Annotated in this window: 52 protein-coding genes and 2 pseudogenes (1 of these 54 cut by a window edge); 22 read left to right on the plus strand and 32 right to left on the minus strand. The window is 67.7% G+C overall.

Translation table 11 applies throughout. From position 1 onward, the window contains the following. On the plus strand, window positions 1-212 hold the 3' end of the coding sequence (locus D107_RS0103320) for a sulfite exporter TauE/SafE family protein (RefSeq protein ID WP_018866478.1). Its footprint begins 574 nt before the window's first position; 212 of the gene's 786 nt are visible here — the last part of the coding sequence; its start codon lies off the left edge, out of view; it ends in the stop codon at window positions 210-212. A 28-nt stretch (window positions 213-240) separates the two neighbouring features. On the opposite strand, the gene D107_RS0103325 is transcribed toward D107_RS0103320, so the two are convergent. The 3 genes from D107_RS0103325 to motA are packed head-to-tail and all read right to left on the minus strand — an operon-like array spanning window position 241 to window position 3,104. After that, window positions 241-1,299, minus strand: coding sequence for a GTP-binding protein (locus tag D107_RS0103325; RefSeq protein ID WP_018880764.1), 1,059 nt, complete (start codon window positions 1,297-1,299; stop codon window positions 241-243). A gap of 1 nt (window position 1,300) precedes the next feature. After that, window positions 1,301-2,233 carry a flagellar motor protein MotB gene (gene motB, locus D107_RS0103330; protein ID WP_018880765.1) on the minus strand — a complete coding sequence of 311 codons (933 nt, stop codon included), beginning with the start codon at window positions 2,231-2,233 and terminating at the stop codon, window positions 1,301-1,303. 19 nt (window positions 2,234-2,252) lie between these two features. After that, window positions 2,253-3,104, minus strand: coding sequence for a flagellar motor stator protein MotA (motA, locus tag D107_RS0103335; protein WP_018876171.1), 852 nt, complete (start codon window positions 3,102-3,104; stop codon window positions 2,253-2,255). 110 nt (window positions 3,105-3,214) lie between these two features. On the opposite strand from motA, the gene D107_RS0103340 reads away from it, so the two are divergent. From D107_RS0103340 to D107_RS0103355, 4 genes are all read left to right on the plus strand, one after another. Next, complete coding sequence (locus D107_RS0103340) at window positions 3,215-4,594, plus strand: HDOD domain-containing protein (protein WP_018880766.1); 1,380 nt, start codon at window positions 3,215-3,217, stop codon at window positions 4,592-4,594. 175 nt (window positions 4,595-4,769) lie between these two features. Next, entirely contained in the window at window positions 4,770-6,341 is a 1,572-nt protein-coding gene (locus tag D107_RS0103345; RefSeq protein ID WP_018880767.1) for a PAS domain-containing methyl-accepting chemotaxis protein, read from the plus strand. A 610-nt stretch (window positions 6,342-6,951) separates the two neighbouring features. Continuing rightward, window positions 6,952-8,337: a magnesium transporter gene (mgtE, locus tag D107_RS0103350; protein ID WP_018880768.1), complete on the plus strand. Its 1,386-nt coding sequence runs from the start codon at window positions 6,952-6,954 to the stop codon at window positions 8,335-8,337. Between the two features lie 83 nt (window positions 8,338-8,420). Next, window positions 8,421-9,077, plus strand: a complete 657-nt coding sequence (locus D107_RS0103355; RefSeq protein ID WP_018880769.1) for a TorF family putative porin — start codon at window positions 8,421-8,423, stop codon at window positions 9,075-9,077. Window positions 9,078-9,336: 259 nt separating this feature from the next. Here the strand turns inward: D107_RS0103355 and ispG are convergent, their stop codons facing one another. The 3 genes from ispG to D107_RS0103370 all read right to left on the minus strand — a co-directional run bounded on the left by ispG (window position 9,337) and on the right by D107_RS0103370 (window position 12,833). Further along, on the minus strand, window positions 9,337-10,554 hold the full coding sequence (ispG, locus tag D107_RS0103360; protein ID WP_018880770.1) for a flavodoxin-dependent (E)-4-hydroxy-3-methylbut-2-enyl-diphosphate synthase: 1,218 nt from the start codon (window positions 10,552-10,554) through the stop codon (window positions 9,337-9,339). A 355-nt stretch (window positions 10,555-10,909) separates the two neighbouring features. After that, a complete protein-coding gene (locus D107_RS0103365) occupies window positions 10,910-12,013 on the minus strand; it encodes a hypothetical protein (RefSeq protein WP_018880771.1) in 1,104 nt (367 codons plus the stop codon). Between the two features lie 22 nt (window positions 12,014-12,035). Beyond that, window positions 12,036-12,833: a hypothetical protein gene (locus tag D107_RS0103370; RefSeq protein WP_369773760.1), complete on the minus strand. Its 798-nt coding sequence runs from the start codon at window positions 12,831-12,833 to the stop codon at window positions 12,036-12,038. 201 nt (window positions 12,834-13,034) lie between these two features. Here D107_RS0103370 and D107_RS0103375 point away from each other — a divergent pair, with 201 nt between their 5' ends. Then, window positions 13,035-13,703 carry a TIGR02281 family clan AA aspartic protease gene (locus D107_RS0103375; protein WP_018880773.1) on the plus strand — a complete coding sequence of 223 codons (669 nt, stop codon included), beginning with the start codon at window positions 13,035-13,037 and terminating at the stop codon, window positions 13,701-13,703. Window positions 13,704-13,746: 43 nt separating this feature from the next. Then, window positions 13,747-15,069: an MFS transporter gene (locus D107_RS0103380; protein WP_018880774.1), complete on the plus strand. Its 1,323-nt coding sequence runs from the start codon at window positions 13,747-13,749 to the stop codon at window positions 15,067-15,069. 205 nt (window positions 15,070-15,274) lie between these two features. On the opposite strand, the gene D107_RS0103385 is transcribed toward D107_RS0103380, so the two are convergent. Together D107_RS0103385 and D107_RS0103390 are read right to left on the minus strand one after the other, a co-directional pair. After that, entirely contained in the window at window positions 15,275-18,463 is a 3,189-nt protein-coding gene (locus D107_RS0103385) for an efflux RND transporter permease subunit (protein WP_018880775.1), read from the minus strand. Further along, window positions 18,460-19,716, minus strand: coding sequence for an efflux RND transporter periplasmic adaptor subunit (locus D107_RS0103390; RefSeq protein WP_018876182.1), 1,257 nt, complete (start codon window positions 19,714-19,716; stop codon window positions 18,460-18,462). Before D107_RS0103390 ends, D107_RS0103385 begins: the two co-directional genes overlap by 4 nt. A gap of 456 nt (window positions 19,717-20,172) precedes the next feature. Between D107_RS0103390 and D107_RS0103395 the strand changes: the two genes are divergently transcribed. Further along, entirely contained in the window at window positions 20,173-20,727 is a 555-nt protein-coding gene (locus D107_RS0103395) for a copper chaperone PCu(A)C (RefSeq protein ID WP_038028427.1), read from the plus strand. Between the two features lie 18 nt (window positions 20,728-20,745). On the opposite strand, the gene D107_RS0103400 is transcribed toward D107_RS0103395, so the two are convergent. Both D107_RS0103400 and D107_RS0103405 read right to left on the minus strand, forming a co-directional pair. Continuing rightward, window positions 20,746-21,603: a peptidylprolyl isomerase gene (locus tag D107_RS0103400; RefSeq protein ID WP_018880776.1), complete on the minus strand. Its 858-nt coding sequence runs from the start codon at window positions 21,601-21,603 to the stop codon at window positions 20,746-20,748. Beyond that, window positions 21,603-21,899, minus strand: a complete 297-nt coding sequence (locus D107_RS0103405) for a YciI family protein (protein WP_018880777.1) — start codon at window positions 21,897-21,899, stop codon at window positions 21,603-21,605. The genes D107_RS0103400 and D107_RS0103405 overlap by 1 nt, the downstream gene beginning before the upstream one ends. 181 nt (window positions 21,900-22,080) lie before the next feature. On the opposite strand from D107_RS0103405, the gene D107_RS0103410 reads away from it, so the two are divergent. The 5 genes from D107_RS0103410 to scpB are packed head-to-tail and all read left to right on the plus strand — an operon-like array spanning window position 22,081 to window position 26,989. Further along, window positions 22,081-22,695: an L-threonylcarbamoyladenylate synthase gene (locus tag D107_RS0103410; RefSeq protein ID WP_018880778.1), complete on the plus strand. Its 615-nt coding sequence runs from the start codon at window positions 22,081-22,083 to the stop codon at window positions 22,693-22,695. A 50-nt stretch (window positions 22,696-22,745) separates the two neighbouring features. Beyond that, entirely contained in the window at window positions 22,746-24,113 is a 1,368-nt protein-coding gene (locus tag D107_RS0103415; protein WP_018880779.1) for a DUF945 family protein, read from the plus strand. A gap of 54 nt (window positions 24,114-24,167) precedes the next feature. Further along, window positions 24,168-25,388, plus strand: coding sequence for a tryptophan--tRNA ligase (locus D107_RS0103420; RefSeq protein ID WP_018879490.1), 1,221 nt, complete (start codon window positions 24,168-24,170; stop codon window positions 25,386-25,388). Between the two features lie 9 nt (window positions 25,389-25,397). Continuing rightward, a complete protein-coding gene (locus tag D107_RS0103425) occupies window positions 25,398-26,267 on the plus strand; it encodes a ScpA family protein (protein WP_018880780.1) in 870 nt (289 codons plus the stop codon). 8 nt (window positions 26,268-26,275) lie between these two features. Further along, window positions 26,276-26,989 (plus strand): SMC-Scp complex subunit ScpB, encoded by a 714-nt coding sequence (scpB, locus tag D107_RS0103430; RefSeq protein ID WP_018879492.1) that lies wholly within the window; start codon window positions 26,276-26,278, stop codon window positions 26,987-26,989. Here scpB and D107_RS0103435 read toward each other — a convergent pair. Next, window positions 26,986-27,723, minus strand: coding sequence for an FKBP-type peptidyl-prolyl cis-trans isomerase (locus tag D107_RS0103435; RefSeq protein ID WP_196799911.1), 738 nt, complete (start codon window positions 27,721-27,723; stop codon window positions 26,986-26,988). The two genes, scpB and D107_RS0103435, sit on opposite strands and share 4 nt — an antisense overlap. A 330-nt stretch (window positions 27,724-28,053) precedes the next feature. On the opposite strand from D107_RS0103435, the gene D107_RS0103440 reads away from it, so the two are divergent. Together D107_RS0103440 and D107_RS0103445 are read left to right on the plus strand one after the other, a co-directional pair. Further along, window positions 28,054-29,385: a sulfite oxidase gene (locus tag D107_RS0103440; protein ID WP_018880781.1), complete on the plus strand. Its 1,332-nt coding sequence runs from the start codon at window positions 28,054-28,056 to the stop codon at window positions 29,383-29,385. 9 nt (window positions 29,386-29,394) lie between these two features. Then, window positions 29,395-29,721, plus strand: a complete 327-nt coding sequence (locus tag D107_RS0103445; protein ID WP_018879495.1) for a hypothetical protein — start codon at window positions 29,395-29,397, stop codon at window positions 29,719-29,721. Window positions 29,722-29,830: 109 nt separating this feature from the next. Here the strand turns inward: D107_RS0103445 and rlmKL are convergent, their stop codons facing one another. From rlmKL to D107_RS13280, 7 genes and pseudogenes are all read right to left on the minus strand, one after another. Then, a complete protein-coding gene (rlmKL, locus tag D107_RS0103450; protein ID WP_018880782.1) occupies window positions 29,831-32,053 on the minus strand; it encodes a bifunctional 23S rRNA (guanine(2069)-N(7))-methyltransferase RlmK/23S rRNA (guanine(2445)-N(2))-methyltransferase RlmL in 2,223 nt (740 codons plus the stop codon). Between the two features lie 67 nt (window positions 32,054-32,120). After that, window positions 32,121-32,909, minus strand: coding sequence for an ABC transporter permease (locus tag D107_RS0103455; RefSeq protein WP_018876190.1), 789 nt, complete (start codon window positions 32,907-32,909; stop codon window positions 32,121-32,123). Further along, window positions 32,909-33,814 carry an ABC transporter ATP-binding protein gene (locus tag D107_RS0103460; RefSeq protein WP_018880783.1) on the minus strand — a complete coding sequence of 302 codons (906 nt, stop codon included), beginning with the start codon at window positions 33,812-33,814 and terminating at the stop codon, window positions 32,909-32,911. The genes D107_RS0103455 and D107_RS0103460 overlap by 1 nt, the downstream gene beginning before the upstream one ends. Window positions 33,815-33,946: 132 nt before the next feature. Beyond that, the gene (locus D107_RS0103465) at window positions 33,947-34,393 is read right to left on the minus strand and encodes a DsrE family protein (protein ID WP_019583198.1); all 447 of its coding nucleotides are present in this window, start codon (window positions 34,391-34,393) and stop codon (window positions 33,947-33,949) included. Between the two features lie 282 nt (window positions 34,394-34,675). Then, the gene (locus D107_RS0103470) at window positions 34,676-35,125 is read right to left on the minus strand and encodes a DsrE family protein (protein ID WP_018866508.1); all 450 of its coding nucleotides are present in this window, start codon (window positions 35,123-35,125) and stop codon (window positions 34,676-34,678) included. Between the two features lie 197 nt (window positions 35,126-35,322). Next, window positions 35,323-35,652 (minus strand): annotated as a pseudogene (locus tag D107_RS13275) (EamA/RhaT family transporter); the annotation flags it as partial. 284 nt (window positions 35,653-35,936) lie between these two features. Then, window positions 35,937-36,467 (minus strand): annotated as a pseudogene (locus D107_RS13280) (EamA family transporter); the annotation flags it as partial. Between the two features lie 76 nt (window positions 36,468-36,543). On the opposite strand from D107_RS13280, the gene D107_RS0103480 reads away from it, so the two are divergent. Then, complete coding sequence (locus D107_RS0103480) at window positions 36,544-37,452, plus strand: NAD(P)-dependent oxidoreductase (RefSeq protein WP_018880784.1); 909 nt, start codon at window positions 36,544-36,546, stop codon at window positions 37,450-37,452. Window positions 37,453-37,456: 4 nt separating this feature from the next. Here D107_RS0103480 and D107_RS0103485 read toward each other — a convergent pair whose 3' ends face one another. The 3 genes from D107_RS0103485 to D107_RS0103495 all read right to left on the minus strand — a co-directional run bounded on the left by D107_RS0103485 (window position 37,457) and on the right by D107_RS0103495 (window position 40,884). Beyond that, complete coding sequence (locus D107_RS0103485) at window positions 37,457-38,758, minus strand: NRAMP family divalent metal transporter (protein ID WP_018880785.1); 1,302 nt, start codon at window positions 38,756-38,758, stop codon at window positions 37,457-37,459. After that, window positions 38,755-40,290, minus strand: a complete 1,536-nt coding sequence (locus D107_RS0103490) for a GGDEF domain-containing protein (RefSeq protein WP_018880786.1) — start codon at window positions 40,288-40,290, stop codon at window positions 38,755-38,757. The genes D107_RS0103485 and D107_RS0103490 overlap by 4 nt, the downstream gene beginning before the upstream one ends. A gap of 360 nt (window positions 40,291-40,650) precedes the next feature. Continuing rightward, the gene (locus D107_RS0103495; protein WP_018866512.1) at window positions 40,651-40,884 is read right to left on the minus strand and encodes a hypothetical protein; all 234 of its coding nucleotides are present in this window, start codon (window positions 40,882-40,884) and stop codon (window positions 40,651-40,653) included. Window positions 40,885-41,022: 138 nt separating this feature from the next. Between D107_RS0103495 and D107_RS0103500 the strand changes: the two genes are divergently transcribed. From D107_RS0103500 to D107_RS0103515, 4 genes are all read left to right on the plus strand, one after another. Next, complete coding sequence (locus D107_RS0103500; protein ID WP_018880787.1) at window positions 41,023-42,342, plus strand: rhodanese-like domain-containing protein; 1,320 nt, start codon at window positions 41,023-41,025, stop codon at window positions 42,340-42,342. Window positions 42,343-42,712: 370 nt separating this feature from the next. Beyond that, complete coding sequence (locus D107_RS0103505; protein ID WP_018880788.1) at window positions 42,713-43,324, plus strand: TetR/AcrR family transcriptional regulator; 612 nt, start codon at window positions 42,713-42,715, stop codon at window positions 43,322-43,324. A 38-nt stretch (window positions 43,325-43,362) separates the two neighbouring features. After that, window positions 43,363-43,854 (plus strand): DsrE family protein, encoded by a 492-nt coding sequence (locus D107_RS0103510; protein ID WP_018880789.1) that lies wholly within the window; start codon window positions 43,363-43,365, stop codon window positions 43,852-43,854. A 72-nt stretch (window positions 43,855-43,926) separates the two neighbouring features. Continuing rightward, window positions 43,927-44,427, plus strand: coding sequence for a DsrE family protein (locus tag D107_RS0103515; RefSeq protein WP_026280733.1), 501 nt, complete (start codon window positions 43,927-43,929; stop codon window positions 44,425-44,427). 82 nt (window positions 44,428-44,509) lie between these two features. On the opposite strand, the gene D107_RS0103520 is transcribed toward D107_RS0103515, so the two are convergent. The 5 genes from D107_RS0103520 to D107_RS0103540 form a co-directional block, all read right to left on the minus strand. Next, the gene (locus D107_RS0103520; protein WP_018866517.1) at window positions 44,510-45,277 is read right to left on the minus strand and encodes an ABC transporter permease; all 768 of its coding nucleotides are present in this window, start codon (window positions 45,275-45,277) and stop codon (window positions 44,510-44,512) included. Next, window positions 45,274-46,242: a daunorubicin resistance protein DrrA family ABC transporter ATP-binding protein gene (locus D107_RS0103525; RefSeq protein WP_018880791.1), complete on the minus strand. Its 969-nt coding sequence runs from the start codon at window positions 46,240-46,242 to the stop codon at window positions 45,274-45,276. The genes D107_RS0103520 and D107_RS0103525 overlap by 4 nt, the downstream gene beginning before the upstream one ends. Window positions 46,243-46,337: 95 nt before the next feature. Further along, the gene (mscL, locus tag D107_RS0103530; protein WP_018880792.1) at window positions 46,338-46,748 is read right to left on the minus strand and encodes a large-conductance mechanosensitive channel protein MscL; all 411 of its coding nucleotides are present in this window, start codon (window positions 46,746-46,748) and stop codon (window positions 46,338-46,340) included. A gap of 80 nt (window positions 46,749-46,828) precedes the next feature. After that, window positions 46,829-47,176, minus strand: coding sequence for an antibiotic biosynthesis monooxygenase (locus tag D107_RS0103535; protein ID WP_018879508.1), 348 nt, complete (start codon window positions 47,174-47,176; stop codon window positions 46,829-46,831). Window positions 47,177-47,295: 119 nt separating this feature from the next. After that, window positions 47,296-47,661, minus strand: a complete 366-nt coding sequence (locus D107_RS0103540; protein ID WP_018879509.1) for a rhodanese-like domain-containing protein — start codon at window positions 47,659-47,661, stop codon at window positions 47,296-47,298. 177 nt (window positions 47,662-47,838) lie between these two features. Between D107_RS0103540 and D107_RS0103545 the strand changes: the two genes are divergently transcribed. Then, a complete protein-coding gene (locus tag D107_RS0103545; protein WP_018880793.1) occupies window positions 47,839-49,170 on the plus strand; it encodes an ethylbenzene dehydrogenase-related protein in 1,332 nt (443 codons plus the stop codon). Between the two features lie 287 nt (window positions 49,171-49,457). Here D107_RS0103545 and D107_RS0103550 read toward each other — a convergent pair whose 3' ends face one another. The 5 genes from D107_RS0103550 to D107_RS0103570 all read right to left on the minus strand — a co-directional run bounded on the left by D107_RS0103550 (window position 49,458) and on the right by D107_RS0103570 (window position 53,623). Further along, entirely contained in the window at window positions 49,458-49,760 is a 303-nt protein-coding gene (locus D107_RS0103550) for a DUF3817 domain-containing protein (protein WP_018866523.1), read from the minus strand. An 87-nt stretch (window positions 49,761-49,847) separates the two neighbouring features. Then, a complete protein-coding gene (locus D107_RS0103555) occupies window positions 49,848-50,129 on the minus strand; it encodes a hypothetical protein (protein ID WP_018876202.1) in 282 nt (93 codons plus the stop codon). Between the two features lie 166 nt (window positions 50,130-50,295). Continuing rightward, window positions 50,296-50,730, minus strand: a complete 435-nt coding sequence (locus tag D107_RS0103560; protein WP_018876203.1) for a DsrE family protein — start codon at window positions 50,728-50,730, stop codon at window positions 50,296-50,298. Window positions 50,731-51,048: 318 nt separating this feature from the next. Next, complete coding sequence (locus tag D107_RS0103565; RefSeq protein ID WP_018880794.1) at window positions 51,049-52,683, minus strand: methyl-accepting chemotaxis protein; 1,635 nt, start codon at window positions 52,681-52,683, stop codon at window positions 51,049-51,051. A gap of 313 nt (window positions 52,684-52,996) precedes the next feature. Next, entirely contained in the window at window positions 52,997-53,623 is a 627-nt protein-coding gene (locus D107_RS0103570) for a hypothetical protein (protein ID WP_018876206.1), read from the minus strand. Window positions 53,624-53,898: 275 nt separating this feature from the next. Between D107_RS0103570 and D107_RS0103575 the strand changes: the two genes are divergently transcribed. Further along, window positions 53,899-54,321 carry a rhodanese-like domain-containing protein gene (locus D107_RS0103575; protein ID WP_018866527.1) on the plus strand — a complete coding sequence of 141 codons (423 nt, stop codon included), beginning with the start codon at window positions 53,899-53,901 and terminating at the stop codon, window positions 54,319-54,321. A 134-nt stretch (window positions 54,322-54,455) separates the two neighbouring features. Here D107_RS0103575 and D107_RS0103580 read toward each other — a convergent pair whose 3' ends face one another. Then, window positions 54,456-54,935 carry a cupin domain-containing protein gene (locus D107_RS0103580; protein WP_018876208.1) on the minus strand — a complete coding sequence of 160 codons (480 nt, stop codon included), beginning with the start codon at window positions 54,933-54,935 and terminating at the stop codon, window positions 54,456-54,458. Between the last annotated feature and the right edge of the window lie 317 nt (window positions 54,936-55,252).

Raw genomic sequence — 55,252 nt, forward strand, 5'->3', positions numbered from 1 at the left:
TGATGGCCGTGGTCGTCTACATCGCGGGCGGGCAGGTGGTGGCGACCGGGCTGCTGGCGGTGGGGGCGGGCGCGATCCTGGGCGCGCGTGTCGGGATCATCCTGGTGCGCCGGCTGCCCGAGTCGGGCTACCGCCAGGTGGTGACTCTGGTCGGTGTCGCGGTCACTGCCCTGTTCTTCCTCGAACCCGCCTGGCTGCTGCCACGTCTGTAGGCGGCGGGGCGCGGCCAGCGGGTACCGATCAGCGACTTGGCGTGACGGCGGTTTCGAGGCGGCGGGCGAGGTCGTCCAGTGTGGCGGTCGCGGATTCCGGCAGGATGGCCTCGATGCGAGGGCGCAGCCGGGCCGCCGGGGCGGTCATCGGTTCCAGGGCGCCGTGGCCGTCGACCCGGTTAAGGCGGTGCCAGCCGCGGTCGGTCTCGACCAGGCCTTTCAGTCGATCACCGGTGAAATCCGCGACCAGGCCCGCGAGGGCGGCATGGTCGATGAGCTGTCCCTCGGGCAGCAGCCAGCTGCGGCCGATGTACCCGTCACCGCGGGTGTCGATGGTGACCCACTCGTCGGCTGCATGGGCGGTGTCATCATGCCGGTGGTCGTGGTCGTGGTCGTGGTCGTGGTCGTGGTCGGCGTGCGCATCCGCGCTCGTGGACGCGAGAAAGTCGCGGGCCTCCGGGAACAGGGCGCCGCCCCGATCCAGTCGCGGGCGGTCCAGCCAGTCGCGTTCGATGCGGCCCTGGGTGGTCTCCACGACCAGCGGGCGTGGTGGCGGCATCGCCGCGACGAAGGCCTGCAACGCCTCGCGGTCCGCCTCGCTGTAGAGGTCGGCCTTGTTGGCCAGCAGCACGTCGGCCAGGGCGATCTGGTCGCGCCAGTTCGCGTGCTCCCGGTGGCGCGGCGAGGCCAGGTGGCGGGCGTCCATCAGGGTGACGGTGGCGCGCAGGTCCAGTACCCCGGCGTAGGGCGGCTCGGTCAGGGTGCGGATAATCTGCGCCGGGTGGCCGAGGCCCGTGGGTTCGATCAGGATGCGGTCGGGGCGCTGGCTGCGGATCAGTCGGTTGAGCCCGACGGTGAACATCTGCGCGGAGACGCAGCACAGGCAGCCGCCGGGGATCTCCTCCAGCGCCACGCCGGTATCGGCCAGCAGGCCGCCGTCCACCCCGGTCTCGCCGAACTCGTTGACCAGCACGGCCCAGTGTTCGCCCTCCGGGCGCTGCGCGAGCAGGTGGCGGATGGCGGTGGTCTTGCCGACGCCGAGAAACCCGGTGATCAGGTTGAGCGGGATGTCGTGGTGCCGCTGCATGCTATCCGGCCCCGTTGCCGGAGGGTTCCGGGCTGTCGCGGAGCGTTTCCGGGGCGGTCCCTTCGCTTTCCAGGCTGCGGTACATCGCCTCTTCCGCTTCCTGGTTCAGCACAATCAGGGTGATCCGCCGGTTGATCGCGGCCTCCGGATCGTCGCGGTTGAAGGGCACGCTGGCGGCCAGCCCCACCACGCGGGCGATCTGGTCGGGCTCGGTGCCGCCGGCGATCAGGGCGCGGCGGGCGGCGTTGGCGCGATCGGCCGAGAGCTCCCAGTTGGTGTAGTCCGGGCGCAGCAGGGCCCGGGCGTCGGTGTGTCCGGTGATCGAGACGCGGTTGGGGACCTTGTTAATCAGGCTGGCCAGCTCGCGCAGGATCGCGTCCGCGTGCTCCAGCGGGCGCGCGCTGGCGCTGGCGAACATCGGCCGGTTTTCGCGATCGATGATCTGGATGCGCAGGCCCTCCGGCGTGATATCCAGCAGCAGCTGGTCCTTGAAGGGCTCCAGCGCCTGGCTCTGGTCCAGGGCCTCCTCCAGCGCCTCCTGCAGGGTCTCCAGGGCCTCGCGATCGCGCGCCTCGGCCAGCTCGTCGAGGGTTTCTTCATCGATCCCTGTCGGGGCCTCCATGGCCTCCGGGTCCTGGATGAGCTCCGGCATACCCTCGAAGTCGATGATTGATGGGTCCACGCCGGTTCCGTCGCCGGGCGCCTGGCCCGGCGCAGCGGCTTCGCCCACGAAGGCGGAGGGGTTCTGGAAGTACTCGGAGATCCCGGCGCGCTGGTCGTCGTCCAGCGCAACGAGCAGCCACATCACCAGGAAGAAGCCCATCATCGCGAGCGTGAAGTCGGCAAAGGCGATCTTCCACGCGCCGCCGTGGTGGCCGCCCTGGACCACCTTCTTCTTGACGATGATCGGCTGGGTCTTGTCTTCGACTCCCATGGTAGTGATCCGGTGGCCTTCAGGCCCCCTTCACGTACTCTTCCAGTTCGGAGAAGCTCGGGCGCATCGCGCTTTCCATGGTCTTGCGGCCGAACTCCACCGCGACCTGGGGGCTGTAGCCCTGGACATTGGCGAGAATGCAGGCCTTGATGCACTGCAGGAACTTGGCCTCCTCCTGGGCACGGGACTCGAGGGCGGTCGAGGTCGGCCCGGCAAAGCCGTAGGCCAGCAGAATCCCGAGGAACGAGCCGACCAGGGCAGCCGCCACGCTTGAGCCGATTTCCGCGATGGACCCGTCGAGTTTGCCCATTGTCATTACGATGCCCAGGACCGCCGCCACGATACCGAAGCCGGGGAGGGCCTCCGCCACACGGTGAACCGCGTGGGCCGGTTGGTGCGATTCCTCGTGGTGGGTCTCGAGGTCCAGGTCCATCAGGGCATCGAGCTCATGCGGGTTCATGCTGCCGGAGATGATCAGGCGCATGTAGTCGGTGATGAACTCCATCGCGTGGTGATCCTGCAGGATCCGGGGATGGGCCTTGAAGACCTCGCTTTCTTCCGGCTCCTCGATGTCGGCTTCCACCGCCATCAGGCCCTCTTTGCGGGCCTTGGTGAACAGCTTGTACATCATGGCCAGCAGGTCGAGATAGTCGTCCGACTTGTACTTGCTGCCCTTCATCAGGCTGGGGATGGACTTGAAGACGGTGAAGACGACGCGGGGCGGGTTGGCGATCAGAAATGCCCCGAGCGCCGCGCCCCCGATGATCCAGTACTCGTAGGGTTGCCACATGACCCGGAGGTCGCCGCCATGAAAGTAGTATCCACCGAAGACCGAAGAAAAAACGATGACGATACCCAGAAAATACTTCACGGACCGCGACCCCACATTTCTGAAGCGCCATGTCGGACAGGGTATCCGCCCGCATGCGTTGCTATAGTTGACGGGCTTTACGATAACGACTCCCCTGCGCGAGGTACAGCATGTCCCTGGACAAGGACGCGCCCTACATGGAAGAGGCCGCGCGCCTGGCGGCGCTGGAATGGCCGATTCTCGAAGCCAGCGATGCGGTGTTTGCGGACCCGGATGCCCTGGTGAATCGGTCCCTGCGCGAACTGGCGCGCTACGCCGAGCGCGATCCCGGCCTGAGCCTGCGCCTGGTGCGGCGGGCCAACGCCTCGCGTCGCGGTCTGCGCCAGGAGGTGCACTCGGTGGGCGACGCGATTTCCATGCTGGGCCTGGAGAACGTGCACCGGGAGGCGGCCGAGGCCCCGCGCGTCGCGGATGTGGTCACAAGACCCCAGGCCTATCGCGAACTCGCGGCGCAGTCGCGGCTGGCGGCAATGATCGCAGGCGAGATTGCGCACAAGCGCCACGACACCGAGCCGGGCGAGGTGGCCCTGGCGGCCCTGCTGAATCAGCTGGGCCTTCTGGCGTTGCTGGCCGAGGGCGAGCCGCGCCTGGATCGGCTGCTCGAGATGCTGGAGCTCAGCGCCCTGCCGGACGAGGCCAGCTACGCCGCCCTGGGGTATGCGACAGACGACCTGTCGCGCGCCATGGCGGAGCAGATGGCCCTGCCGGAACTGGTACAGGGCACGCTGCGCGCGGTCAACGCGGCCCATCACCGGGCCTATGAGGTCATGGTCGCGAGCGCCGTGGCCTGGCAGGTCTTCCGCGGCATGGACACCGCGCGCGGCGATCGCGACCTTGGACTGCTGGCCGGTCTGATGGGGCTGACGGACAAGGAGGCCGCGGACCGCGTGGGCGCGGTCATCGAGCGTTTCAACGAGGATGTCGCCGTCTATCAGCGGCCGCCGCTGGACCCGCAGACCCCCGGTCGCGTCTGGCTGGGCGAGCGCTATCGCCCGCGCCTGGCCCTGATGCCGCGGGCCGACCTGCTGGAGACCGGGCTCCGCGCCCTCGAACAGGAAACGAATCGCGAGGCCCGGATACGCCGGATGCTGCGAGTGATGCAGTTCGGCGTGGGGTTGAACCGGGTGGTGTTCGCCCGCCTGTCCCGCGATGGCGAGAGCCTGCGCGCCGAGCACCTGGTCGGGACCCTGCACGAACCGGAGTTCAGCCACTTCGTGATCAACCGGTCCGCGCTCGGACCGCTGGGTCGGGTCCTGGAGGAGGACGCCGCCCAGTGGTGGGATCGCCGACGCATCCATGACGAGATGCCGGCGGCTGTCCGCCGCCTGACCGGCGGGGTGGACTGTCTGGTCGCCCGGTTGTGCGACGGCGACCGCGTGCTGGGCATGGTCTATGCCGACCGGCGTGCGCGTGATCTGGATCTGACCCCGGTCGCCTTCGAGGGGTTTCGCCGCGTGCTGGCCGCGGCCGCGCGTCCTGTCGGCCCCTGAGTACTCCCCGGGGCGGGGCGCGGGGTGGTGGCTCAAGTCTGTCGCGGGATGGTCGATACATGTACAGGGTCGTATATAGGCGATCATAATCCGCAGCATTCGCGAGGGGTTGGCCACGGCGTATGGCTGATCCCACGGGCCCCGAGCCCGTGGAACAATCAAAAGGACGTACGACATGCGCAAGAACCTGCCCGTCACCCAGACGGAGTACTCGATTGATCAGCACGGTGACCTGATTTCGGCCACCGACGAGAAGGGGCGTATTCGCTACGCCAACAGTGATTTCGTCGAGGTCAGCGGTTTCGTCTGCGAGGAACTGGAGGGTGCCGCCCATAACATCGTCCGCCACCCGGATATGCCCGAGGCCGCCTACGCGAACATGTGGGAGACCCTGAAGGCCGACCGGGCCTGGATGGGCATCGTCAAGAACCGCCGCAAGGACGGGGACCACTACTGGGTGGACGCCTTTGTGACCCCCGCCTACGAGCACGGCCGCAAGACCGGCTACGAGTCGGTGCGGGCGATCCCCGAGCGCGAGCATGTCGCCCGTGCGGAGAAGGTGTATGCCGCGATCAACCGGGGCCGGAGCTTCGCTCGGCGCTGGTACCACGGCCTCACCTGCCGCCTCGCCGGGACCTGGATCGTCGGCTTCCTGTTGGCGCTGGCGGTCGTGTTTCTGGCGTCCTCGCCACTCGTGCAGGCGGGCCTGCTGGTATTGATCTTTGCCGCCGGCGGCATCGCGTCGCTGGCGTTCACGTCCGGTATCCGCCAGGCGGTCAATCGAGCCCGGGAGCAGTTCGACAACCCGGTAATGGAGGCCATCTACACCGGGCGCCGCGATGACAGCGCTTCGCTGGAGCTGGTGCAGCAGTTCGGCGAGGCGAAGCTGCGCACCGTGCTGGGCCGGATCGAGGACAAGGCCGACGCGGTGAACGACGATGCCCATGCCATGGCCAGCAGCGTGGAGCAGACCGCCTCCGGCGTGGAGCGCCAGCAAAACGAGATCGACCAGGTCGCCACCGCGATGAACGAGATGACCTCGACCATCCAGGAGATGGCGAGCAATTCCGCGCGCGCGGCCGAGGCCGCCAACAACGCCGAGAAGGAGACCGGCGCCGGGCAGGATGTCGTGAACGGTACAGTGTCCGTGATCAATCGCATGGCGGCGGAGGTGGAATCCACCGCCGAGAAGCTGGGCAAGCTCGAGGCCAGCACCGAGGAGATCGACAAGATCCTGAGCGTGATCCGCGAGATCGCCGAGCAGACCAACCTGCTGGCGCTGAATGCCGCGATCGAGGCCGCGCGCGCCGGCGAGCACGGCCGCGGTTTCGCGGTGGTGGCCGACGAGGTGCGCTCGCTGTCGCAGCGCACCGACGAGTCCACCGTGACCATCCGCAACATGATCGAGACCCTGCAAAACGGTGCGCGCGAGGCGATGTCCGCGATGCGGGCCAGTCAGGAGCAGGCCGCCGACGGGGTGGAAAAGGCGCAGGCGGCGGGCGACTCGCTGACCACGATCCGCGAGGCCGTGGCCCAGATCACCGAGATGAATACCCAGATCGCCACGGCCGTCGAAGAACAAAGCGCGGTCTCCGAGGAGATCAACCGCAACGTCACCTCCATCCGTGATGTGGCCAGCGAAACCGGATCGGTCTCGGTGCACGCGCGCGACGCCAGTGCCCGCATGCAGGCCGAGGCCGCCGAGCTGAAAGCGCTGATCCAGCGGTTTGAACAAAAGGCTGGCTAGAATTTTACTTTTCCGGGTTGCGCCATTGAATATGCGCAATTACAATCTCGCCCATCTTGAGTAGCAGAGGTCTGTCAATGGACTGTTGTCGATGGATGCATGAACGTCGGGCCGGTGGCCGGTACGAGCGTGCATATCGTTGCCAGCGGGGTCCCGCCACCCGGTAATGCGGTGGTGTCTCCCCGGTGTCAGCGATATGCGTGACTCCGGGGGGGTGACAGAACGCCTTTCCCCTATCGCCCCTCGCGGGCGCCTCCCCAACCCCGAAGCCTTTCCCTGCGCCCGCTCGTGTGCGCGGCGCGTGGGCTCCCATGCCATTCGATTTGTCCTGCCTCTGCCCGGATGCCGGGCCGGTGCGTGCATTGCTGTGCGCGTAACGGATATGGATCACACCCATGAACACCCAGCAGGAGGCCGCCATGCCAGCGCCTGTAGACGACGACCCCGGGTCTAGCCCGGAAATTCACTGCGGGGCAGTGAGCAAAGTAAAAGTGTGTTCGGCTCGCTGATGGGGGTTTTGTAAAAGACCGCCACCAGCGGTCACGGGATTCTTTTGCCTTTTGTGATGCTCCGCGTGCGTTTTTGTTTTTTAAGCACAAGGAGCATTGCAATGAACGACAAGATCCTGGAAATGATTCATGCCGGCGACGTGGGCGCTGCCCGCGACGAGATGATCCATCCGGTGCCGGCCATCACCGCCAATCGCCTGTCCGAGCTGGACCCGCGTTCGCGCTGGGTGATTCTGGAGGGCGTGGATACCAACGAGCGCCGCGCCATCTTCCTGGCGATGGACGACGAAGAGCAGGCGATCCTGTTCGAGCACACGCCCGAGCCGGAGGCGCGTGAGCTGGTTCAGGGCCTGCCGGCCTATACCCTGGCGCGCGCTCTGACCCTGGTGGGCAAGCCGCTCGCGGCCGATCTGCTGAGTGCTCTGCCGGGCGCCAAGCGCGACAAGGTGCGTGCGCTGTGGCGGCAGGACGAGGACACCGTGGCCCGCGTGATGCGGCGCCCGGTGTTCTGGGTGACCCCGGAGGAGACCGTTGCCGAGGTCACTGCCCGCCTGCGCGGGGATCGCAATATGCCGGACGATGTCGGGGCGGCGCTGCTGATTACCGATCGTGACCACCACTATCAGGGGCTGGTGCGCCTGGGCCGCATGTTCCGCGCGGAGCCTGGCCAGGCGGTCGGCGAGCTGATCGAGCTGGAGGACTTCTGCACCACGCCCGACGGTGACAAGGTGGAGGCCGCTCGCCTGCTGCAGCGCACGGATCTGCCGTACCTGCCGGTGGTGGATGCCGATGGCGTGCTGGTGGGTGTGCTGCGCATTGACGATGCAATGGATGTTCTCGAGGAGGACACCTCGGAGGACTTCTACAAGAAGGCGGGGATTGGTGATCTGCTGCATCACAAGGATGTCGTGCGCTCGGAGAAGCTGACCTCCGGCGGGATTGGCTATGCGGTCAAGGTGCGCATGGCCTTCCTGATGGTGACGCTGGCCGGCGGCTTGGCCGTGGGCGGGGTGATCGACTTCTTCGAGGACACCCTGGCGGCGGTGGTCGCGCTGGCCATCTTCATCCCGCTGGTGATGGACATGGGCGGCAACGTCGGCACGCAGTCGACCACGATCTTCGCCCGCGGGCTTGCCCTGGGGCATATCAACCTGGGTCGCTTCTTCCGCAACCATCTGGTGCGCGAGGGGGGCGTGGGCCTGGCCATGGGGGTAATCATGGCGGTGCTCGCCGGGACGATCGCCTACTTCTGGCAGGGTGCGCCGAATGACATCCCGCAGCTGGGTTTCGTGGTTGGCACGGCGCTGTTCTTCTCGGTGTTCACCGCCTCGATCCTGGGCTTCCTGCTGCCGTGGGTCCTGTTGAAGATCGGGGTGGACCATGCGCCGGGGGCGGACCCGTTCATCACCACCATCAAGGATTTCACCGGCCTGGCTGTGTACTTCGGCATGGCCGCCTGGCTGCTGAGCGCGCACATGCCGGCCTGAATGCCGGGGAACCCGAACCGTGTTGCCGGAGACAGAATCCGGCAACACGCCTGCAAAGAACGTTTGATAGAAGAGGAATCGACATGAACCATCGCAACTTCCATCGCGGCGTGCTGGCCGCCACCGTGGCAGGGGTCTTCGCCTTCGGCATCCCGGCCATCCAGGCCGCCGAGGCCGAATTCAACATCGGCGTGTTCACCGACTACATCGATGACGGTGCGTCCAAGTCCGACAACGACCCGGTGGTGCAGGGCGGCTTCGAGCTGGGCTTTGATAATGGCGTGTTCACCGGCGTGCAGGCCTCCACACTTGGCAGTGGTCGCGGCAGCGAGATCGTGCCGTTCGTTGGCTACGGCTTCGACGTCGGTTCGGTGGGTATCGAGTTCGGCTACGAGCACTTTCACTACACCGAGCTCGACGAGCGCTACGAGGGCGAGACCTTTGTGGTGGTGGACTGGGGGCCGGTGTACACGGGGGTGAACTACCTGGCCCATGCCCATGATCGCGACGCCCGGGGCAGCCGGGAATTCTTCGCGGGTACGGCATTCGAGGTGGCCCCGCGTACCGAGCTTTTCGCCGAGGTGGGCCAGGATCGTCCCGCCGATGACGACAATGCCGTGTTCTGGGAACTGGGCGCGGCCCACGCGACCGACTTTGGCACCTTCTCGCTGACCTACGGCTCGCGCGACGAGAGCGGCGCTCAGGACCTGCTGGTCGGCGGCTACACCTACAACTTCTGACCCACCGCCCGCGTCGGTCCGGCGCGGGTTGGTTTTTCACCACGAAGCCCACGAAGGCACGAAGGAGATCAAGGTCAAGGGCTTTTGCACCACAGAGTGCACGGAGAAAGGTCGATAGGGGGTTGAACCGTTTCGCTGTGCTCGGCGGGTTTGAGCCCCATCCAAACCTTCTTTGGATTTCTCTGTGTTCTCCGTGCCCTCTGTGGTGCGATCGCTTTTCTTCGTGCCTTCGTGTGCTTCGTGGTGAGTATCGATTTTTCTAGCCGTAGCGGCGTTCGATGTAGGCCTCGACGCGGGCCTGAAATTCCTCGGCGATGCGTTCGCCCTTGAGCGTCACGGTCTTCTCGCCGTCCTCGTACACCGGGGCCACCGGCTGTTCGCCGGTGCCGGGCAGGGAGATGCCGATATTGGCGTGCTTGCTCTCGCCGGGGCCGTTGACGACACAGCCCATCACCGCGACGGTCATCTCTTCCACACCCGGGTACTGCTGCTTCCAGGTGGGCATCTGGTGGCGGATGTAGGTCTGGATGTCCTGCGCCAGGTGCTGGAAGTACTCGCTGGAGGTGCGACCGCAGCCGGGGCAGGCGACCACCGACGGCAGGAAGCTGCGCAGCCCCATGCTCTGCAGGATCTCCTGGGCGACCAGGACCTCCTGGGTGCGGTCGCCGCCGGGCTCCGGGGTCAGCGAGATGCGGATGGTGTCGCCGATGCCCTGCTGCAGCAGCACGGCCAGCGCGGCGGTGGAGGCGACGATGCCCTTCGCGCCCATGCCGGCCTCGGTCAGGCCGAGGTGCAGCGGGTAGTCGCAGCGCGCGGCCAGGTCCTGGTAGACACTGATCAGCGGCTGCACGCCGCTGACCTTGGCCGAGAGGATGATGCGGTCGTGGGCCAGACCGATGCGTTCGGCCTCGGCCGCACTCTCCAGTGCCGAGGCGATCAGCGCCTCCTGCATCACCGCCTCGGGCGCGGCCGGCTCGGCGCGCTGGCTGTTGTCGTCCATCATCCGCGCGAGCAGGGCCTGGTCCAGGCTGCCCCAGTTCACGCCAATGCGCACCGGCTTGTCGTAGCGGATCGCGGTCTCGATCATCGCGGCGTACTGGGCGTCGCGCTTCGAACCACGGCCGACATTCCCGGGATTGATGCGCAGCTTGGCCAGCGCCTCGGCGCACTCCGGGTACTTCGTCAGCAGCTTGTGCCCGTTGAAGTGGAAGTCCCCGACCAGCGGCACGTCCATCCCCATGGCCTCCAGCCGCTCGCGGATCTCCGGCACGGCCCTGGCCGCGTCCTCGGAGTTCACGGTAATGCGCACGACCTCGGAGCCGGCGCGCGCCAGCTCCGCCACCTGCACGGCGGTGCGCAGCGCATCGGCGGTGTCGGTGTTGGTCATCGACTGCACCATCACCGGAGAATCGCCACCGACGGTGACATTGCCGACGCGGACGGGGACGGTCTTGTGGCGGGTTGGGGTCGTGTTCATGTTGAGCTACGCGGGCGCGGGGAAACGGTGCGCGGAGTGTAACGCAGCACCGCCCGACTGCCGAGAATCCCTGTCGTAAAGTTCCATTTGAACCCAATGGGCAGGTCCCCGTGGTCTTGGGGAGGGGCGTAAGGCCGATCGCCAGGGACGCTGCCGCCAGTGTGTCCACTCCCCGTCATGGCGAGGCCCCGCAGGGGCCGTGGCCATCTCCGGACGACCCCCCGACGTCCGCCCAGGCCGGCGCCGGGGCTGCCCCGGGAGATCGCCACGGCGCGATGCGCCTCGCGATGACGGTGCTCACTTTCCCTGTCATTGCGAGGCCCCGCAGGGGGCGTGTCGATGCGTGGCGTTCCGGTCAGCGTGTCCGGCTCGATTGCCAGGGCTGGAAGGTGTTCTCCACCGCGCTGCGACTGGCCGCGTGGCGGGCCTCCACGCGCTCGGCGATCGCCTGCTGCAGCGCCTGGCGGGTCTCGGTCTCCAGTGCGTCCAGGGCCTCGTGCAGGGCCTGTTCCAGATCCTCGCGATGGCGTGCCTCGTCGAGTCGCAGCAGTAGCCAGTCGACACCGATGATGGTGGCCCCGGCCGCCGTGATGCCGCAGCCCAGCGAGAACGGTCCGCTCCAGGCGCAGACCCCGGCGCCCAGGGCCCCGGCGCGTCCGGCGCGCCCCAGGCTGCGGGCCAGCCCCGCCTGGGTGGTGCGGGCGGCCAGACGGGCCTGCACGGCGCGGGCGATCAGGGGCGTGGCCAGGCCGCTGCCGGCGGCGGCCGTCGCGGCCAGGCCGGTGCGTTGATCGAAGCGCTCCAGGTCGATGTCCAGGGCCGTATGCAGGGCGTGGCCGCGTTCGATCTCGGCGGCCGAGGTGGCCGTGGCGCGGGGTGGCGGGTTGGGGATACGGGCATCCGCCAGGCGGTCGATCAGTTCCAGGCGCCAGGCATCGCGGACCTGGCGCTGCTGTTCGTCCAGTCCCCACTCGACGCGGGTCGCGAGTTCCCCCAGGGGTTCGTCCCAGAGGGCGTCCGGTAGCAGCTGTTCGCGCAGCATGCGGGCCCCGGCATCCGGGTCAGCGTCGCCCAGCCACTGTACGCCGCGCCGCCACAGCCGGGTGTATTCCGCGCCGAGGGAGTAGTACCCGTCCACGACCTCGGGGACACGGTCATGGAGGGCGGCGAAGCGGGCCTCGAGTTCCGCGTCCACGCGGGTCTGCCAGTGCTCGCGGGCGGCGGTGTCGCCGGCCTCCAGCCACTCCAGCGTGTAGCGCTCGAGCGCGGTGAGGCGCTGGTGGTCGAGCTGGTAGCGCTGCTCGCCGAGTTGCAGGGTCAGCGCGCCGTCCGCGTCCCAGTCGCGCGGCTCGTGCTGACTGGCGAGCCAGAGCAGGGCGAGACTCGCCAGCAGGGTCATGCAGAGCCACAGGCCGGCGCGGGCTGAGCTGGAGGTGGTGTGCGCTGCCGGCGTGGTCATGGGTCGGTGGCTCCGGACCCGACTACTCGATCACGGGCGCGTTGCGCGGATCGCCCAGGGTGTCGGTGGCCGGTCGCAGCGGCAGCAGGCCGTTGGCCAGCAGCAGGAACCCGGCCGCGAGGAAGGCCTGTTCCGCAAGCACCAGCAGCCAGCCGAGCAGGGCCGGCAGGGACTCCACGCCCTGCGGGAACCACTGCTGTCCCAGCCACAGGCGCAGGCCGTCCTGCGCCGCGGCGAGCTGCAGCCCGGCCTCCAGCAGGTGGCTGCGCGCGGCCTCGTGATGCACCAGGAACCAGACCGCCTGTTCCAGCGTGGCACCGGTCAGGTCGGGATAGTGCGCCTGCAGTGCCAGCGCCAGCAGGGCGATGATCAGCAGGAGTCCGGTCAGACGCAGGGCCCCGCGGCGGGCCAGCTCCGGGGCGAACCGGGGGTGGGCGTGCCCGCGCAGCAGTCGGGCGAACAGGGCCTCGCCGATCACCAGCACGAAACCGGCGACGAGGAGCACGGCCCAGACCTCCTGTGTCGGGATGCGCGCGAGTGTGATCAGTAGCAGGCCGCCCAGCAGGGCACCGATGACCAGGTGGCGCAGGGCCATCAACGGGCCGCCGCGCAAGCGCCGGGGCCACTGGCTGGTGGGCTCCAGGTAGCCGCGCAGGAACGCCGCGCGCCGCACCCGATGACGGCGGAAGCCGCCATGGGCGATCAGCAGGGTCACGGCGATCCACAGCACCACCACGCCGGCCTCCGGCAGGACCCGCAGGTTCATGTGCATCAGCCACAGCCCGATCAGCAGTACGGTTACGGTAAAGGCATGCCGCAGCGCGACATGGGTGGTCGGGCCGGGGCGGGCGGAATCGTCAGACGGTTGGCGGGACACGGCAGCTCCACGCGAAGGGGAATGCCCCGATGGTAGCAGGCGCGCGGGCCCGGGCCGTGGTGTGTCCGTGGTGCCATTGCGGACGTTCGGGCTTCGTTCAGCCGAACCCGGTATAACCGGCCCATGGATCGTACAGCGCATGCAATGGTTTCGGCCTGGGCTTTGACGGGGCGCCGGTTCTGGCTCGTCGGGCTCCTGGCCCTCTGGCTGCCTCTGGGGGTTGCCGCGGAGGAGCTTCGGCTGCACGCGGTGTTCGGCGAACGTGCCGTGGTGTCCGTGGGCGACAAGCGAGCGGTGGTGTCGACCGGGGATACGGGGCCCGGTGGCGTGCGGGTCCTGCGCACCGGCCCCGGGATGGCCCTGGTGGAGTATCGCGGCGAGCAGCGCGAGCTGCGGGTACAGCCACGGCCCGCGCCGGCCCGCCCGGAACCCTCGGCGGGGGAGGCTGCAGCGGTTCGAGTGCACCGGGATTCGCGGGGGGATCACGCCGTGACCGCTGGCCTGAACGGCACGGCGGTGACCCTGGTGGTCGACCCGCAGGCCGACTCCGCGCTGCTGCGCGCCTCGGATGCCGGGCGTGCCGGGATCGATCCCGACCAGGGGCGCTCGGTGCGCTTTCGTGACGAGCGCGGCACACGGTATGGCCAGCGGGTGCGCATCGACCAGCTCCAGGTGGGGGGGCTGCGGCGTGCGGGGGTCAGCGCGATCGTGCTGCCGGACGGCGACCTGCCGCGCTCGCGTCTGGGGCGCAGCTTCCTCGAACACTTCGCGGTCGAGCGCGATGGCGACGCGCTGGTGATCCGGGATCGCTGAGGTGCGTTAGCATGGCGGCCGTCATGCCCACCAGGATGCCTGCATGCCGCTGATTCGGCGCCACCCCGAGGACGCCCCCGCCCCGCGCCGCGAGATCTTCGGCTGGGCGATGTTCGACTTCGCCAACCAGGCCTACACGCTGCTGATCATCACGGTGATCTTCGGCGATCTGTTCACCCGCATCATCGTCGGGGATGCCCCGGACTATCGCCTGGGCAACCTGCTGTGGAGCCTGGCGCTGGCGATCAGCTACGCCATGGTGGTGATCGCGGCCCCGTTCGCCGGGGCGGTGATGGATGCAACGGCCTCGCGCAAGCGCTTCCTGATGGCCTCGTGGATCCTGACGGTGGTGACGACGGGGCTTTTGTATTTCGTCGAGCCGGGGCTGGTGCTGTTCGGCATGGCGCTGATCATCGCCTCCAACTTCGGCTATGCGATCGGCGAATCCTTCATCGCCAGCTTCCTGCCGAGCCTCGGGCCGCCGGAGAAGCTCGGCTGGATCTCGGGGCTGGGCTGGGGCATGGGCTATATCGGCGGGCTGATCGCCACCGCCTTTGCCCTGGGCCTGCTGGGCGAGGTCAGCGCCGAGAACTTCGAGCGTATTCGCTGGGTGGGGCCGTTTGCCGCGGTGTTTTTCCTGATCTCGGCGATCCCGACCTTCCTGTTCCTGAAGGAGCGCGGCACGCGTCGGCGGATGCGCCGGCGGATGCAGCTGGGGCTCGGCTGGCGGCGGGTGCGCGAGGCGCTGGTCACGCTGGGGCAGCGCCGTGAGCTGCGCGCGCTGTATGTCTCCATCTTCTTCATGATGGCCGGGATCTACATCATCATCTCCTTCACCTTCATCTACGGCTCGCAGGTGATCCAGTGGGACGAGCCGGTGCGCATCGCGATGTTCGTGATCACCCAGGTCACCGCGATCATCGGGGCGATCGGTTTCGGCTTCCTGCAGGACCGTGCCGGGCCGGTGCGGATCTATCGGCTGACTCTGGCGCTATGGGCGCTGGCGGTGCTGGCGATCTTCGGCACCACGACCATCGCGCAGTGGCTGAGCGCACTGCTGGGTCGGCCGGTGGAGGCGCAGATCGTGTTCCTCGGCGTGGGGATTGTCGCCGGGCTGTGCCTGGGGTCGGCGCAGTCGGCCGGGCGCGCGCTGGTCGGGATGATGGTGCCGGTGCGCGAGGCCGGGCGCTGGTTCGGGTTCTGGGCCCTGTCGGCGCGCGCCGCCGCGATCTTCGGGCTGGCCGGGATCGGGCTGCTGCAGGTCTGGCTGGGGCTCGCCAATGCCATCCTGTTCTGCCTGTTCCTGTTCCTCGCCGCGCTGCTCGCCTCCATCCCCGTCCACCTCGCCGATCGCTCCCGCCACTGAGGGTGAAGGTCAAAAGCGGTATACAGGAAGATGTGAAGACAGGAAGAGGGATTGGGTTTGGCCGTAGCTGGTGTGGCAGGGGTGCGGGAGTGTCAGGGTGCTGGCCAGATCACGCTGTCCACACCCAAATCATCCTTCCCATCTTCGAACCTTCCTGTAAATCGCTCTTGATCTGGCCCTCTTAGCGGTGGGCCACATGCAAGTGTTAGTCGGTGGCGTGGTGGGTAAGGGTGGCGCCGCGGTCGAAGCGGCCTTCGTAGAGGCGCAGCAGGGCAGGGATTACGAACAGTACCAGCACGGTGGCGATGGCCAGGCCGAACACGATGGAGATGGCCATCGGGATCAGGAACTGGGCCTGGACCGAGCGCTCGAACAGCAGCGGGGTCAGGCCGGCGATGGTGGTGACCGAGGTCAGGATCACCGCGCGCAGGCGCTGGCAGGCGGCCTCGACGATCGCCTCCTGCAGGGCCAGGCCGGCCTCGCGCAGGCCCTGGTAGAAGCTCACCAGGATGATCGAGTTGTTGACCACGATCCCGGTCAGGCCGAACAGGCCGAACAGCGACAGGATGGTCAGCTCCACGTTAAGGATCCAGTGGCCCAGCAGGGCGCCGAGGATGCCGAACGGGATGATCGCCATCACGATCAACGGCCAGCCCCAGGACCCGAACACCCAGGCCAGGGTGATGTACATTAGCCCCAGCGCCAGGACCAGGCCCGTGCGCATGTCGGCGAAGGTCTCGGCCTGGTCGGCCGCGCGCCCCTCGAACGAGTATTCGATGCCGTAGCGCGTCGCGAGGTCGTCCAGCGGGCCGTCTTCCAGCGCCGCACGGATGCGCGCGGCGTTGTTCACGCTGCGGTCAACCTCGGTGGAGACCTGGATCGCCAGACGGGTGTCGGCATGGCGCAGGGTCTCGAAGCCCTGACGCGAGCGCAGGTCCACCACGCTGCCCAGCGGCACGAACTCGCCGCTGGGTAGGCGCAGATTCAGGCGCTCCAGGCTCTCGCTGGAATGGCGCTCGGCATCCGGCAGGCGCACGCGCACCTCCACCTCTTCCAGCCCGTCCTGGTAGAGCTGGGCGAGGTGGCCGTCATAGGCGTCGCGCAGCTGGGCGCCGACCGATTCGGTGGTCAGGCCCAGGGCGCGGCCCTCCGGCTTGACCTGGAACACCAGTTGCTCGCGACCGAATGGCGTGTCGTCGTTGGTGGCGAAGGTACCCGCAAAGTCATCGAAAATCTCCGCCAGGTCCAGGGCGGCGTTCTTCAGGACGTGCGGGTCATCACCGGTCAGGCGCACCTCCAGGTCGCGTCCGGGCGGCCCGGTCTGGCGTTCGTCGATGCTGAAGTTCTCGATGCCCGGGGCCTGGCGCACGCGGTCCTCCCAGGCCTGGATGAACTCGCGGTTACGCACTTCGCGCTGTTCGGGAGAGACCAGCTCCACCTGGATGTTGCCGAACTGGTCGCCGCGCGGGGCGTTGCCGTCTCCGGGATCGATGCCGCGGCCGAGCCGGGTGACGGAGGCGCGCACCAGGTCGCCGCCCAGGGCCTCCTCGGTCTCGGCCAGGGCCTCCTCGACGTGGATCAGGAAGGCCTCGACCCGCTCCGGCGGTGTGCCGGCGACAAAGTTGACCCCGGCGTTGACGATGGTGCCCTCGGGCGACGGGAAGAAGGTGAAGCCGATGCGTCCGCTGGCGGCCAGACCGATGGCGAGGATCAGCGCGCCGACCGCCAGCGCCAGGGTGGTGCCCGAGTGGTTAACCGACACGGTCACCGCGCGGCGGAAGGCGCCATTGCGGAAGGTCTCGAAGCCGTTGTCGAAGCGCTCGCGCAGGCTGCCGGCGCGCGGCGGCTTGAGCCGGTGCATCACGCCTTTCAGGTGCGCGGGCAGGATCAGGAAGGCGATCAGGAGCGTGGCGACGATCACGCAGATCACCACCAGCGGGATGTCGAACAGGATGTTGCCGATGATCCCGCCGATCAGCATCAGCGGCAGGAAGGCCGCCACCGTGGTCAGCGAGGCGGCGATCACCGGCCCGACCATGCGCCGGGCGCCGTCGCGCGCGGCGCGGCTGGCCGAGAGCCCGCGCTGGTGCAGGCTGTAGGCGTGCTCGGAGACCACGATCGCGTTGTCGACGATGATCCCCAGCGACATGATGAAGCCGAACAGCGAGATCATGTTGATGGAGCCGCCGACCACCCACAGCACCACGAACGCGGCGGTAAAGGCGATCGGGATGCCCAGCGCCACGCGCAGGGCGATATGCCGGTTGAGGAAGAGGAACAGGATCCCGAGCACCAGCAGCAGGCCGCCCAGGCCATTCTTCAGCAGCAGGGTGATGCGCTCGGAGAGCAGCTCCCAGAAGGCGTCGGTCACCTGCAGATCGACACCCGGAGGCAGGGCCGGGCGGGTCTCTGCCAGCCAGTCCTCCAGGACCTGCGCGGCCTCCAGTGAGTCGCCGGTCTCCGAGCGCAGCAGCTGCATCTCGATCGCGCGCTGGCCGTTGGCGCGGGCGCGCACCTGGCCGTCGCGGTGGCGCAGGTCGAGGGTGGCAATGTCGCCCAGGGTCAGGCGTCCCAGTTCGCCGTCGCCGCGCAGGACCAGCCGCTCGAAGCTGACGATGTCGCGGGCCTGTTCCAGGCTGCGGATCTGGCGCGCGGTGTCGTCGCGGCCCACCGAGCCGGCCGGCAGGTCCTGAGCCATCGCGCGGATCTGCTCGGCGATGTCCGCCAGCGTCATGTCCAGGCGATAGAGTGTCGCCGAGGGCACCTGGACGGCCATCTCGTCTTCGGTCAGGCCGGTGAACTCGATGCGCGCGATGCCGGCATCCAGCAGCTCGCGCTCGAACTGACGCGCGAGGATGCGTAGCTGCTGGGGGTCTTCGGGGCCGGTCAGCAGCAGCCGTGCCACGGGCTCGTAGCGGATCACACGGGTGACCACCGGGGTCTCGGCCGCTTCCGGCAGGTTGCGCTGCTGGTTCACGCGGTCGTTGACCTGCTCCAGCGCCAGGGTCATGTCGGTTCCGGCCTCGAACTCCATGGTCACCACGCCGATGCCCAATGCCGAAGTGGAGGTCATGTTGCGCAGGCCGTCCACCGTGCGCAGGTCCTGCTCCAGCGGGTCGACGATGGCGCGCTCGACATCCTCCGCGCTGGCCCCGGTCCAGGGCACCTCCACGGTGATGAAGTCGAGCTCGAAGTTGGGGAAGAACTGGGTGTTGAGCTTGGTCAGGGCAAAGGCCCCGGCCAGCAGCATCAGCGCGATCAGCAGATTGGCCGCGAGGCGGTGTTCCAGGAACAGCTGGATCGGCCCGCGTGGGGGCCGGTCAGGGTCCTGCGCGCCGCCCCCGGGCATCGGCTGTCCGGATGCCGGCGAGTTGCCGGGTTCCGCTTCGCTCATCGACCGGAATCCTGCTGTTCCACCTCGACCCGCAGGCCATCGACGGCATTCGGCAGGCGCGTGGCGATCAGGGTGTCGCCGGCGGCGATGGCGTCACTGCGGATCAGCGCGAGGGTATTGCCGTCCGCATCGATGAAATCGCCCAGGCGCTCGACCTGCAGCGACTCCAGGCGCCCGTCGACCACTCGGAACACGCGGTCACGCCCGAACAGGGACTCGAATGGCACCGCGAGGCTGTCGGGTTCCTCCGGCAGTTGCAGGCGCAGTTCGACAAAACGGTTCAGCGGGAGTTGTTCGCCCCCGGAGCGCACCTCGAACACCCCGCGCATCCCGGCATCGCCAGTGCGGGTCTCGCCCTCCAGGCGCACCAGTTCGGTCTCGACCGTGTGGCCGGCGACCTGGGCAAGGGCGGGCAGGGGTGTGTCCCCCTGCAGCAGGCGTTCGACCCGGGCGATCAGGTGTTCCGGGAGGCTGGCGCGGATCTCCAGGTCATCCACCGCGAACAGGCGCAGCAACGGGTCTCCTGGTCGGGCGCGCTCGCCCGCGGCGACGTCGACCTCCACGATACGTGCGTCGAAGGGCGCGCGAATGGTCGTGCGTTCCAGGTCGATCTCGGCCTGGGACTCGGCGGCGCGGGCACGTGCCAGGCGGGCCTCGGCCTGGGCCCTGCGCATCGGGGCGTCGGCCACGGCCTGCTCGCGGTTGTCCACGGTGATGCTGGCCTGCTGCAGCCGCTCGCGGGCGGCATCGAGATCCGATTCCGAGCCAAGGTTGCGCTCGCGCAGGTCGCGGGCGCGCTCCAGGCCGCGTTCGGCGATCGCCAGGAGTTCGCGCTCGCGCTGCAGGGCCTCGCGGTCGAAGCGGGCACGCAGTTCCTCGCTTTCGACCGCGCCCTCCAGCTCGCGGCGCTCGGCCTCGCGCTGGTCCAGCAGCAGCCGGGCCTCGCGCGGGTCGATCTGCACCAGCGTGTCGCCGGCGGCCACGCGCTGGCCGGCGCGCGCCGGCACGGCTTCGATCTCGCCCTCCACCGCGGCGCGCAGCTGGGCATCGCGGGCGGAGCGGCTGCGCCCGTTGAGGATCACCCCCGGCCGGTGCGTCCCGGGCTCGGCGGTCACGCCCTGTACCGGCCAGGTGCGCTCGCTGGCCTCCGGCGGCGGCGCCTCGGGCCCGGTCGCGCGCAGGACCATGAAGCCCACCACGGCGACGGCGAGGATCAGGACGGGAAGAAGGGCTCGGCGGAGGGCGCGCGGCATGGACGTCTCGTTTGTGGCTTGGCAGTTCGGTGGGGCGGGTGCGGCCCGTCGCTTGGAGGCACCTGCGGGCCGGAGGTTCCCTTCGCGGGCGTTATCGTACCACCGCGGTTTGTGGGGGAACCCCCGCGGTTGCGGTCGGTCCCCAGGGAAACACTGATGAATGTACACGCTCGCGCTCGAGTCGCTTTTGCGTGCGAACAAGGCGCGGTGACTGCCGTGCAGTCATTCTGCACAAGGGAGCCGCAACGCCGTTCCCACGCAAAAGAGGCCGAGCCCCTCCGGGGTTGGCGCCCCAGGTTCCCCGATCCTGCGTTGCGCCGCTAGCAGGTAGAACCACTACCCGCTGCACGACGCGCCTGGTCTCGGAAAACCTGGGGTGCCAACGCGAGCGTGCACATTCATCAGTGTTTCCCTTGTGTGTCAATATTACGTTTTGCTTAAATGAGGTGAAAGGTCATGAAAGGATCCAGGCTGTTTCCGGCAGTGTTGCTGACGACCACCCTTCTGGCGGGCGGCGCGGTCGCACCGGCGCTGGCCGACGCGCCCGAGGTCTGCGAGTGCCGGGCGGGCCTCGAGATGGAGGGGACGCCCTGGATTCGGCTGATGCCGGGTGACATGACCGGCGGCTACTTCGTCCTGCGCAACCATGGCGAACAGGACCTCCGGATCGTCGCCGCGCAGGCGCCGATCTCCGAGGTGGTGGAACTGCACGAGCATGCCCACGTGGACGGGGTGATGCGCATGCGCCAGGTCGAGGGGCTGGACCTCCCGGCGGGCGAGACCCTGGTGCTGGAGCCCGGTGGCCTGCACCTGATGTTCATCGGGCTGCACGAGCCGCTGACGGCCGGCGACTGGATCCCGGTGACCCTGGAGTTCGCGGATGGCGAGACCATGGAGATCCATGCCCGCGTACAGCGTGGCGAGGGTGCCAGTGGCGGCCATTCGGGTGGCCACATGATGGAGGGTGACGCCCCTGGCATGGGTGCCGAAGGCGGACACCACGGGCACTGAGGCCCGGGGCTTGCCCGACTACTGATTGGCGGGCCGGTTCGGGATCTGGATGTCGGCATCCGCGCGCAGCGTCTCCAGGAATTCCTGGATGGCGCGGCTTTCGAGGATCTCGACTAGTTCGGCGCGCACATCCTCGAATTCGGGGACTGGCGTGTCGCGGGTCTCCTCCAGACGGATGAGGTGCCAGCCAAAGCGGCTTTCGACCGGCTCGGCGGTGGTTTCACCCGGCTCCAGCGCCACGGTGGCGTCGCTGAACGCGGGGACCATCTGCTCCGGGGAAAACCAGCCCAGTTCGCCGCCGCGGGCGGCCGAGCCGGGGTCGATGGAATGGGCCTCGGCCAGTTCGCCGAAGTCCGCGCCGTCGTCCAGCTGCGCGAGGAGTTCGCGGGCCTGCTGTTCCTCTTCGACCAGAATGTGGCGGGCGCGGTACTCGGTGCCGCGCATCTGCTCAACCTGGCGTTCGTACTCCGCCTCGAGGTCCTCGCGGGTGATCTCCAGCTCCGCGGTGATGCGTTCCATCAAAAGCGAGGCCAGCAGGTTGGTCTCCACCATGCGCAGGATCCGCCGGGTCTCGGCATCGGTATCCAGGCCGCGGTTGACCGCCTCCTGGCGCAACAGCTCCAGGCTGATCAGCTCTTCCAGCGTGCCATCACCCTCGGCCAGGCCCGGGTCCTCGTCCATGCCGGAGTAGGTAAACAGGTCGGCCCGGGTGATGGGCTCGCCGTTGACGAGGGCGACGGTGTCGACGTCGTCGGTATCGGTGGCGATCGCGTCCGTTTCGGCATCCGGTGCGGGCGCCTCCTGTGCGTCGCAGGCGACCAGCACACCGGCGAAGCCCAGGGTGGCGAGCGTGGTGGCAAGGGGACGAAGTCGCATCAGAACACCTGCTTGAAGGGGCGTACGTCGACCGCGGTGTACACACCGGCCGCGACGTAGGGGTCGGCGTCGGCCCATGCGCGGGCGGCTTCCAGGGACGGGAATTCCGCGACGATCAGGCTGCCGGTGAAGCCGGCCGGGCCGGGGTCGTTGCTGTCGATGGCGGGAAACGGGCCGGCCAGGACCAGCCGGCCGTCGTCGCGCAGGGCCTGCAGTCGGGCTACGTGTTCGGGCCGCGCGGCGAGACGGGCATCCAGCGAGTCGGGGGCGTCCTGGCCCTGGATCATGTACAGCATGGGGTGTTCTCCTTGATTTTGGGTGCATCGTAACCGATCACTGGCCGCGCCTCGCGCTCCGGGTTCGCAGTTTTCCCCTTTCCGCGCGGGCGGGCCGCGGGTGGCCGGCCCGTGCGCGTTCTTATGGGTGTGGCGGCGGATGCGCTACACTGCGCAGCCGATCCCCGCGTCGAATCGATCCATGATCTCGATCCACCCCGAAGACCCCCAGCCCCGGCTGATCCGGCAGGTCCTGGACCGGCTCCAGGACGGGGCCGTGATCGCCCTGCCGACGGATGCCTGCTATGCCCTGGCCTGCCTGCCGGGGGACAAGACCGGGGCAGACCGGATCCGCCGTATCCGCCAGGTGGACGAGACCCATCATCTGACCCTGCTGTGTCGCGATCTCTCCGAGCTGGGCGTGTACGCGAAGGTGGACAACACCGCGTTTCGCCTGATGAAGGCACTTACGCCGGGGCCCTACACCTTTATCCTGCCTGCCACCCGCGAGGTGCCGCGGCGCCTGCAACACCCCAAGCGGCGCACCATCGGGCTGCGTGTGCCGGCTAGTCCGATCCTGTCGGCGTTGCTGGCGGAGCTCGGATCACCGCTGATGTCGGCGACCCTGCAGCTCCCCGGGGACGAGAACCCGCTGAGCGAACCCTGGGAGATCGAGGATCGGCTGGGCAAGGTGGTGGACCTGGTGGTCGATGGCGGGGCCGGGACCCTGGAGGCGACCAGTGTGCTGGACCTGACCGGCGATGTGCCCGAGGTGATCCGTCACGGGATGGGCGATGTGGGATTTCTGGATGAATAGCCCCGGCCGCATACCGAGGCTACGGCGCGGCACGGCCGCAGGGAGGCGCAATGCGTAAGTGGGTGGTTCTGGCCGTGGTCGTGCTGGCGGTGGCCGCTGTGTGGCCGGTCGTGGTCGGCAAGCAGGTGGAGGGTACCGTTGCCGGAACGCACGAGGCCCAGCTGGGCGAGGTGCAGTTGCGCCACGAGATGCTTGAATACGAACGCGGCTACCTGGGCGCCAGCGGCCGCAGCCAGCTGATCCTGGAAGACCCCGACGGGCGCTTCGAGATCCCGCTGGTGCACGATATCCGTCACGGTCTGCTCGGGGCGCGCGGCGATTCGTTCGTGGATCTCGATACCCTGGCAGCGCCGGACGATTCCCTGCTCGGCCATCTGCTGCGCTCGCTGGATCTGCAGGTGCATTCGCGCTCGGGGATCGGCGGTGGCGTGACGACCCGCGTTGCGTTCGACGACCTGCGCATGGACCTGATGAGCGTGCCCGAGGTGGCCGAGCATGCCGCCACGGTGGGTGGCCCGCTGTGGCTGGATCTGGCGGCCGGCCAGGGTCGGTTCGCCTGGTCGGCCGAGCAGATCCTGGTGAGCCTGGATCTGCCGGAGCTGAGGCTGTCGGACGACACCTTCGTCTGGGAGGCGCAGGACGCCCGCTATGCCACGGTGTTCGAGGCCGACGCCGACGAGGTCTTCGGGCGCCTGCCGGACTACGAGGGCGGCCTGGCGGCGTCCGTGGTGGAGCTGCGCGAGGGCGAGGCGAGTCGGCTGCGGATCGAGCGCCCGCGTCTGGATGCCTTCCAGCAGACCAGCAACGACCGCATGGACTCGCGCCTGCGCCTGCAGGTCGAGCAGGCGCGCATGGACGACGGCGCCGGGGATGCGCTGACGCTGAGCGCCCTGGACCTGCAGGCGGGCATCCTGCGCTGGGACCGTCCCAGCCTGCTGCAGTTGCTCGGCGAACTGGAATCGATCGAGGCGCGTGGCATCGAGGGCGAGCAGCGCACTGCCCTGATCGGCGCGGCGATGATCGACGCCGTCGGCGGGATGATCGAGCACCGCCCGGTGGTCGAGCTCAAGGCCTCCCTGAACGAGGAGCCGGCGCGTCAGGTCGCGCTGGACACCGAACTGGGGCTGTACGGCACGCAACAGACCTTCGCTACCCGTCCGCTGGAGACGCTGCGGCTGGACAGCGAACTGCGTCTCGGGCTGGAATGGGTGGCCGAATTCGACGCCGCCTATCCCGATATCGACCTGGATGCACAGCTGCACGCCCTGGCGGCTGACGGCTGGCTCCGCCGCGATGCCGAGGCCGGGTACTGGCACAGCACGCTGGCCATGGCGGACGGCCGGGTGCATATCAACGACGTGGATCGCACGGCCATGCTGCTGGCGATGCTGTTCGCCTTTTCCGGCGGCATGTTCTGAGACGACTGACCGGGCGTGGATGCGCCCGTTTCCTGACAGGAAGGGATTGATTCCGTGAGCAGCAATCAGGGTAGCAACCAGCGTGTGCTCTCCGGCATGCGCCCCACCGGGCGCCTGCATCTGGGCCATTATCACGGTGTGCTGAAGAACTGGATCGAGTTGCAGCACAACTACGAGTGCTTCTTCTTCGTCGCCGACTGGCATGCGCTGACCACCCACTACGAGGACCCCGGTGACCTGCAGCAGCATGTGACCGAGATGGTCATCGACTGGCTGGCGGCAGGGGTCAGCCCCGGGTCCGCGACACTGTTCGTGCAGTCGCGCGTGCCCGAGCATGCCGAGTTGCATCTGCTGCTGTCGATGATCACGCCGCTGGGCTGGCTGGAGCGGGTACCGACCTGGAAAGACCAGCAGGAGCAGCTGCGCGAGAAGGATCTGGCGACCTACGGCTTCCTCGGCTATCCGGTGCTGCAAAGCGCAGACGTGCTGGCCTATCGCGCCGGTATGGTCCCGGTGGGCGAGGACCAGGTATCGCACCTGGAAGTCACGCGCGAGATCGCGCGCCGCTTCAACCACCTCTACGGCCGCGAGCCGGGCTTCGCCGAGAAGGCGGAGGCCGCTGCCGACAAGATGGGCAAGAAGGCCGCCAAGCGTTACCGCGACCTGCGCAAGCGCTACCAGGAGCAGGGCGAGGACGAGGCCCTGGAGGTGGCGCGGGCGATGCTCGAGTCGCAGCAGAACATCTCGCTGGGCGACCGCGAGCGCCTGTTCGGCTACCTCGAGGGGGGCGGCAAGATCATCCTGCCGGAGCCGCAGGCGCGCCTGACTCCGGCCTCGAAGATGCCGGGGCTGGACGGGCGCAAGATGTCCAAGAGCTACGGCAATACCATCAGCCTGCGCACCGAGCCGGCCGAGGTGGAGAGCCTGATTCGCACCATGCCCACCGACCCTGCGCGGGTGCGGCGCACGGACCCCGGCGATCCGGCCAAGTGCCCGGTGTGGGACCTGCATAAGGTCTACACCAGCGAAAGCCAGCGCGAGGAACTCTACGCCGGATGCACCACGGCCGGCATCGGCTGTCTGGACTGCAAGCGGCCCCTGATCGAGGCGGTGCAGGCGGAGCTGGAGCCGATCCAGCAGCGCGCGAAGGAATACGCCGAGGACCCGGCGCTGGTCCGGTCCATCATCGTCGAGGGCTCCGAGGCGGCCCGCGAGGAGGCCCGCGAGACCCTGGAAGAGGTGCGCCGGGCCATGGGGCTGGACTACCTGCGATGAGCCCGGGGCATGGATCCGCACGCTGACGCGAACGACGGCCTCGAGCGCCCCGCGACGGTCGAGACCGGCGCGGACGGCGAGGTGCTTTATCGCGTGCATGGCGAGCCGGTGGCCGAGCTGCCGGCCGATCTCTACATCCCGCCCGATGCCCTGGAGGTCTTTCTTGACTCCTTCGAGGGGCCGCTGGATCTGCTGCTGTATCTGATCCGGCGGCAGAACCTCGACATCCTGGCGATCCCCATCGCCGAGATCACCCGCCAGTACATGGCCTACATCGAGGTGATGCGGGCGCTGCGCCTGGAGCTGGCCGGCGAATACCTGGTGATGGCCGCGCTGCTGGCCGAGATCAAGTCGCGCATGCTGCTGCCGCGGCCGACGGAGGCCGAGGCGGACGAGGACGCCGACCCGCGCATGGCCCTGATCCGTCAGTTGCAGGAGTACGAACAGTTCAAGACCGCGGCCGAGCGCCTGGATGCACTGCCGCGCATGGACCGTGACGTGTTCGCCGCGGGCGCCAGCGTCGAGGCACTGGAGGGCCCGCCGCCCCCGGCCCCGAGCATGGACGAGCTGATGGAGGCCCTGGCCGCGGTGATGCACCGCGCCAGTCTGATGGCGCATCACCATGTCTCCACCGAGCAGTTGTCGGTGCGCGAGCGCATGTCCAGCATCCTCGACAGCCTGCACCCCGAGCGCTTCACCGATTTCGTGGCCCTGCTGCTGGCTGCCGAGGGGCGCCAGGGCGTGGTGGTATCGTTTCTGGCGGTGCTGGAGCTGACCAAGGCGGGCCTGGTCGAATGGGGCCAGAGCGAGCCCTACAGCCCGATCCGGCTGCGCCGGCGCGGGGCGGCCGTAGACGATGAGGGGGGAGAGCCGGCGTGAGCGACACGATGGATTCAACGATCCACGCACCCGTGGCGGCCGCAGATGACGATCAGCTGCGGGCCGTCGAGCTGGCGGTGGAGGCGGTCCTGTTCGCGGCCGCCGAGCCCGTCGCCCCCCGCGACCTGAAGGCGGCCTGCGAGGACCTCGGCGAGATCGATCAGGCGTTACTCGAACAGGCGCTGGGCCGTCTTGAGGAGCGCTACCGGGACCGCGCCATTGAACTGGTGCGCTCCGCCGGGGGCTATCGCTTCCGCGTGCGCTCGCGTTTCTCTGCCACCGTACAGGCGGCCCAGCCCGAACGCCCGGCGCGCCTGTCGCGGGCGCTGCTGGAGACGCTGGCGATTATCGCCTACCGCCAGCCGGTCACGCGCGCGGAGATCGAGGCCGTGCGCGGGGTGGCGGTCAGCTCGGGCATTATGCGCACGCTGCAGGAGCGCGAATGGGTGCGCGTGGTGGGTCACAAGGAGGTCCCCGGACGCCCGGCGCTGTATGCGACCACGCGCGGCTTTCTGGACGACCTGGGGCTCAAGCGCCTGGAGGAGCTGCCGCCGCTGGACCAGATCCGCGATCTGGCCGACGTGGCGTCGGACGCGGGGCTGAGCCTGGCCCCGCCGGAAGCGGAAGAAGACGCTGGCCCGGGCACGAACCAGCGGCTGGATTTCGACGTCGCAGACGCCGAGCCGGAACCGGACTCCCGGTCCGGCTCAGCCCATAGTTAGCACTGGGCCGTTTCGGCCGCCTCGGGGCAGTCGTGCTGCACCAGACGGTTCTCGGCCAACCACTCCATGATGCCGTCGGTCACGTTGTAGAGGTTGTCGTAGCCGAGACCGTCCGCCAGCGCGCGGGCGAGGGCGCTCGTCCGGTTGCCCACGCGGCAGATCAGCACGACCTCTTCGTCCGGGTCCACCAGGTCGGTGAAGCGTTGCCCGAACTCCGGATGCAGGTCGCCGTTCTCGTCGAAAGCGGTAATGCGATGGCTGCCCTCGATCACGCCGGTCTCCGCCCACTCGTCCGGCCGGCGGATGTCGACGATTGTCGCGCCTTCCTCGATCTTCTCCGCCAGTCCCTCGTTGTCCAGGCCACTGAAGGGCGCCCGCTCGACCTCCAGCACCTCGACCTCGAAGCGCAGCGTGGCGTTGGACGGGATGATGTTGCCCGCGCCGCGTTCGCCGTAGCCAAGCTCCGGCGGGATCACGATCTCGCGCTTGCCACCCTCGCGCATGCCCATCACCCCCTGTTCGAAGCCGGGGATGACCTGGCCCCGGCCGAGGGTCAGCGCGAACGGTCTATCGGTCTCGCGACTGGAGTCGAACACGCTGCCGTCGTCTTCGAGGGTGCCGGTGTAATGCAGGATCGCCGTGTCGTGGCGAACGATCTCTGGACCCTCCCCGCGTTCCACCTCGTGGATTTCGATGGAAGGCTCGTATTCCGCACTGGCGGTTCCCGTGACCATCAGGGCCGCAACCAGCGCAGCCGAAAACATAACAATAGGGGTATATACGAACTGATGAATTCGGTTCTTCATTATGTAGATTCCGCTAATATTAAAAATTTGTGATAAGTCTTTATTGTCAGTGACTTGCGGTTTCTTTGTGGTCGGCATTCTATACCGTATTCCGGGCCCCGAATACAGGTGTTAGAGGAGGCATTCTGGAATCCGTAAAAAATCCCGATATTTTATTGCAGGTTTTTAGAACATGTACTAAAAATTCACTCGGCTGTCTCAGGGAGAGAGGGGCAGCACATGCGATTTCGATCCGAAGTACAAGCCGGAGGCTGGCAAATGACAGACCACAAGAACGATCATACCGAGCTGCAAAACAAATCCGAAGAAGCGATCAAGGAAACCGGGGAGCTGACCGAGACGGGCGCGGCCCGTCGTAGCTTCCTGGGCAAACTGGGCAAGGGCGGCGCCGCCCTGGCCGTGTTCGGCATGGGGGCGGAGACCGCCATGCAGACCATGTTCAACCGCAGCACCCTGTCGAGCGCCGTCGCCGCCGGCATCGAGGGCTTCCACGTGGAAGGCAAGGTGGACGGGTTCATCTGGCTGAATGATCGCCCGATCAACGGCGAGCTGCCGCCGCACCTGCTGCACGACGAGGTCACCCCGTTCCCCAACATGTTCATCCGTAACAACGGCGTCCCGCCGGAAAAGGCCGGCATCGATGCCGCGGCCTGGACCCTCACCGTGCACGGTGAGGCGGCAAATCAGGAGAAGTCCTATACGATCGCCGATCTCAAGGAGAAGTTCGAGCACCATACCCTGCAGATCTGGATCGAGTGTGGCGGCAACGGCCGTGCCGCATTCGAGCCGTCCCCGCGTGGCAACCAGTGGGATCTGGGCGCGGTCGGCTGCCCGACCTGGACCGGTGTGCGCCTGCGCGACGTGCTGGAAGACGTCGGCTACGACGCGGACAAGGCCGTGTACATTGGCTACAAGGCGGGCGATGCCCACCTCAGCGGTCGCGACGACCTGGACGCGCTCTCCCGTGGCTGCCCGATGCGCAAGGCCCTGGAGGACGAGACCATCATTGCCTGGGCGATGAATGGCGAGGACATCCCGGAACAGCACGGCTACCCGCTGCGCCTGATTACGCCCGGCTTCCCGGGTTCCGCCAGTGGCAAGTGGCTGACCGAGATCCTGGTGCGCGACCGCGAGCATGACGGTCAGGGCATGACCGGCCACAGCTACCGCATGCCGCGTCATCCGGTGGAACCGGGCGCCGACGTGCCGAATGAGGACATGGTCGTCCTCGAGGAAATGCCGGTGAAGTCGCTGATCACGTATCCGCAGACCGGCGTCGAGACCACGGCTGGCAGCACGCTGAAGGTCGCAGGCAAGGCCTGGGATGGCTACGGCGACGTCGAGGAGCTCCACGTGTCGACCGACTACGGGGTAACCTGGCAGAAGGCCGACCTGAAGCGGCCGGTCAACAAGTTTGCCTGGCAGACCTGGGAGGCCGAGATCGAGTTCCCCGAACAGGGCTTCTACCAGGTGTGGGCCGTGGCCACCAACAGCAAGGGTGACCGCCAGCCAATGGTGCTGCCGGGCTGGAACCCGCGCGGTTACGGCAACAACAAGGCCCACCACATCGATGTCCGAGTCAAAGCGTAAGGAGCACGAATGAAGTCGAAGATGGTCCTGTTGTTGCCGGCCATCCTCGGCCTCCTCTGGGTGGCGCCCGCGATCGCGGGCGACCACGTCGAGGCCGCCGAGGAGTACGAGACCGATCCGGAAACCGGCCTGCTCAAGGCCCCGGGGTTCGATACCGTCAAGAATAATTGCACGGTCTGCCACTCGGCCCGGTTGTTCACGAGCCGCGGGTACACCCGCAAGATCTGGCTGGAACAGATCCGCTGGATGCAGGACACCCAGGGGCTCTGGGAGTTTTCTCCCGAAGTGGAGGAAGAGATCCTGGACTACCTGGAGACCTACTACCCACCGCGTTGATTCCGACACGGTGATGACGAAACGCCCCGGCTGGTCCGGGGCGTTTTTTTGGGCGCTTGCCTGTTGGCGGGGCATCGCGCGGGTCGGCGGAAGCGTCCCGGCGATCCGGCTATCCGTCGTTGGCGGGTGTGATGGCCCAGCAGCGGTGGGGTGGCGGCGGGCGGCGGAAGTCCTCGTCGAGGGTCTCGCGGGTGATGTCGCGGGCCTGGAGGCCGGTCAGCGCGGCGTGGTCCAGCTCGAAGCGGCGACGATTGGTGGAAAAGTACAGGATGCCGTCCGGGGTAAGCAGGCGCGCCGCCGCCAGGATCAGTTGGACGTGGTCGCGCTGCACCTCGAAGTCTTCCTCGGTGCGCTTGGAATTGGAGAAAGTCGGCGGGTCGAGGAAGATCCGCTCGAAGACCATGCCCGGGGTGTCCGCGGTCCCCTCCAGCCAGCGGACCACGTCCTCGCGCAGCAGGGCGTGGGTGCCAGGTTGGCGGCGGCTGCGGCCATCGCGGATCTCGGCCTCCAGGCCGTTGGCGCGGAAGTTCGCCTCGGCCCATTCCAGGTAGGTGTTGGACAGGTCCACGGACACGGTCTGGCGTGCCCCGCCGATCGCCGCGTGCACGCTGACCGCGGCGGTGTAGCAGAACAGGTTCAGCAGGCGCAGGCCGCGGCATTCCTCTTGCAGCCGGCGCCGCATCGGGCGGTGGTCGAGGAACAGCCCGGAATCCAGATAGGCATCCAGGTCCACCCGCAGGCGGCAGCCGTGTTCCATGACCGTGAACGGCGCAGCTTCGGCGGTTTCGGCGCGCTGGTACTGTGAACGCCCCTTCTGTGCCCGGCGCTGCTTGTAGTGCAGGTGCGCGGGTTCGACGCCGGTGACCTCCAGGGTGGCGGCCAGTGCGCCGCGCAGGCGGGCCTCGGCGCGGGCGGGCTCGACGCTGGCGGGGGCGGCGAACTCCTGCACATGCAGATGCAGCGTCCCGTCTTCCGCCTCGTAGCGGTCAATCTGCAGGGGATATTCGGCCAGGTCGGAATCGTAGATGCGGTAGCAGGTGATGCCCTGGCGCCGCGCCCAGCGGGTCAGGTGACGCAGGTTCTTCTGCAGCCGGTTGGCGAAGTCCGGCGCCGGGTCAGCCGGCGGTTCCTCGCGCCGATGGATCTCGAACTGGAGCAGGTGGCAGGCGAGGGTGCCGTTGTAGAAGCGGTGCTTGTGGCTGGCGCGCAGGCCCAGGCGCTGCGAGTCGGTGGTGTCCGCGACCAGCAGGGCGACATGCCAGCCGCCAAACGCGCTGCGTAGGCGCTCGCCCAGCAGGCTGTAGAGCTTGATCAGCTCCGGTGTGTTGCCGATGCGTTCGCCGTAAGGCGGGTTGCTGACCAGCACGCCGTGATCGGCCGGGGGTTCCAGGGTCAGGGCATCGGCCTGATCGAAGCGCGTGCAGTCGTCCACACCCGCGGCCCGCGCCGCCTTGCGGGAGGCGGCCACCGCGCCCCGGTCGCGGTCGCTGCCCAGCAGGGGCGGGCCCTGCCAGGGGCGCACGGTATCGCGGGCCTCGGCCAGGCAGCGGTCCCAGAGCTCCGCATCATGGCCGGACCAGCCCTGGGCCCGGAACCCCTCGCGCAACAGCCCCGGTGCGGTACGGGTCGCCATCAGCGCCGCTTCGATCACCAGCGTCCCGCTGCCGCAGAACGGGTCGAGGAACGGCGCGTCCGGATGGGCCTCCAGGTGCTCCGGCCAGCCGGCGCGCATCAGCAGCGCGGCGGCCAGGTTCTCGCGCAGCGGGGCCTGGCCGCCCGCGCCGCGATAGCCGCGCCGGTGCAGGCCCCCGTTACCGATGTCCAGGCTCAGCTGCGCCTGCCGACCCTGCAGTTGCAGCAGTACGCGTACGTCCGGGTCGGCCGCGTCCACGTCGGGGCGTTCGCCGGTGGCGGCGCGAAAGGCGTCGGCGATGCCGTCCTTCACCCGCACCCCGGCGAAATGGGTATGCCGGATGTGCGAGCTCTTGCCCGTCACGTCCACCGCGAAGGTGGCCTCGAGACCGAACAGGGCGGGCCAGTCCAGGGCCCGGCTGGCGGCATGGCAGGCATCGCCGTCCGGTTCGTCGAAGCGCGCCAGGGGCAGCAGGATGCGGCTGGCCACCCGGCTGCCGAGCAGGCAGCGGTACAGCGTGGCAAGGTCCGCCCGGAAGTGGATGCCGGCGCGGTCCTCGCGCAGATCCGTCGCGCCGAAGCCCTCCAGCTCGCGCGTGACCAGCGGGGCCAGCCCGCCGGCGGCGGTCGCGAGATACACGCGGGTGGTGGCCGCCGGGTCGTAGGGCAGGATCGTGTCGTCGGCAGGGGTGTCGGTCATTGCGGGCTCGGACAGGCAGGGCGGGAAGGCCGCTTATTCTGGCACACCCGGCGGCGCGTTCGGCCCCTCAGCGCAGCAGGCGGCGGCGGATCAGGAAGGTCGCGAGGATGATGGCGCCGACGCCGTAGGCGGTGATCACGGCCAGATGCGGGAGCCACGCGTCCGGCCAGGCGCCGGTCATCAGCGGGCGCACGATCTCCAGCACATGCGCCAGCGGGAGGGCCAGCGCAAGGCCCTGCACCCAGCCGGGCAGCTCGGTCAGCGGGAAGAACACCCCGGAGAGCAGGAGCATGGGGGTGACGGCCAGGGTGAAGTAGTAGAGAAAGAAGTCGTAGCTGCGCGCCAGCGCGGTGATCACCAGGGCCAGGGCGCCGAAGGTGAACGCGGCGAGGAAGATCACCGGGAGCGCGAGCAGCGCGCGGGCATCGCTGACCAGCCCCAGCAGGCTGGCGACGACCAGGATGGTGATGGCACTGATCAGGCCCTTGGTCGCCGCCCAGACGGCCTCGGCGAAGACGATGTCGTCGAGCGTGAGCGGCGTGGCGAGCATGCCCAGCCAGGTGTTCTGCTCCGCCATGCGGGTGTAGGCGGAATACATGCCCTCGAAGCTGGCGGTGAACATCGCGGAGGAACAGATGATGCCGGAGGCGATGAAGACCATATAGCGCATGCCGTCGAGGTCGCCGACCAGGCTGCCGAAACCGTAGCCAAACGCCAGCAGGTACAGGATCGGCTCGCCGAAGTTGCCGAGCATCGACGGCACGATCAGCTTGCGCCAGACCAGCGCATTGCGTCGCCAGACCGCGACAAAGCGCAGGCTGGGGCGGGGCAGCAGGGGCATCGCGGGATGGGCCATCAGTCGCGCAGTTCGTGTCCGGTGAGTTTCAGGAAGACGTCTTCCAGGTCGGCCTCGCGCAGGGTGGGCTCGTGGCCGAGCGCGCGCAGACGTTCGCGCAGGCGGTCCGGCTCGGTCGTGTAGACCAGCCAGGTATCGGCCACCTGGTGGGCGCGGTCCTTCGCCCCCAGTTCGCGCTGCAGCACATCGCCGGCCCCGGCCCCGCCCACGGTCAGCACCCAGGGTTCGATGTGCTCGGCGATCAGACGGCTGGGGGCGTCACAGGCGATGATGCGGCCGTGGTCGATGATCGCGATGCGATCGCACAGCTCCTGGGCCTCCTCCATGTAGTGCGTGGTCAGCACCAACGTGACCCCGGAGGCGCGCAGCGCCCGCAGCTGGCGCCACAGGTGATGGCGGGCCTGCGGGTCCAGCCCGGTGGTGGGTTCGTCCAGGACGACCACCTCCGGCTCGTTGATCAGGGCGCGTGCCAGGGTCAGGCGTCGCTTCATGCCGCCGGACAGGGCGTCGATACGCGCGCCGCGCTTGTCGTTCAGGTTGACCTGCTCCAGCAGCCGGTCAATGCGCGCCTCCACCGTTGGTCCGGCCAGGCCGAAGTAGGCAGCGTAGGTGCGCATGTTCTCGATCACGGTGAAGTCGGGGTCGAGGGTGTCGAACTGCGGCACGATGCCCAGTCGTTCGCGCACGGCGCGTTCGCCCTCGGGCATCGGCAGGCCCAGGACCTCGACCCGGCCACCGTCGATCGGGGTCATGCCGAGCAGCATGCGCAGGGTGGTGGTCTTGCCGGCCCCGTTGGGACCCAGCAGCCCGAAGAATTCGCCCGGAGCGATCTCGAGGTCCACGCCGTCGACCACGTGGATGCTGTCGTAGGTCTTGCGGAGCTGGTCGATACGGATCGCGGACATGGCGGGGCTCGCGGCGAAGGGGTGCGCATACCATACCGGTTCGGGGGCCTGCTCCCAATGGCCCGGGGCCGCGCCATCAAAAAGGCCCGGATCGTCTGATCCGGGCCGGTCGTTCTGATACCGCTGCCGACGTTACGGACGGCTGTAGGTATAACCCTGGTGCTGCAACCAGGAAATATGGGCCACGCCGCTGGGGATCACGTCGTCCTCGGAGGCATCGAACAGCTCGTCCAGTGCGATGTTGCGCCCGCGCAGGGTGTTCGCGCAGACCTGGAACTCCACGTCCTGCATCTTCAGGTTCTCGATGCGCCCGCGCAGGTTCTCGTTGGTCATCGCGGTCTGGAGCAGGCCGAGGCCATCGCCATGCATGACGACCTTGATGTCCATGTTCTCGGCGCCGACCGCGTTGATGTGGTTCTGGATGTTGCCCATCGCCGCCATGTAGCGCCGTTCGTCATCGTAGTTCACGTGGTAGACGACCTTGTGATAGCCATAGTCGAAGTCGCCCGCGGCGGCCAGGCCGGGGAGGCTCAGCACCATCGCGAGCAGGGCGGGAAGGATCAGTTTCATTGCGTTCATTGCACAGGTTCCTCTCCTGAAACAATCACGAACCCGGGCGGGTCTTGGGTACGCCACGGGGCCTTGCGCCGGGGTTGGCGCGCCGCGACCGGGGGCTTCACTGGGAAGGCGGTCGGCGGCTGTTTATAAGACGCACCGGGCATGCGCCTATTCCCGTCCGGGCGGGCTTGAAGGGGTGTTCTTCGGTTCGGATGGGAGCAAAGAAAAGGGCCCGGGAAGGCCCGGGCCCGAAGCGACGACCGGGAGATGGCGGCCGCCGCGGGGGGAACTTGCCTGAAACGCCTACGGGCGCACGTAGGTGTAGCCCTGCTGCTGCAGATGCGACAGGTGGGCCACGCCGCTCGGGATGATGTCGTCCGCGGAGGCGTCGTAGAGATCATTGGCGATATCGATGTTCCGGCCGACCACGGTGTTGTTGCACACCTGGAAGTCCACGTCCTGCATCTTCAGCTGGTCGACGAAGGCCTTCAGGTCTTCGTTCGACTTGGCGTGCTGCAGCAGGCTGAGCCCGTTTCCATGCATCACTACCTTGATGCTCATGCGGTCGGCGCCAACGGCGTTGATGTGGTTCTGGATATTGCGCATCGCGCCGATCTGACGCTGTTCGTTGTCGTGGTTTACGTGGTAGACCACTTTCTGTTCGGAGTAGCCGTTGTCGTTGGCCAGGGCGGTGCCCGGCAGGACGAATGCGGCAGCGGCCAGGGCCAGCGGAAGGATGTAGCGTTTTTTCATGATCGGGCTCCTGCTTGTGTTCCCGTGTGTTCGTTGTCGATACGCCCGGGGCGTATGTCGCGCTGCAAGCAGCTGACCGGATCCGGTGGCGGGCTTCCATGCCTTTCGTTTCCGGTTACAGGTAGGACGGGAACTATCCGCGATTATTCCGATCAGAATCTAGATAACTGCCTGATCATATGTAGAAAAGTAGAACATTAGGGGATGTTGTTTCGCATGCCCCGGGCGGCGTGCAGGGCCAGGGTCAGGAGTACCAGGCCACCGGCCAGCAGCGTGAAGCGGCCCGGGGCCTCGGCCAGGAACAGCCAGACCCAGAGCGTTCCGAACACCGCCTCCAGGACCAGGAACAGCGCGACCTCGCCGGCCGGCAGGAAACGGGTCGACAGGGCGATCAGCGCGAGTGCCAGAGGGAGCTGGACCAGCCCCATCACGGCGAGTACCGCGAAGCTGTCGAGGCCGATCGCGAGGGGTGCCGCCAGCGGCCACGCGATGACGGCCGCCAGCAACCCGCCCGCCGCGATCACGGCTAGGGAAACACTGATCAATGTTCACGCTCGCGTTGGCACCCCAGGTTTTCCGAGACAAGGCGCGGTGCGCAGCGGGTAGTGGTTCTACCCGCAAGTGGCGCAACGCAGGATCGGGGAACCTGGGGTGCCAACCCCACAAATCATTCAATGCAGGGGCTCGGCCGCTTTTGTGCGCGCACAGCGTTGCGGCTCCCTTGTGCAGAATGACTGCACGGCAGTCACCGCGCCTTGTTCGCACGCAAAAGCGACTCGAGCGCGAGCGTGCACATTGATCAGTGTTTCCCTAGGCGATCCACCCGCGGCGAACGCCGCAGCAACGTCAGGTTGATGCCGACCACGAGCGCGGCCAGCAGCGCAAGCCGGTCCCCCAGCCAGCCCCCGGCCTCCAGCGACCCGGCAAATACGCCGATGATCCCGCCGAGGCAGACCAGCATCGCGACCCAGGTCCGCGGGGGCACCCACTCGCGCAGCAGTACCCCGGAAAACACGGCGGCGAACAGCGGCGAGGCGGCCAGGATCACGACCACGTTGGCGACCGTGGTGTGCAGGATGGCCAGCACGAAAAGGATGGTGGTGGCGGCAAAGCCTGCCGAGACCCAGCCGGCATCCGCGCCGCCCAGGCGCAGGTGGGTCCAGGCCCAGCGCCCGTCGAGGACACGCAGCAACAGGGTCAGGGCAAGCGCCATCAGCAGCCCGCGCCAGAAGACGATGTTCATGCCCTGAGTGTCGGCCAGGCGCACCAGCAGCCCGTCGAAGCTGAGCGCCATCACACCGGTGAAGGCGAGCAGCGAGCCGTGCAGGTGTTCGCGTTGCATGATTCGGGTCACCCTCCATGTGCCGCTTTTCCAGCGGGGTTGTTACAGTGCGTGGGTACCGTTTTCGGAGTGCCCTATGTCCGCATCCCCCATCCCGCCCGAACTGCAGCCGATCGGGGCCATTGGCCTCGGCATCATGGGCGCGCCCATGAACCGCAACCTCCTGGCCGCCGGGGCCGAAGTTCGTGTCTGGGCACGCCGGCCGGAGACGGCGGAAGCACTCGCGCAGGAGGGGGCGCAGTCGTGCGCGAGCCTCCCGGAGCTGGTTCGCGGCGTGCGGGTGCTGGTGCTGAATGTGTCCGATACGCCGGATGTCGAGGCGCTGATGCTGGGCCCGGACGGCATCCTGGAGCACGCCCGCCCCGGCCTGATCGTGATCGACCACAGCACCATCGACCCGATGCGGACGCGCGCCATCGCCCGCGCGGCCGCCGAACGCGAAGTGACCTTCGTGGATGCCCCGGTCTCGGGGGGCGAACCCGGTGCCCGGGCCGGTTCCCTGAGCCTGATGGTAGGCGGCCCCGCCGTGGTGGTCGAGTCGCTGCGCCCGATCTTCGAGGTCGTGGGGTCCACCCTGACGCACGTAGGTGACTGCGGGGCGGGACAGATCGCCAAGGCCTGCAACCAGCTGGTGGTGGGCGAGACGCTGGTCGCGGTGGGCGAGGCCTTCGCGCTGGCGGAGCAGTCGGGTGTGGATCCGGCCCGGGTCCGCGAGGCGCTGATGGGTGGTTTTGCCAGTTCGCGCATCCTGGAGGTGCATGGCCAGCGCCTGCTGGACGGGGACTTCGAGCCGGGGTTCCAGGTCGGGCTGTATCACAAGGACCTGGGCATCATCGCCGATCTGAGCCGGGACCTCGGGCTGGCCACGGAGGGCCTGAGGCCAGTGCGCGAGGCCGTGGATGCAGCACTTGAGGCCGGGCAGGCCCGGCATGACGTGTCGATCCTCGCCCGCTTCTGCGTGCGCGCCGGCGAACCGGCTTCCTGACCGGTCAGAGGACGAAGCGCCAGACCAGCCAGGCCAGCGAAAACCCGGCCAGGAAGATGATGCCGGCCCAGGCCAGGGCACGCAGGCCGGGCCCGGGTCGGGCATCCGCCGGCATATCTGGTGACATCACCGCTCGGAAAGTGATCCAGGCGAGGATCGGGGCCGAGAGGAATGACAGGGTGGTCGCGATATCGACGAAGCGTGTGAACTGCTCGCCGGCGAGCCAGATCAGGGCCAACGCCCCGGTGGCGACGATCAGCAGGGCGATGCGATAGCCCCACCATTCCAGCCGGCCCTCGGCGCCCGTGTCCGGGTCGCTGCTCCGGGGCTGGTGGCTGTTCTCGCGCAGCGCGCGCAGGGTGGCCATGATCACTCGCGGGTAGGCGTCGGTCACGGCCAGGGTGGTGGAGAACATCGTGGTCAGCGCCGCGATCGCGATCAGGGAGCGACTCCATTCGCCCAGGCTCTGGGCGTAGAGATCCACCAGTTGCGCCGAGAAGGCGGCCGCCCCCGGCGCGAAGCCGACGCCGCTGCCGTACATCAGCAGGGCCCCCAGGAGCATGAACACGAGTGCCAGCGCGGTGGCACCGAAGAAGCCCAGCCGGAAGTCGAACACGGCCTCGCGCACACTGGGGTGATGCCCGGTCATGCGTGCGCGCTCCTGGGTCCAGACCGAATGCCAGGCGGCCACGTCCAGCGGGATCGGCATCCATCCCAGCAACGCCAGCACGAAGGCGAGACCGGCCAGGGTCCACAGGTTCGACCATTCCCGGGCGCCGGAGAGCGCATGCCAGTCCGGGGCCTCCTGGAACGCCAGGGCGACCGCGACCACGGTGGAGACACTCAGCGCGGCCATGATGATCTTCATGCCCAGGTCGAGCCCCTTGTAGGCCTCGACCATCAGGAAAGCGATGCAGGCGGCCAGGATCAGCGCGGAGAGCACGACCATCGACAGGTCCAGCCCGAAGACCAGGGCGAACAGCCCCGCGGTGGTCAGTGTCACCACGGCCTGGATGATGAACAGCGTGCCCAGCGTCACCGCGATGTACAGGCCCAGGGCCCAGTTGCCGAGCCGGTGATAGCCGGTCAGCAGGTTGTGCCCGGTGGCGGCCGCGTAGCGTGGCCCGAATTCCAGAAAGGGGTACTTGAACAGGCAGGCCAGGAGCACGATCGGGATCAGCAGCAGCCCGTATTCGGCGCCGCCGCGGGTGGCCTGGACCAGATGCGAGACGCCCACCGCCGCGCCGGCCATCAGCAGGCCGGGTCCGATGGCGGCGCGCAGCGTGGCGCGGGTGGATGCGGTCATGAATCGATGTTTCCTTGATCGGTTGCTGCCGTGTCCGACTGGGGCAGGGCGTCGGTGCTGGCGATGATAATGCGGTCGCGTCCGCTGTTCTTGGCGGCGTACAGGGCCTGGTCGGCGCGGCCCAGCAGCGAATCCGCCGTATCCCCCGGGCGGAAGCTGGCAATGCCGCCGGAGCAGGTCTGGCCGCTGGGCATCGCCGCGCGCAGGCGCTCCAGGATGTGGCGCGTCTGCCGGGCATCCGTATGCGGAAACACGATCACGAACTCCTCCCCGCCGAAGCGCGCCAGCAGGTCCGTGGGGCGCAGGCTCGGGCGCCAGGCGCGGACCATGTCGCGGAGCAGGGCGTCGCCGGCGGCATGGCCGTGGGTGTCGTTGTAGCGCTTGAAGTGATCGATATCCAGGAAGGCCAGGGTCAGTGGTCCGGCATTACGCTCGGCCCGCGCGATTTCGCGGTCCAGTTGTTCCTCCAGGTGGCGACGATTGCCGACCCCGGTCAGCGCGTCGCTGCGGGAGAGGTGTTCCAGTCGCTGCGCCAGTACGTGGGTTTCGCGGAGCAGGCCTGCCATGCGGTACATCACCAGCAGGAACAGCAGGATGGACGCGATCGCGGCCACGCGGATGGTCTCCGTCTCGCCGCCGGCGGTGGCCAGGATCACCATGGGGACCAGCACCGAGGCCGCCCCCAGGATCAGCAGGCGCCGCCCGGAGAGCTCGGCAGGCGAGGTATGGGTTCGCGGTTCCACCCTCGCGGACGGGTGCCATGCGGCCGCCGCGATCAGCGCATAGGCCACGAGCCAGAGGGCGTCGGTCAGCCCGCCTGCCCGGTACCAGCCCGCAGAGTTGCCGTGGGCATACAGCAGGTCGGCGGCCAGATAGGCCAGCATCCCCAGCAGCAGGAAGCTGTGAGCGGTGATGCCCGTACGCTGCAGGAACACCAGGCGCAGCACCAGCACCAGCAGGATGAGATCGGCAACGGGGTAGCCCGTGGAGACCAGCAGTTGCAGCCAGCCGAGTCCGGGGTCGTAGGTGTAGGGGGCGATCAGCAGGGCCCAGCCGAGGACCGCGGCCGAGATCCCCACGATCAGCGCATCCACGAAGGCGCCATCGTTCCGCGCGGCCTGGGCCCCCAGCCGCCACAACGCCACGGCGAACAGCGGGTACACGGCGAGGTAGAAGACATCCGCGGCCGAAGGGAAGGGCTCGAGGCCCTGCAGGTCCAGCCAGTACCAGATGCCGTGCCCCGTGGCGGCCAGTGCCAGCGCGGCGGCGATCAGGGCCCAGGACGAGGCGGCGAACGGGCGTTGAGGGCGCAGGGTGGCGAGGGCAACGGCCACCGCGGCGCCGGCGGTCGTGATGACGTAGAGGGCGCTGGCCAGCGGGCCATGGGGCAGGGCGACATAGGCCATGGCCAGCACCAGGCCGATGCCCAGCAGTACGCCCCAGCCCTCCGGGCGCGGCCGTCGCGCGGTGCGGCGGGCGTCCCTGTTAGCGGCATGCGTGCTGCCACGCTGGATGTCGGCCGATTCCCCCATCGGCCGTATGGTGACAGACCGATGCAGGATTGTCCCGCCTCCGCGGCGGCGCGCGGCTCCCTCCGCAGGGGGGGCCTTAAGGAAACACTGATTGAATCGCACGTCCGCGCTCGAGTCGCTTTTGCGCGCGAACAAGGCGCGGTGACTGCCGTGCAGTCATTCTGCACAAGGGAACCGCAACGCTGTGCGCGCGCAAAAGCGGCCGAGCCCCTGCTTTCACTGGCTTGTGGGGTTGGTGCCCCCTGTTCCCCGATCCTGCGTTGCGCCGCTTGCGGGTAGAACCACTACCCGCTGCACGACGCGCCTTGTCTCGGAAAACAGGGGGCACCAACGCGGACGTGCGATTCAATCAGCGTCTCCTTAAAGGCCGATCAGTTCGGCGTGCACACCGGAGGCGGTGACCGTGTCCAGCAGCTTGCGGCTGTTGATGCGTTGCGGGTCGTACTCCACCACCATCAGGTGCGGGCGTTCGTCGTGGCTGGACGCGGCCATCACGCCCGGGAGTTCGCGCAGGGCATCCTGGATGCGTTCGCGGGCCGCGTGGTCGGTGTCTTCGTCGATGTGGATGGTGACATCCGCCATATGGGTGCTCATTGCGGGCTCCTTCGGCCGCGGGGCCGTGTGCCTACAACATGAATATAGACGCTGCCGGAGGCGGCTCAAGCACCGTGCCTGGCTGCCGCCGCCGCGGAGGGCTATGGTGAAGGGATGGATACGAACCGGAGAATCACCATGCGAGCGATCTGGCTGGGGCTGGCCCTTGCCGCGGTGGGCAGCAGTGCCGCGCAGGCCGATGTGCTGACGGGCGACACGCTGCTGGAGGCCGCGAACGCGGAGATCACCAACATCGACCAGGAGGGCCTGCAGGACCTGATCGCCAGCGAGCCCGACCACGTGGTGATTGATGTGCGCACACGTACCGAGATTGATCACACCGGCGGGCAGATCCGCTCCAGCGAGACGCTGAATATCCCGCGTGGCTGGATCGAGTTCGAGGTGCCCGGCGAGATCCCGGACAAGGACACGCCGATCGTCGTCTACTGCGGCCAGAACCTGCGCAGTGTGGCCGCCGCGCAGACCCTGCAGCAGATGGGCTACACCAATGTGTACAACTACCCCGGCGGCTTTTTCGAGTGGAAAGACGCCGGGCTGCCGCTGTATGTGCTGGACAAGGCCCGCGACTCGTTCCTCTACGACCGCCCGCAGGAGGTGACCGACGGCGTCTGGTCCGCGATCGGCGCGACCCAGCCCTCCACCTACGAGAACTCCGGCCACAACAACAACCTGTCGTTCATCATCACCGATGATGGCGTGGTGGTGATGAACGCCGGCGACAACTACCTGCTGGCCAAGTCGCTGCATCAGGAGATCAAGGAAATCACCGACCAGCCCGTGAAATACGTGGTACTGGAGAATGCCCAGGGCCACGCGATGCTGGGCATGACCTACTGGCAGGAGCAGGGCGCCACGGTGATCGCGCACAACGATGCCTGGCGCGAGATCGAGGCCAATGGTCAGGCGAGCCTGGAAGCGGCCGCCACGCGCACCCGCGACAAGGCGTTCATGACCGAGCTGGGCACGCCGGACGTCACCTTCGCCACCCGCCTGGACCTGGAGATGGGCGGTGAAACCATTCAGATCCTCTACCTCGGGCCGGGCCACGCGCCGGGCGATATCGCCCTCTGGGCGCCGGAGCGCAAGGTCCTGATCACCGGGGACCTGGCGTTCCATCAGCGCATGCTGCCGATCTTCGAATACACCGATACCGCCGGCTGGATCGAGACCTGGCACGAACTGGAGGCCCTGGAGGCCGAGTACATCATCCCCGGCCACGGCGACCCGGTGAACGATTTCGAGGTGCTCCGCCGCTACACCCACGATTATCTCGTGTACCTGCGCGAGGAGGTCCAGCGCATCCTCGACGAGGGCGGCACGCTGAACGATGCCTACAACATCGACCAGACCGCCTACCGCCACCTGGACACCTACGGCGAGCTGCATCGCCAGAACGCCGGCCGCGTGTTCCGCGCCATGGAGTTCGAGGACTTCTGAATCCCAATGCGGAGCGTCCGGGTCCCTCGCCTGTGGGAAGCCAGCCCCTGCCGGCAGGGCGTGGGCAAGGCCTCAATCGCCGAGAGGGCTCGGCTCCTACTGGTCTGGAGTCAGCATTTGCAGGAGGCCAGCCCCCTGGCCGATGGGGCGCTTGCAAAACCGCAATCGGCCGGAAACCCGGGCTCTTTTAAGGGCGAGGGTGTACGTGGATCAGCATTTCCCTGGGAAGTACAGCGCGGGAAGTACACCGCGTACGTGAAGGTCGGTTGTGCGGAGAATGGGTCCTGGCGAGAAGGCAGTGCCGGGTCGCATGTGGCATTTCCCATATCTTCGCGCTAAATTAGAACGAACGTTCGGTTCGGTATGGGCGATGACAGAGAACCCGAAGCAATCCGTGCGCGGCGCCGCGCTGCGCAAACTGGTACTGGATACCGCGCTCGAGCGGTTCAGTCAGGATGGCTATTTCAATACCTCCATCCATGACATCCGGCGTCAGGCCGGTGTCTCCATCGGCTCGATCTATCACCACTTCGGCAACAAGGAGGCGCTGGCCAAGGCGCTGTACGACGCGCTGCTGCAACGCATGGATGCGGGCCTGGCCGAGGTGATGGAGCGCGAGAGCGGTTGCCGCGCACGCTGCGACGGGATCATCGCGTTCCTGTTCCGGGCCGCCACCGAGGCCCCGCAGACGATGCGTTTCGTGCTCGAGGCGCGGCACCGCGAGTTTCTTCCGGACGAGCCGCCGGTGTGCTCCTCGCAGCCGTTCCAGCGCATGCGCGAGTGCATCGAACAGGGCATGGCCGCCGGCGAGGTCCGGCCCATGGAGATCCCGGTGGCGGCCACCGCCGCGTTCGGTGGCGCCATCCGCCTGTTGCACCTGTACCTCGACGGCGTGCTCGAGAAACCCCTGGCGCACTACCTGCCCGAGACCCAGGAGGCCGCCTGGCGCGCCATCGCGATGCCTTCGGCCGAGTGCCCGTAACCCGTTCTGCTATCGATGGCCCCAAAGGAGAATCCCCGATGAAGATCGTTGCATCCCTGTTCCTGCTGCTGACCCTGTCGCTGACCACCCTGAGCGTCCAGGCCGAAACCCCCACCGACGCCCGCGCCCTGGACGGCGTCGAGCAGGGTCGCGTCGTGTTCGACCTGAACAACAACGACCCGGAGCTGCTCGCGCTGTACCTGATGGTGATCCGCGAGACCTTTGAAGACCTGACCGATCAGGGCGTTGAGCCCGACATGATCCTCGCCTTTCGCGGGCGGGCCGTGACCATGGTCTCCGAGGATCGCGAGCGCTTCGAGCTGACGGAGTTCGACCACCTGGATGCGATCGAGGAGCACGTGGCGGCACTGAAGGAGAAGGGCGTGCGCATGGAGTCCTGCGCCGTGGCCACCCGCCTGTTCGGCGTCGAACACGGCGAACTGCTGCCCGGCATCGAGCCGGTGCGCAATACCTTCGTGTCCCTGACCGGTTACCAGGCCCAGGGCTACGCGGTCATCCCGATCTATTGAGCCTGAAGGGTTCGGGTTTCGAGCCCGGGGACGAAACACCCGGGCCTTCACCATAAGAGGAGGAGAACCACCATGCGAAATCGAATGCTGATCCTGTTGCTGGCCGTCCTGTTGCCGTTTGGCCTGGCCTCCACGGCGAGCGCCGAGGGTCTGGACAATCGCGAGGCGACCCAGGGCATCGAGACGATGCGCGCGGTCTACGACATGCGCAAGTCCGACCCCAACGTGATGCTGGCCTACCTGCGCGGCATCGCCACCAACCACGAGAACCTGCTCAAGGAGGGCGTGGAGCCCGATCTGCGCATGGTCTTTATCGCCGAGGCGGTCAAGTTCATCAACACCGACCCGGAGCCCGAGGTTGCGATCGATCACGCCGACACCCTGGAGGAGATCGCGAAGGCGGTGGACCGCCTGGACGAGCTGGGTGTGAAGATGGAGGTCTGCGCCGCCGCGACGCGGGCCTATGGTGTGGACAACGACACCATCCTGGATCCGATCCAGCCGGTGCGCAGCGGCTTCATCGCGGTCATGGGCTATCAGAACCAGGGCTACGCGCTGGTGCCGGTTTACTGATCCCGTAACCCCCTCACACGGGGTCTGCCGGGCCGTCGCGGGAAGCGGCGGCCCTTTTTTGGTCAGCCGACGGGTGCCCCGTTCAGCCGCGCGCCAGTCGGCGGTTGAGCGCATAGACCGACAGCGGCGCGAACACCCCGGCAATGCCCAGGGCCCAGGCCAGCGACCACAGGGCCGGCTGCAGGGCCGGGCCGTCGGCGTTCATCAGGGCGCGGGCGGCCTCCGCCAGCAGCGAGACGGGGTTGGCCTGTACGAAGCCCTGCAGCCAGGTCGGCATCGTGTCCACGGGTACGAACGCGGAGCTGACGAAGGTGACCGGGAACAGCGCGGTAAAGCCAAACAGCTGCACATGCTCCGGGTCGCGCGCGATCACGCCCACCAGCACCATCACCCAGGAAAAGGCCACCGCGAAGCTCAGCACCAGCGCGACCATCGCCAGCAGGTGCGCCCACGAGGTCTCCAGGCGGAAGCCGAGCAGGAACCCGACGATCAGCAACAGGGCGATACACAGCAGTTGCTTGACCACGTCCGCCAGGATGCGTCCGGCCAGCGGCGCCCAGCGCGGGATGGGCAGGGCACGAAAGCGATCGAATACGCCGCGGGTCAGATCGGTGTTCAGGCCGTGGCCGACGTACACGGTCACAAACAGCATGTTCATCACGATCACGCCGGGCAGCACGAACGCCAGATAGTTCTCGGGCGAACCGGCAATGGCCCCGCCGAACACGAACAGGAACAGCACCAGGAACAGGATCGGCTGGATCGAGTAGTCGCCCAGTTCCCAGGGATTGCGGCGTACCTGCACCAGGCTGCGCCAGGCCAGCGCCAGGGTCTGGTCAATGGCGTTCATGCCGCGTCCTCCCCGGCGTCCGGTTCCGCGTGGCCGGCGCCACTGCGCCCGGTCAGGGAGAGGAACACATCATCCAGGCTGGCGCCGCGTAGCCCCAGGTCGACCACCTCGATCCCGGCGTCGTCCAGGCGCCGCAACACGGCGGGAAGCAGCCCGGCATCCTGCACCGGCGCGCTGATCTGCGCCCCCTCGACCTGGGCCGCGCGTCCCGCGAGCTCGGTGACAATCTCGACTGCGCGGTCGCTGGTGGCCGGGTCTGCCACTGTCACGTAGAGGCTGCGCGCCCCGACCCGGGCCTTCAGTTCGGCGGCCGTGCCCTCGGCGATTACGCGGCCCTGATCCAGCACCACGATGGCATCGGCCAGGGCGTCGGCCTCCTCCAGATACTGGGTGGTCAGCAGGACGGTGGTGCCCGCCGCCTGTAACTGGCGCACCCGGTCCCACAGGTCGCGGCGGGCGCGCGGGTCGAGGCCGGTGGACGGCTCGTCCAGGAACAGGATACGCGGCCGTCCAACCAGGCTGGCGGCCAGGTCCAGACGTCGGCGCATGCCCCCGGAGTAGGTCTGCGCGGGGCGTCGCCCGGCCTCCTGCAGCGAGAAGTCCGCGAGCAGCGCGTCCGCACGGGCCCGGGCATCGGCCCGCTTGAGGCCCAGCAGGCGGGCGATCAGGATCAGGTTCTCGCGTCCGGTCAGCTTTTCGTCCACCGAGGCGTACTGGCCGGTCAGGCCGATGATCTCGCGAACCTGCGCGGCCTCGCGGGCCACGTCGAACCCGCCCACGCGGGCCGTGCCGGCGGTGGGCGCGAGCAGGGTGGCCAGCATGCGCACCACGGTGGTCTTGCCGGCGCCGTTCGGCCCCAGCAGGCCCAGGACCTGCCCGGTTGGTACCCGCAGATCGACGCCGTCCACGGCCCGCGTGGCGGCGAAGTCCCGTACCAGTCCCTGTACCTCGATGGCGTTCTCCAAACCTGTCTCCTGATCGGCTCTCCACGCTCGGACGCGGGCGGGGCGACCGGGTTCCGCCGGACAGCCCCGGGTGGTTGGCACCCCAGATTTTTCCCTTAGCCGTCCTGGCGCGCCTTCAGCAGGTCCCGGATCTCGGCCAGCAGCTTCTCCTCGTTACTGGGGGCCGGGGGTTCCGCGGGCCTGGCCTCCTCCTTGTGCTGGAGGCGCGCGATCATCTTGATGGCGGCGAATACCACGGCCGCAATGATCAGAAAGTCCACCACGCGCTTGATGAACACTCCGTAATTGATGGTGACCGCCGCCACGCCATTCTCGGCCTCGCGCAGCACGATCACCAGATCGGAAAAGTCGACCCCGCCAATCAGCAGGCCGATCGGCGGCATCACCACATCCGATACCAGCGACGACACGATCTGGCCGAACGCCAGCCCGATGATCACGCCCACGGCCATATCCACCACGTTGCCGCGCGCCACAAACTGCCTGAATTCGCTCACGATGCCCATGCCCTATCTCCCTTCAGTGGGTAACCCTGAAGCTATAGTCCAGCACGGGGGTAGTTGCGCGACGGGCAGGGCGGCGAGCGTCAGTTTCCGTGTGCGCGGCGCGAGTCGTCCGGGGCCTGGTCGCGCTCGTGCATGCCGTAGTCGCGCACGACTTCGGCCACGCGCAGGCGATAGTCGGCGAAGATGCCGCCGCGCCCGGCCGCCTGCACCTGACGGTGTTCCTCGAGGTTGCGCCATTCCCGCACCGCGGCCTCGTCCCGCCAGAAGGACAGCGACAGCACCTTGCCCGGCTGGCTCAGGCTTTCGAAACGTTCGATGGAGATGAATCCGTCGACGTCCTTCAGGTGTTCGCGCAGGCTCGCTGCCGCATCCAGGTAATCCTGCTTGCGTTCGGAATGGGGCTCGACTTCAAAGATCACGGCAATCATGGCGGCTTCGCTTTCAGAAAGACGAGGGCCGATTTAACCATGCGCGCAGGCGCAAGGTGGAAGCTGCGCCCACCCGCGGAGGCTCGGGCGCACGGCCTGTCATCGATCAGGGGGATTACTCATTTTTCCGGGGTGTCATCCGGGTCCTGATAGGCGCGCAGTCCGCCCGCGATGGACTGGACATTGGTGTAGCCCATATCCACCAGCTGGGCCGCCGCCAGTGCCCCGCGGTTGCCACCATTGCAGAAGCAGACCAGGGGAGCGCCCTTGTCAGGCACCACCCCCTCGATCTGGCGGGTGATGGAATCCAGCGCCACGTTGCGGGCGTTCGGAAGGCTACCCTTCTGGTACTCCTCCGGTTCGCGTACATCAATGGCAATGGCACCGGATGCCAGGTGGCCGTCTACCTGTTTCGGCTCAATTTCCTCGATGCGCTCGCGCGCGGCCTGTGCGCGTTGGAGAAACGCTTCGTCGTGGTGATCCATCCAGGTCTCCTTCGTTGAGGGTTTGTTGAGGGTGTGCGGCTCCTGCCGGGTGCGGGTGCCAGCGTTGCACGGCCTCTGGCCGTGATCTCTGTCGGGACACCCGGCAGGAACTGGCTAATTCCCTTGTGGTCGTAGGGAGTTCAAAATATCTTCAAAGCCATATATAGGGAGAGCCACATGAAGAAAACGCTGATGGCCCTTGCGGTCGCCGCCGCCTGCCCGGCTCTGGCGCTGGCCGAACCCCGTGTCGTGGACACCGATCGTAATGTCTTTATTCCCGCCGAAGAGGATGCCCGCGCGGTTCTGCGGGTCGCCGCGGTCTATAACGACGAAGACTTCCGCATCCATTACGAGTACGAGACCGATACGCCCAGCTGGTATCACCAGGTCTGGCGCTACGAGGATGGCGAGTGGGTGCGCTACGGATCCGGCGGCCCGGGGCCGGACGAGCACGGCCTGTACGAGGACCGGATCTCCATGATGCTGGACGACGGCAAGGTGGAGGGTTTCGACCGCATGGGCGGATGGATTACCGCGCACGACGGTATGCGCAGCCTGACCTCCGAGGTGGACGCGGATGCCGTTCGCGAGCATCCCAAGCTGGGCGGCGACCTCGGGCGCAGCGACGTGCGCAAGTACCTCCCGCAGACCCGCGTCACGGAGGATCCGGAAGAGGTCTCCTGGGATCAGGTCATCGATGACGAGGCCCTGGAACAGTTGCAGTCCGACGGTGTGTTCCTCGACCTGTGGCAGTGGCGCTCCCACCGCAGCCACCCGATGGGCTACGCGGACAACAACTACGTGCTGCACTACCGCCTGTCGTCCGAGGGCACCAGCATGTTCACGACCAACTGGGATGACGACGCCGATCAGCCTGCCTGGATGTTCGATCCGGAGCAGGTCGGAGCCCCCGCTCTGGAGTGGGAGGCCCTGATCGCCCGCGAGTACGGCCAGGACGATGCTTATTACATCCACGAGGGCAACGCAATCGCCTTCGATCCGGACCACGACTGGCAGGAAGGCGATGTGATCCCGCAGCGGTTCCTGCGGGAGCCGAGCGGCAGCCGCGGCGCGATCCGTGCCGATGGTGGCTACGAAGACGGCGCCTGGCGGATTGCACTCACCCGCACGCTGGAGGCCCCCAACGCCCGGGACAGCAAGACCCTGGAACATGGCGCGTCCTACAACGTCGCCTTCGCGGTTCACAGTGCCGCGGGCGCGCGCTGGCACCTGGTCTCGCTGCCGATGACCCTGGGGCTGGAAGACGGGGAGGCCGACATCGTCGCTCGCCGTGTCGATGGGGACCTGGACGAAGCCGACCTGGAATGGACCGAGGTGGAGGTGTTCTACCCGGGTCAGATCACCTATCAGTTCCTGCACAGCGACGACCACCCGGGCGGCACGCTGGTGCGCGAGGGCGAGAAGGGCGTGCGTGATCAGCACGATCTAGACACCCTGCCGGGCTTCATAGTCGACATGGAGCAGCAGCTCCTGCGCGACGCAGACTGAGCCGGCGCGGGTCGGCACCACGCGCGCTCAGACCCGGACTCGTCTGGTGTCGACACTCTCGGCCGTGGAAGGGGTGCGCCCGACGCCCTTGCGCCACCAGACGTGCAGGGCAAGGCACAAAGCCTGACGTCGGGTCTCCTGCGCTCCGTCGTCCCGGACGCCGCGCAGCGGTGATCCGGGGTCTCCGCCGGTGGGGCGGGCGCGGTCGGTGGCAAGGCCGGCGTGGGCGCTCCCGGCTCTGCGCTTCGCTGAGGCCGGGATGACGCCGTGTGGGGCTGTGCCGCGCGTCAGGCCGTCTCGGCGTTGCCGGTGGGGGTGGTTTCGCGGCGGATCAGGTAGTCCACGTAGAGGAAGCCGAAGGGCACCACGCCGAGGAACAGCACCAGCAGCCATTTCCAAACCGGCCAGCCGCTCAGGTGGCTGGCCATCACCGACGCCGCGCCGTAGACGATGAACAGGATGCCGTGGACCCAGCCGACATAGGTGACGGCCAGGGGCATGTCCGCGTAGGTGCGCAGCGGCATCGCGATAAACAGCAGGGTAATGAGCGACAAACCCTCGAGGACGCTGATCAGGCGGAAGAATTTCATGGGCGGGACCGGTGGATCGGGAAACGCGGCGGAGGGTAGCACGAAGCGCGACGGGCGCCACGAAATGGACCTGGCAGTGTGGTCGGGTTAATTCTTGCGCTGGTTGCGCGCGGATTGTGCGTAGTCCCTGGCCCGGGCGCGGATCTCCTCGAAGAACAGCGCCTCCCAGCGGGTGTTGCGCTCGTCCCGTGACAGAGGTCCTGTGTCCTGTTGCTCGCGAGCCAGGCGCGTGTCGGCCTCGGCCTCGGCGTCATCCAGGATCTGCTTGAAGCTATCCCGTGCCGCGGCTGCCTTCGGGTCGATTCCCTGGCGCTGCAGGACGTTGGCCAGCAGCGCCCCGCCTTTTTTCCACTTCGACCAGAGTCTCACAGCGACGCTCCTCCCAGTAGTCGTCGGCGTGCATCCGGGGTATACCCGAGGACCGAAGAGGTCCGGACAATCGACATCTTACCGGGCCAAGCGGCCTGTTGGGATTCTGGTCTACCAACAAAAAAGGCCCTCCGAAGAGGGCCTCGTCATCACTACCAGCGAGTGATCAGTTCGAGAAGAAACGCACGTTCGGATCAGCCATGTAGGCACCGACTTCTTCCGGATCGGCCGGCGTAATGCCGTCAAGCAGGTCGGCCTCGGTGTAGTCCGTGTTCGGCAGGAAGATGGCGCAGGTCTCGACGGTCGCGCCGTTGTTGAGCAGGTTCATCATCAGTTGCTGCGCATTCCGGTCTGCCGGCTGCATGGTGGCGCCGTCGAAGTCTTCGGTCGCCATCTTCGCGGCAGGACCGCACAGCAGCACACGGATTTCCTGACCCTGACGCATGCTTTGGTTGGCCAGAACCATGGACATGAACTGGGTGTGATCATCGGCCGAGGTGACACTGACGAACAGCTTGGAGGGCTCGTCCGCCTGTGCGGTCGCGCCTGCACCGGCAAGGGCGATAAGGGCGGAAGCGGCTAGTGTCTTGATGGCTCGCATGGAGTCTCCTGATCGTTTCGAAAGTGGAAGAGTAGAAAATAAGCAGATTCTAAAACATATTGCAACAAGAATGCGTCTAGAATGCGATTACAGTGAGAGCGGTCATGAAAACGTCATCGAATGACGACGTGACCCGGGCGGCTGGAGAATGCGATCCTCGAGGAACGTGGGAGTTCCCCGTGCGCCGAACACAAATTCTGTTGTCGGCGAAGGCCTGGTCTCGTCGCGGGACCAGATAGTCCGGACGATATCTGAACGCCTGCAGGGGCAGGCCCGCGGGCCCTGGAGCGGGCCTCGCGGGTGACCAGAATGCGAGGGTTACGCGATGCGGTAGGCGGAGGCCAGGTCGCGCACGCGCGAGGCGATGTCCGCGACTTCCTGGCTGGCGGTCGCGGTCTGGCGCGAGCCATTGGCGGTGTCGCCGGTGATGTCGTTGATCGCGTAGATGTTGCGGTTGATCTCCTCGGCCACGGCGTTCTGTTCTTCCGCGGCGCTGGCGATCTGCGTGGTCATGTCACTGATCCGGCCGACGGCCTGGACGATGGATTCCAGCGCCTGGCCGGCGCGTTCGGCGTCGTTGCTGGTGGCCTCGGCCATTTCGCGCCCGCGGCCCATCGCGGTGACGGCGTCGCGGGTGCCGGCCTGCAGCGCCTCGATCATCGACTGGATATCGGCGGTGGAGTCCTGGGTGCGCGAGGCGAGGGTGCGGACCTCGTCCGCCACCACGGCAAAGCCACGGCCCTGCTCGCCGGCGCGGGCGGCCTCGATCGCCGCGTTCAGGGCCAGCAGGTTGGTCTGCTCGGCGATCCCGCGGATCACGTCCAGCACGGTGCCGATCTGCTGGCCCTTCTCGTCCAGTTTGCGCACGGTCTCCTCGATGGTGGCGACCTCGCCCGACAGACGCCCGATGTCGCTGACGACGGTGCGCACGACTTCGCCGCCCGCGCGGGATTCCTGGTCGGCTTCCTGGCTGGAGGAGGCGGCATCGGAGGCGTTGCGCGCGACCTCCTGAACCGTCGCCGCCATCTCGTTCATCGCGGTCGAGACCTGCTCGGTCTGCGAACGCTGCTGGTCAATGTTGCCGTCGGTCTGCGCGCTGACCGCGGACAACTGCTCGGCGGCCGAGGCCATCTGGTCGGTCAGGGTGCGCAGCTCGCGGATGGAGTCCTGGAACTGGTCGAGCATGCTGTTCAGGGCGGTCGCGGTTGCGCCGATCTCGTCGTCCGCACCGACATTCACACGGCGTGACAGGTCATGGTTGCCGGCGATCCCCTCCAGCGTCTCGCGCATGTGCGCGATCGGGAGCGCCACCGACCGATAGGTCCACACCCCGGTAATCACGACCCCGATCAGGACCAGCAGCATCAGGGCGCCGCTGCGCACCAGCACCTGGGTGTAGAACTCCGATACGCGTTCGGCCTCCGCGCCGGCGACCTCGATCTGCAGATCGACCAGCTCGGTGATCTGGTCGCTGATCGGGTCGATGCTGTCGTACAGCGGGCCGTTGAAGGCATCGAGCTCGCCCTGCACGTTGCCGGACATCCCGCCCAGCGCCGCCTCCAGGCGATCCAGGTCGGCGTTGGCCGCGCGGAACAGGGAGCGGGCGCCATCGGCGAGTTCCTGTTCCCGGGGCGTCAGCGTCGTGGCCAGGTAGACCTCCCAGATCGTGGCGATCTCCGTGCGCGCTTCGCGCACGTCGGCCAGGGCCTCTTCCGCGGTCATGCGCCCGGCATCGGCCTTGTTCACGGCATCGATGACCAGCACCGCGTAGTTGTCCGCGATGGTCTTCAACTGCTGCAGGGGCACGACCCGGTCGTGGTAGATGTTCTGCACGCCTTCTTCGATATTGGCCGTGCCGCGGGCGGCCAGGGCCGCCAGCAGCAGGAGCGCGGCCACGGGTACCACGATGGTGATGACCAGCTTGGATCGAACGGAAAGCGAGCGGAGGTTCATGGGCGGGTCCTTGTATGGCCTGGAAGGGGTAAGCCCGAGGTACCGGGCCGGGGGAATGCCGATCCATGCAGGCGTCCGTGCCCCGGGTATTCCGGGGGCGGGCGTCGTGCGCGGACGGCTGCGGTGTTACCGGCAGGTGCCGCGCCTTGTTCGCGCGCATGGCAGCGGACGCCACCGGCGGCGGCATTACCCTGATGACAGATGAAACGGCCCCGCGCGCCAAACCTTGAGCCACATCAACCGCGCCGAGGGTCGCCCAAGGTGGTGGGTCGCCGGTCGGGCCGGTACCCGCGGTCCTGGCCCGGCCGCCATCTCATTCCGGGTCGCGCCCGCTGGTCGATGCCAGTGTCTCGCGGATCCGCCGTAGGTCGCGTACGTACTCCAGCATGGCCATCATGGCGTCGGCGAACAGGTAGGCCCCGAACAGGATCATCCCGGCCGCAAACAGCCCGGCCAGCGGCCACAGGAGGGCTGCAAGCACGGCCAGTGCCCAGCCGATTGCTTCCACCTGTTCCGCTTCAAGCCCGAACGCGGCAACGGCTGCGCCCGCGAAGGGCTCTGCGGCCGTCAGGGAGATCACCGACAGGGCCAGCGCGAACAGGGCCACGCCGGTTGCCAGCAACTCGCCCGCCAGCCGCATGCAGACGACAACGCAGGTGATGGCGGGATAGTCCCGGGTATCCAGTGCTCCCAGTGCCCGGGCGCGTCGCCACAACAACGCGACCCAAGCGACTACGGCTATCCCGAACAGGATCTGCAGCAGGATCAGGGAGACGTGCGGCCATGGGAGCTCCGGTGTCTCCTGCGCCAGCATCCAGAAGGCCAGCGAGGCCAGCAGTCCGCCGAGGCCCGTCAGGGCGGCGATGCCGCGAAGCGCCCAGCCGGCCAGGCGTTGCAGGGGAAGCGTGCCTTCGGTTCCACCGGTAGTCTCGTCGGTCAAGGGGGCCTCCATGGGGGACGATTGCCCTTGCGATAGTGCCCGAAAATCGCTTCGAGCAGGCGAGAGACCGGTGATTCGGCCGGCGCGTACAACCACGGGGCCCAATGCATGCGGCATGGACTGGTGTGTGGAGGCGCTGCAGGGCCAGCGCGCGTGCGCGTCGGGCTTCGGGCCTTTTGCAATCATGCGGTGTTTCGCGAAATCTATCGGAACTAGGGGCGCCTGCTGAAGCGAACCCCGTGCGCCCTCACAACCCCGACGCAAAAGGAGCCTGCATGGTGAACGAGACGGACGATCCAAAGCTGGAGATCAGCGTCAACGCGGCCCGCGAACTGGTGGATATTGGTCTGGCGGTGCTGCTGGATATCCGTCAGCCCTTCGAGCTGGAACTGGAGGGCGAGGTGGAAGGGGCGGTCCCGGTGCCCCTGTTCCGCCTGAAGCAGCTACTGGGTCGGGGCCTGTCGGAGGAAGAGCAGGAGCTGCTGGACGCGGACGAGCCGGACGATCGCGATTTCCAGCACTTCATCTCCCTGATTAACCGGCATCACGTCACCCAGGACCAGATCCTGCTGTGCCTGTGCAACAGCGGCCGGCGCAGCCTGCGCGCCGCCGAGCTGCTGCGGGACCTGGGGTATACCCGCTGCCTTTCCGTTCGCGAAGGCTTTCGCGAGTGGCCCCGCGACGCCGCTACCGAATAAGGCGCGTATTCGCCTGCCTACCTCGTTGACGGCAATGCGCCGAGACCCGGCGCATTGCGCAAAGGCTTGTCGTTCTGCCCGCCCGTTGGAACGAGCCCGGGGCGTCAAGCCCGAATGGCAGGGATCGGCTGCCCTCAGTGACCGTGCGTCTCGTGCGCGTCCACCGGCTCTTCGAACGCGATGAACAGGATGCAGTCCTCGTCCGAGATGCAGTGGGTGGTGTGTGCCAGGCGCGGCGGGCCATAGGCGTAGGTCCCGGGTCGAAGCACCACCGGTTCCTGGTCGTCGTAGTCCACCTGCATCTCGCCCTGGACCAGCACCATGCGCTCGGCGCTGGTGTGCCAGTGGTGGGGCGCGGTGCTGTTGCCGGGCAGCAGGAAGAACACATCGGCGTTGGGCTCGGCCGGGTCGCCCTGGAGGACAGCCAGGCGGCAGTCGTCGGGCATGAAGGCCGGGCAGGGGTTCCATTCGAGATCGGGGGCGTCCGGCGCCCAGATAAAGGCCTGGCCGTCGTCGGCCGCCAGGCTCGCCAAGGGGGCGGCCAGGGCGAGCGCGGCGGCCCATGCAGCCAGGCGGCGAAGCGTTCCCGTGGGCCGGATCGAGTGGTCGTACATGAGGCACCTCCTGGGGTCCATGGCTTGGCCGGCCGCGGGCCGGGCGTAGCCTTTTCTCCGTCATGGGCCCCGCCACAGGGATGCGTGCGCGCGGCCTTTATCCAGGATTCTGGCTTGGCCCGGTCGGGGTGGCTTCCACAATCTTGCGGCGGGGGAGCGGATGTTGCGGTTACCACGTCGCACCTTCGCTACTGCGGCAGTGGTTCCGTACGCGCGCACCGAGGGGGCCGTACCGAAGGGGTCAGACCATGCCTTTTGCCCGTCCCGTGTTGCGGGCACAAGAGCCAAGGTCTGCCCCCCCGGTTGCCCGTGGGAGC

Source organism: Thioalkalivibrio sp. ALE30 (genome assembly GCF_000377465.1).
Taxonomy (GTDB): Bacteria; Pseudomonadota; Gammaproteobacteria; order Ectothiorhodospirales; family Ectothiorhodospiraceae; genus Thioalkalivibrio.

What these genes read in the sequence shown, in the direction of transcription:
- D107_RS0103325 (WP_018880764.1), bottom strand. Translation starts at nt 1,299, where the DNA reads ATGCAGCGGCACCACGACATCCCGCTCAACCTGATCACCGGGTTTCTC.
- motB (WP_018880765.1), bottom strand. Translation starts at nt 2,233, where the DNA reads ATGGGAGTCGAAGACAAGACCCAGCCGATCATCGTCAAGAAGAAGGTG.
- D107_RS0103340 (WP_018880766.1), top strand. Translation starts at nt 3,215, where the DNA reads ATGTCCCTGGACAAGGACGCGCCCTACATGGAAGAGGCCGCGCGCCTG.
- D107_RS0103345 (WP_018880767.1), top strand. Translation starts at nt 4,770, where the DNA reads ATGCGCAAGAACCTGCCCGTCACCCAGACGGAGTACTCGATTGATCAG.
- mgtE (WP_018880768.1), top strand. Translation starts at nt 6,952, where the DNA reads ATGAACGACAAGATCCTGGAAATGATTCATGCCGGCGACGTGGGCGCT.
- D107_RS0103355 (WP_018880769.1), top strand. Translation starts at nt 8,421, where the DNA reads ATGAACCATCGCAACTTCCATCGCGGCGTGCTGGCCGCCACCGTGGCA.
- ispG (WP_018880770.1), bottom strand. Translation starts at nt 10,554, where the DNA reads ATGAACACGACCCCAACCCGCCACAAGACCGTCCCCGTCCGCGTCGGC.
- D107_RS0103365 (WP_018880771.1), bottom strand. Translation starts at nt 12,013, where the DNA reads ATGACCACGCCGGCAGCGCACACCACCTCCAGCTCAGCCCGCGCCGGC.
- D107_RS0103375 (WP_018880773.1), top strand. Translation starts at nt 13,035, where the DNA reads ATGGTTTCGGCCTGGGCTTTGACGGGGCGCCGGTTCTGGCTCGTCGGG.
- D107_RS0103380 (WP_018880774.1), top strand. Translation starts at nt 13,747, where the DNA reads ATGCCGCTGATTCGGCGCCACCCCGAGGACGCCCCCGCCCCGCGCCGC.
- D107_RS0103385 (WP_018880775.1), bottom strand. Translation starts at nt 18,463, where the DNA reads ATGAGCGAAGCGGAACCCGGCAACTCGCCGGCATCCGGACAGCCGATG.
- D107_RS0103390 (WP_018876182.1), bottom strand. Translation starts at nt 19,716, where the DNA reads ATGCCGCGCGCCCTCCGCCGAGCCCTTCTTCCCGTCCTGATCCTCGCC.
- D107_RS0103395 (WP_038028427.1), top strand. Translation starts at nt 20,173, where the DNA reads ATGAAAGGATCCAGGCTGTTTCCGGCAGTGTTGCTGACGACCACCCTT.
- D107_RS0103400 (WP_018880776.1), bottom strand. Translation starts at nt 21,603, where the DNA reads ATGCGACTTCGTCCCCTTGCCACCACGCTCGCCACCCTGGGCTTCGCC.
- D107_RS0103405 (WP_018880777.1), bottom strand. Translation starts at nt 21,899, where the DNA reads ATGCTGTACATGATCCAGGGCCAGGACGCCCCCGACTCGCTGGATGCC.
- D107_RS0103410 (WP_018880778.1), top strand. Translation starts at nt 22,081, where the DNA reads ATGATCTCGATCCACCCCGAAGACCCCCAGCCCCGGCTGATCCGGCAG.
- D107_RS0103415 (WP_018880779.1), top strand. Translation starts at nt 22,746, where the DNA reads ATGCGTAAGTGGGTGGTTCTGGCCGTGGTCGTGCTGGCGGTGGCCGCT.
- D107_RS0103425 (WP_018880780.1), top strand. Translation starts at nt 25,398, where the DNA reads ATGGATCCGCACGCTGACGCGAACGACGGCCTCGAGCGCCCCGCGACG.
- scpB (WP_018879492.1), top strand. Translation starts at nt 26,276, where the DNA reads ATGGATTCAACGATCCACGCACCCGTGGCGGCCGCAGATGACGATCAG.
- D107_RS0103435 (WP_196799911.1), bottom strand. Translation starts at nt 27,723, where the DNA reads ATGGTCACGGGAACCGCCAGTGCGGAATACGAGCCTTCCATCGAAATC.
- D107_RS0103440 (WP_018880781.1), top strand. Translation starts at nt 28,054, where the DNA reads ATGACAGACCACAAGAACGATCATACCGAGCTGCAAAACAAATCCGAA.
- D107_RS0103445 (WP_018879495.1), top strand. Translation starts at nt 29,395, where the DNA reads ATGAAGTCGAAGATGGTCCTGTTGTTGCCGGCCATCCTCGGCCTCCTC.
- rlmKL (WP_018880782.1), bottom strand. Translation starts at nt 32,053, where the DNA reads ATGACCGACACCCCTGCCGACGACACGATCCTGCCCTACGACCCGGCG.
- D107_RS0103455 (WP_018876190.1), bottom strand. Translation starts at nt 32,909, where the DNA reads ATGGCCCATCCCGCGATGCCCCTGCTGCCCCGCCCCAGCCTGCGCTTT.
- D107_RS0103460 (WP_018880783.1), bottom strand. Translation starts at nt 33,814, where the DNA reads ATGTCCGCGATCCGTATCGACCAGCTCCGCAAGACCTACGACAGCATC.
- D107_RS0103465 (WP_019583198.1), bottom strand. Translation starts at nt 34,393, where the DNA reads ATGAACGCAATGAAACTGATCCTTCCCGCCCTGCTCGCGATGGTGCTG.
- D107_RS0103470 (WP_018866508.1), bottom strand. Translation starts at nt 35,125, where the DNA reads ATGAAAAAACGCTACATCCTTCCGCTGGCCCTGGCCGCTGCCGCATTC.
- D107_RS0103480 (WP_018880784.1), top strand. Translation starts at nt 36,544, where the DNA reads ATGTCCGCATCCCCCATCCCGCCCGAACTGCAGCCGATCGGGGCCATT.
- D107_RS0103485 (WP_018880785.1), bottom strand. Translation starts at nt 38,758, where the DNA reads ATGACCGCATCCACCCGCGCCACGCTGCGCGCCGCCATCGGACCCGGC.
- D107_RS0103490 (WP_018880786.1), bottom strand. Translation starts at nt 40,290, where the DNA reads ATGGGGGAATCGGCCGACATCCAGCGTGGCAGCACGCATGCCGCTAAC.
- D107_RS0103495 (WP_018866512.1), bottom strand. Translation starts at nt 40,884, where the DNA reads ATGAGCACCCATATGGCGGATGTCACCATCCACATCGACGAAGACACC.
- D107_RS0103500 (WP_018880787.1), top strand. Translation starts at nt 41,023, where the DNA reads ATGCGAGCGATCTGGCTGGGGCTGGCCCTTGCCGCGGTGGGCAGCAGT.
- D107_RS0103505 (WP_018880788.1), top strand. Translation starts at nt 42,713, where the DNA reads ATGACAGAGAACCCGAAGCAATCCGTGCGCGGCGCCGCGCTGCGCAAA.
- D107_RS0103510 (WP_018880789.1), top strand. Translation starts at nt 43,363, where the DNA reads ATGAAGATCGTTGCATCCCTGTTCCTGCTGCTGACCCTGTCGCTGACC.
- D107_RS0103515 (WP_026280733.1), top strand. Translation starts at nt 43,927, where the DNA reads ATGCGAAATCGAATGCTGATCCTGTTGCTGGCCGTCCTGTTGCCGTTT.
- D107_RS0103520 (WP_018866517.1), bottom strand. Translation starts at nt 45,277, where the DNA reads ATGAACGCCATTGACCAGACCCTGGCGCTGGCCTGGCGCAGCCTGGTG.
- mscL (WP_018880792.1), bottom strand. Translation starts at nt 46,748, where the DNA reads ATGGGCATCGTGAGCGAATTCAGGCAGTTTGTGGCGCGCGGCAACGTG.
- D107_RS0103535 (WP_018879508.1), bottom strand. Translation starts at nt 47,176, where the DNA reads ATGATTGCCGTGATCTTTGAAGTCGAGCCCCATTCCGAACGCAAGCAG.
- D107_RS0103540 (WP_018879509.1), bottom strand. Translation starts at nt 47,661, where the DNA reads ATGGATCACCACGACGAAGCGTTTCTCCAACGCGCACAGGCCGCGCGC.
- D107_RS0103545 (WP_018880793.1), top strand. Translation starts at nt 47,839, where the DNA reads ATGAAGAAAACGCTGATGGCCCTTGCGGTCGCCGCCGCCTGCCCGGCT.
- D107_RS0103550 (WP_018866523.1), bottom strand. Translation starts at nt 49,760, where the DNA reads ATGAAATTCTTCCGCCTGATCAGCGTCCTCGAGGGTTTGTCGCTCATT.
- D107_RS0103560 (WP_018876203.1), bottom strand. Translation starts at nt 50,730, where the DNA reads ATGCGAGCCATCAAGACACTAGCCGCTTCCGCCCTTATCGCCCTTGCC.
- D107_RS0103565 (WP_018880794.1), bottom strand. Translation starts at nt 52,683, where the DNA reads ATGAACCTCCGCTCGCTTTCCGTTCGATCCAAGCTGGTCATCACCATC.
- D107_RS0103575 (WP_018866527.1), top strand. Translation starts at nt 53,899, where the DNA reads ATGGTGAACGAGACGGACGATCCAAAGCTGGAGATCAGCGTCAACGCG.
- D107_RS0103580 (WP_018876208.1), bottom strand. Translation starts at nt 54,935, where the DNA reads ATGTACGACCACTCGATCCGGCCCACGGGAACGCTTCGCCGCCTGGCT.